Source organism: Nocardioides pacificus (assembly GCF_054775955.1).
The window spans coordinates 272699-328938 of record NZ_BAAHCI010000005.1; the positions used below are offsets into that span (position 1 = coordinate 272699).

The 56240-nt window shown below is 72.8% G+C and carries 49 protein-coding genes; 22 read left to right on the forward strand and 27 right to left on the reverse strand.

Annotation, left to right across the window (positions count from 1 at the left end):
• Both ACYU7L_RS03855 and ACYU7L_RS03860 read right to left on the reverse strand, forming a co-directional pair.
• On the reverse strand, positions 1-2154 hold a 2154-nt coding region (locus ACYU7L_RS03855; RefSeq protein ID WP_460793920.1), incomplete at its 3' end, for a 3-hydroxyacyl-CoA dehydrogenase NAD-binding domain-containing protein.
• Positions 2155-2187: 33 nt separating this feature from the next.
• Positions 2188-3399, reverse strand: coding sequence for an acetyl-CoA C-acetyltransferase (locus ACYU7L_RS03860; protein WP_460793922.1), 1212 nt, complete (start codon positions 3397-3399; stop codon positions 2188-2190).
• A gap of 155 nt (positions 3400-3554) precedes the next feature.
• Between ACYU7L_RS03860 and ACYU7L_RS03865 the strand changes: the two genes are divergently transcribed.
• Complete coding sequence (locus tag ACYU7L_RS03865) at positions 3555-4286, forward strand: MerR family transcriptional regulator (RefSeq protein WP_460793923.1); 732 nt, start codon at positions 3555-3557, stop codon at positions 4284-4286.
• 219 nt (positions 4287-4505) lie between these two features.
• On the opposite strand, the gene ppk2 is transcribed toward ACYU7L_RS03865, so the two are convergent.
• Positions 4506-5318, reverse strand: coding sequence for a polyphosphate kinase 2 (ppk2, locus tag ACYU7L_RS03870; RefSeq protein WP_460793924.1), 813 nt, complete (start codon positions 5316-5318; stop codon positions 4506-4508).
• Positions 5319-5352: 34 nt separating this feature from the next.
• On the opposite strand from ppk2, the gene ACYU7L_RS03875 reads away from it, so the two are divergent.
• From ACYU7L_RS03875 to ACYU7L_RS03890, 4 genes are all read left to right on the forward strand, one after another.
• Positions 5353-5880: a metallophosphoesterase family protein gene (locus tag ACYU7L_RS03875; protein WP_460793925.1), complete on the forward strand. Its 528-nt coding sequence runs from the start codon at positions 5353-5355 to the stop codon at positions 5878-5880.
• A 98-nt stretch (positions 5881-5978) separates the two neighbouring features.
• The gene (locus ACYU7L_RS03880; RefSeq protein ID WP_460793926.1) at positions 5979-6839 is read left to right on the forward strand and encodes a S1 family peptidase; all 861 of its coding nucleotides are present in this window, start codon (positions 5979-5981) and stop codon (positions 6837-6839) included.
• Positions 6840-6889: 50 nt separating this feature from the next.
• Positions 6890-8239 carry a cation:proton antiporter gene (locus ACYU7L_RS03885; protein ID WP_460793927.1) on the forward strand — a complete coding sequence of 450 codons (1350 nt, stop codon included), beginning with the start codon at positions 6890-6892 and terminating at the stop codon, positions 8237-8239.
• 76 nt (positions 8240-8315) lie between these two features.
• Complete coding sequence (locus tag ACYU7L_RS03890; RefSeq protein WP_460793928.1) at positions 8316-8600, forward strand: DUF7218 family protein; 285 nt, start codon at positions 8316-8318, stop codon at positions 8598-8600.
• Between the two features lie 158 nt (positions 8601-8758).
• Here the strand turns inward: ACYU7L_RS03890 and ACYU7L_RS03895 are convergent, their stop codons facing one another.
• The 7 genes from ACYU7L_RS03895 to ACYU7L_RS03925 form a co-directional block, all read right to left on the reverse strand.
• Positions 8759-10279 (reverse strand): DEAD/DEAH box helicase, encoded by a 1521-nt coding sequence (locus tag ACYU7L_RS03895; RefSeq protein ID WP_460793929.1) that lies wholly within the window; start codon positions 10277-10279, stop codon positions 8759-8761.
• 267 nt (positions 10280-10546) lie between these two features.
• Complete coding sequence (locus ACYU7L_RS03900; RefSeq protein ID WP_460793930.1) at positions 10547-10972, reverse strand: pyridoxamine 5'-phosphate oxidase family protein; 426 nt, start codon at positions 10970-10972, stop codon at positions 10547-10549.
• A 331-nt stretch (positions 10973-11303) separates the two neighbouring features.
• Positions 11304-12035 carry a glutamine amidotransferase gene (locus ACYU7L_RS03905; protein WP_460793931.1) on the reverse strand — a complete coding sequence of 244 codons (732 nt, stop codon included), beginning with the start codon at positions 12033-12035 and terminating at the stop codon, positions 11304-11306.
• Between the two features lie 103 nt (positions 12036-12138).
• A complete protein-coding gene (locus ACYU7L_RS03910; protein ID WP_460793932.1) occupies positions 12139-13296 on the reverse strand; it encodes a CaiB/BaiF CoA transferase family protein in 1158 nt (385 codons plus the stop codon).
• Between the two features lie 89 nt (positions 13297-13385).
• Positions 13386-14147: an amino acid ABC transporter ATP-binding protein gene (locus ACYU7L_RS03915; RefSeq protein WP_460793933.1), complete on the reverse strand. Its 762-nt coding sequence runs from the start codon at positions 14145-14147 to the stop codon at positions 13386-13388.
• The gene (locus tag ACYU7L_RS03920) at positions 14144-15031 is read right to left on the reverse strand and encodes an amino acid ABC transporter permease (RefSeq protein ID WP_460793934.1); all 888 of its coding nucleotides are present in this window, start codon (positions 15029-15031) and stop codon (positions 14144-14146) included. Before ACYU7L_RS03920 ends, ACYU7L_RS03915 begins: the two co-directional genes overlap by 4 nt.
• A 37-nt stretch (positions 15032-15068) precedes the next feature.
• Positions 15069-15935, reverse strand: coding sequence for an ABC transporter substrate-binding protein (locus ACYU7L_RS03925; RefSeq protein WP_460793935.1), 867 nt, complete (start codon positions 15933-15935; stop codon positions 15069-15071).
• Between the two features lie 93 nt (positions 15936-16028).
• Between ACYU7L_RS03925 and ACYU7L_RS03930 the strand changes: the two genes are divergently transcribed.
• Positions 16029-17039 (forward strand): M28 family metallopeptidase, encoded by a 1011-nt coding sequence (locus tag ACYU7L_RS03930; RefSeq protein ID WP_460793936.1) that lies wholly within the window; start codon positions 16029-16031, stop codon positions 17037-17039.
• Here ACYU7L_RS03930 and ACYU7L_RS03935 read toward each other — a convergent pair.
• Positions 17011-18384 (reverse strand): CapA family protein, encoded by a 1374-nt coding sequence (locus ACYU7L_RS03935; RefSeq protein WP_460793937.1) that lies wholly within the window; start codon positions 18382-18384, stop codon positions 17011-17013. The genes ACYU7L_RS03930 and ACYU7L_RS03935 overlap by 29 nt on opposite strands.
• A gap of 52 nt (positions 18385-18436) precedes the next feature.
• On the opposite strand from ACYU7L_RS03935, the gene ACYU7L_RS03940 reads away from it, so the two are divergent.
• Genes ACYU7L_RS03940 through ACYU7L_RS03950 form a run of 3 tightly spaced genes read left to right on the forward strand, consistent with a single transcriptional unit; the run spans position 18437 to position 21383 of the window.
• On the forward strand, positions 18437-18895 hold the full coding sequence (locus tag ACYU7L_RS03940; protein WP_460793938.1) for a rhodanese-like domain-containing protein: 459 nt from the start codon (positions 18437-18439) through the stop codon (positions 18893-18895).
• Positions 18896-18927: 32 nt separating this feature from the next.
• Positions 18928-20085, forward strand: a complete 1158-nt coding sequence (locus tag ACYU7L_RS03945) for a MalY/PatB family protein (RefSeq protein ID WP_460793939.1) — start codon at positions 18928-18930, stop codon at positions 20083-20085.
• On the forward strand, positions 20070-21383 hold the full coding sequence (locus tag ACYU7L_RS03950) for a UDP-glucose dehydrogenase family protein (RefSeq protein ID WP_460793940.1): 1314 nt from the start codon (positions 20070-20072) through the stop codon (positions 21381-21383). The genes ACYU7L_RS03945 and ACYU7L_RS03950 overlap by 16 nt, the downstream gene beginning before the upstream one ends.
• Before the next feature lie 193 nt (positions 21384-21576).
• Here ACYU7L_RS03950 and ACYU7L_RS03955 read toward each other — a convergent pair whose 3' ends face one another.
• From ACYU7L_RS03955 to ACYU7L_RS03965, 3 genes are read right to left on the reverse strand one after another with little or no spacing between them, the layout of a single operon-like run.
• A complete protein-coding gene (locus ACYU7L_RS03955) occupies positions 21577-24558 on the reverse strand; it encodes a hypothetical protein (protein ID WP_460793941.1) in 2982 nt (993 codons plus the stop codon).
• Positions 24555-25502: a glycosyltransferase family protein gene (locus ACYU7L_RS03960; protein WP_460793943.1), complete on the reverse strand. Its 948-nt coding sequence runs from the start codon at positions 25500-25502 to the stop codon at positions 24555-24557. The genes ACYU7L_RS03955 and ACYU7L_RS03960 overlap by 4 nt, the downstream gene beginning before the upstream one ends.
• An 11-nt stretch (positions 25503-25513) precedes the next feature.
• Positions 25514-26620 carry a sulfotransferase family protein gene (locus ACYU7L_RS03965; protein WP_460793945.1) on the reverse strand — a complete coding sequence of 369 codons (1107 nt, stop codon included), beginning with the start codon at positions 26618-26620 and terminating at the stop codon, positions 25514-25516.
• A gap of 62 nt (positions 26621-26682) precedes the next feature.
• Between ACYU7L_RS03965 and ACYU7L_RS03970 the strand changes: the two genes are divergently transcribed.
• Positions 26683-27483 carry a sulfotransferase gene (locus ACYU7L_RS03970; protein WP_460793946.1) on the forward strand — a complete coding sequence of 267 codons (801 nt, stop codon included), beginning with the start codon at positions 26683-26685 and terminating at the stop codon, positions 27481-27483.
• Here the strand turns inward: ACYU7L_RS03970 and ACYU7L_RS03975 are convergent.
• Together ACYU7L_RS03975 and ACYU7L_RS03980 are read right to left on the reverse strand one after the other, a co-directional pair.
• Positions 27477-28847, reverse strand: coding sequence for a GH1 family beta-glucosidase (locus tag ACYU7L_RS03975; RefSeq protein ID WP_460793947.1), 1371 nt, complete (start codon positions 28845-28847; stop codon positions 27477-27479). The genes ACYU7L_RS03970 and ACYU7L_RS03975 overlap by 7 nt on opposite strands.
• A gap of 7 nt (positions 28848-28854) precedes the next feature.
• Positions 28855-30336 carry an MDR family MFS transporter gene (locus ACYU7L_RS03980; RefSeq protein WP_460793948.1) on the reverse strand — a complete coding sequence of 494 codons (1482 nt, stop codon included), beginning with the start codon at positions 30334-30336 and terminating at the stop codon, positions 28855-28857.
• A 98-nt stretch (positions 30337-30434) separates the two neighbouring features.
• On the opposite strand from ACYU7L_RS03980, the gene ACYU7L_RS03985 reads away from it, so the two are divergent.
• Both ACYU7L_RS03985 and ACYU7L_RS03990 read left to right on the forward strand, forming a co-directional pair.
• On the forward strand, positions 30435-30947 hold the full coding sequence (locus ACYU7L_RS03985) for a MarR family winged helix-turn-helix transcriptional regulator (protein WP_460793949.1): 513 nt from the start codon (positions 30435-30437) through the stop codon (positions 30945-30947).
• The gene (locus ACYU7L_RS03990; RefSeq protein WP_460793950.1) at positions 30944-31696 is read left to right on the forward strand and encodes a pirin family protein; all 753 of its coding nucleotides are present in this window, start codon (positions 30944-30946) and stop codon (positions 31694-31696) included. Before ACYU7L_RS03985 ends, ACYU7L_RS03990 begins: the two co-directional genes overlap by 4 nt.
• Positions 31697-31909: 213 nt before the next feature.
• Here the strand turns inward: ACYU7L_RS03990 and ACYU7L_RS03995 are convergent, their stop codons facing one another.
• Together ACYU7L_RS03995 and ACYU7L_RS04000 are read right to left on the reverse strand one after the other, a co-directional pair.
• Positions 31910-32851, reverse strand: a complete 942-nt coding sequence (locus ACYU7L_RS03995) for a diacylglycerol/lipid kinase family protein (protein ID WP_460793951.1) — start codon at positions 32849-32851, stop codon at positions 31910-31912.
• Complete coding sequence (locus ACYU7L_RS04000) at positions 32848-34437, reverse strand: FAD-binding oxidoreductase (protein WP_460793953.1); 1590 nt, start codon at positions 34435-34437, stop codon at positions 32848-32850. Before ACYU7L_RS04000 ends, ACYU7L_RS03995 begins: the two co-directional genes overlap by 4 nt.
• A gap of 17 nt (positions 34438-34454) precedes the next feature.
• On the opposite strand from ACYU7L_RS04000, the gene ACYU7L_RS04005 reads away from it, so the two are divergent.
• A complete protein-coding gene (locus tag ACYU7L_RS04005; protein ID WP_460793954.1) occupies positions 34455-35123 on the forward strand; it encodes a TetR/AcrR family transcriptional regulator in 669 nt (222 codons plus the stop codon).
• Positions 35120-36712 (forward strand): glycerol-3-phosphate dehydrogenase/oxidase, encoded by a 1593-nt coding sequence (locus ACYU7L_RS04010; RefSeq protein WP_460793956.1) that lies wholly within the window; start codon positions 35120-35122, stop codon positions 36710-36712. The genes ACYU7L_RS04005 and ACYU7L_RS04010 overlap by 4 nt, the downstream gene beginning before the upstream one ends.
• On the opposite strand, the gene ACYU7L_RS04015 is transcribed toward ACYU7L_RS04010, so the two are convergent.
• Together ACYU7L_RS04015 and ACYU7L_RS04020 are read right to left on the reverse strand one after the other, a co-directional pair.
• On the reverse strand, positions 36676-37059 hold the full coding sequence (locus tag ACYU7L_RS04015) for a VOC family protein (RefSeq protein WP_460793957.1): 384 nt from the start codon (positions 37057-37059) through the stop codon (positions 36676-36678). The two genes, ACYU7L_RS04010 and ACYU7L_RS04015, sit on opposite strands and share 37 nt — an antisense overlap.
• 52 nt (positions 37060-37111) lie before the next feature.
• Complete coding sequence (locus ACYU7L_RS04020) at positions 37112-37393, reverse strand: hypothetical protein (protein WP_460793958.1); 282 nt, start codon at positions 37391-37393, stop codon at positions 37112-37114.
• Positions 37394-37532: 139 nt separating this feature from the next.
• On the opposite strand from ACYU7L_RS04020, the gene ACYU7L_RS04025 reads away from it, so the two are divergent.
• From ACYU7L_RS04025 to ACYU7L_RS04035, 3 genes are read left to right on the forward strand one after another with little or no spacing between them, the layout of a single operon-like run.
• Positions 37533-38561 carry a sigma-70 family RNA polymerase sigma factor gene (locus ACYU7L_RS04025; RefSeq protein WP_460793959.1) on the forward strand — a complete coding sequence of 343 codons (1029 nt, stop codon included), beginning with the start codon at positions 37533-37535 and terminating at the stop codon, positions 38559-38561.
• Positions 38562-38587: 26 nt separating this feature from the next.
• Complete coding sequence (locus ACYU7L_RS04030) at positions 38588-39253, forward strand: TIGR03086 family metal-binding protein (protein WP_460793960.1); 666 nt, start codon at positions 38588-38590, stop codon at positions 39251-39253.
• 9 nt (positions 39254-39262) lie between these two features.
• Positions 39263-42013 carry a LuxR C-terminal-related transcriptional regulator gene (locus ACYU7L_RS04035; protein WP_460793961.1) on the forward strand — a complete coding sequence of 917 codons (2751 nt, stop codon included), beginning with the start codon at positions 39263-39265 and terminating at the stop codon, positions 42011-42013.
• Between the two features lie 21 nt (positions 42014-42034).
• Here the strand turns inward: ACYU7L_RS04035 and ACYU7L_RS04040 are convergent, their stop codons facing one another.
• The gene (locus ACYU7L_RS04040) at positions 42035-43027 is read right to left on the reverse strand and encodes a DUF2332 domain-containing protein (RefSeq protein ID WP_460793962.1); all 993 of its coding nucleotides are present in this window, start codon (positions 43025-43027) and stop codon (positions 42035-42037) included.
• A 160-nt stretch (positions 43028-43187) separates the two neighbouring features.
• On the opposite strand from ACYU7L_RS04040, the gene ACYU7L_RS04045 reads away from it, so the two are divergent.
• From ACYU7L_RS04045 to ACYU7L_RS04055, 3 genes are all read left to right on the forward strand, one after another.
• Positions 43188-43553 (forward strand): STAS domain-containing protein, encoded by a 366-nt coding sequence (locus ACYU7L_RS04045; RefSeq protein ID WP_460793963.1) that lies wholly within the window; start codon positions 43188-43190, stop codon positions 43551-43553.
• A gap of 69 nt (positions 43554-43622) precedes the next feature.
• The gene (locus ACYU7L_RS04050; RefSeq protein WP_460793964.1) at positions 43623-44132 is read left to right on the forward strand and encodes a hypothetical protein; all 510 of its coding nucleotides are present in this window, start codon (positions 43623-43625) and stop codon (positions 44130-44132) included.
• 30 nt (positions 44133-44162) lie between these two features.
• Complete coding sequence (locus ACYU7L_RS04055) at positions 44163-45665, forward strand: flotillin family protein (RefSeq protein ID WP_460793966.1); 1503 nt, start codon at positions 44163-44165, stop codon at positions 45663-45665.
• Positions 45666-45785: 120 nt separating this feature from the next.
• Here ACYU7L_RS04055 and ACYU7L_RS04060 read toward each other — a convergent pair whose 3' ends face one another.
• Complete coding sequence (locus ACYU7L_RS04060; RefSeq protein WP_460793967.1) at positions 45786-47243, reverse strand: NAD-dependent succinate-semialdehyde dehydrogenase; 1458 nt, start codon at positions 47241-47243, stop codon at positions 45786-45788.
• A gap of 154 nt (positions 47244-47397) precedes the next feature.
• Here ACYU7L_RS04060 and ACYU7L_RS04065 point away from each other — a divergent pair, with 154 nt between their 5' ends.
• Together ACYU7L_RS04065 and ACYU7L_RS04070 are read left to right on the forward strand one after the other, a co-directional pair.
• Positions 47398-47712 (forward strand): hypothetical protein, encoded by a 315-nt coding sequence (locus ACYU7L_RS04065; RefSeq protein ID WP_460793968.1) that lies wholly within the window; start codon positions 47398-47400, stop codon positions 47710-47712.
• Positions 47709-48125: a hypothetical protein gene (locus tag ACYU7L_RS04070; RefSeq protein ID WP_460793969.1), complete on the forward strand. Its 417-nt coding sequence runs from the start codon at positions 47709-47711 to the stop codon at positions 48123-48125. The genes ACYU7L_RS04065 and ACYU7L_RS04070 overlap by 4 nt, the downstream gene beginning before the upstream one ends.
• On the opposite strand, the gene ACYU7L_RS04075 is transcribed toward ACYU7L_RS04070, so the two are convergent.
• From ACYU7L_RS04075 to glmS, 5 genes are all read right to left on the reverse strand, one after another.
• The gene (locus ACYU7L_RS04075; RefSeq protein WP_460793970.1) at positions 48078-50855 is read right to left on the reverse strand and encodes an AAA family ATPase; all 2778 of its coding nucleotides are present in this window, start codon (positions 50853-50855) and stop codon (positions 48078-48080) included. The genes ACYU7L_RS04070 and ACYU7L_RS04075 overlap by 48 nt on opposite strands.
• A 62-nt stretch (positions 50856-50917) precedes the next feature.
• On the reverse strand, positions 50918-51907 hold the full coding sequence (locus ACYU7L_RS04080; protein WP_460793971.1) for an SGNH/GDSL hydrolase family protein: 990 nt from the start codon (positions 51905-51907) through the stop codon (positions 50918-50920).
• Between the two features lie 121 nt (positions 51908-52028).
• Positions 52029-52343, reverse strand: coding sequence for a sulfurtransferase TusA family protein (locus tag ACYU7L_RS04085; protein ID WP_460793972.1), 315 nt, complete (start codon positions 52341-52343; stop codon positions 52029-52031).
• Between the two features lie 19 nt (positions 52344-52362).
• A complete protein-coding gene (locus ACYU7L_RS04090; protein ID WP_460793973.1) occupies positions 52363-54252 on the reverse strand; it encodes a DEAD/DEAH box helicase in 1890 nt (629 codons plus the stop codon).
• A 100-nt stretch (positions 54253-54352) separates the two neighbouring features.
• The gene (glmS, locus tag ACYU7L_RS04095) at positions 54353-56173 is read right to left on the reverse strand and encodes a glutamine--fructose-6-phosphate transaminase (isomerizing) (RefSeq protein WP_460793974.1); all 1821 of its coding nucleotides are present in this window, start codon (positions 56171-56173) and stop codon (positions 54353-54355) included.
• Between the last annotated feature and the right edge of the window lie 67 nt (positions 56174-56240).

Below are 56240 nucleotides of genomic sequence, written 5' to 3' on the forward strand. Positions count from 1 at the left end.
CGTGGGCCGGAACCGCTCGCCGTACGCGTCGGCGAGCTCGTCGGCGCGCTTGACGAACGCCCCGAGCCCGATCTCACCGTCGGCAGCGACGTAGCCGGTCATGAACTGCGCGGCACCACCGGTGTTGGCCGGGAAGCCGATGCCCATGATCGAGCCGATGTTCGCGGCCGCGGCGGAGGTGATGACCTCCTCCTCGAAGCACTTGGCGGTCTCGATCGCCTCGACGAACAGCAGCCGGTCCTTCATGTCCTCGAAGGGGATCTGCTGCTCGGCGACCGGGAACTTCTCGGCCAGCCCCGACCACAGGCCCTGGCGCTTGCCGGACTCGTCGTACTCATAGAAGCCGGCGCCCTTGAGACGGCTGGAGCGACCCAGCTCGATCATCGTCTTGACGACGTCGCCGGCCGGGTCCTCGGACAGCGTGATGCCGTCGCGCTCGGCGGCGTCCGCGGTGGCCTTGCGGATCTTGGCCATCAGCTCCATGTTCAGCTCGTCGGAGAGCTGCAGGGTGCCGACCGGGTAGCCGTCCTGCGTGGCCGCCCGCTCGATGCTGACCGGGTGCATGCCCTCGTTGAGCATCGCGAGGCCCTCGTTGACCATCGTGCCGATGACGCGCGAGGTGTAGAACCCACGGCTGTCGTTGACCACGATCGGGGTCTTGCGGATCTGCTGCACCACGTCGTACGCCTTGGCCAGCGCGGCGTCCGAGGTCTCCTTGCCGCGGATGATCTCGACCAGCGGCATCTTGTCGACCGGCGAGAAGAAGTGCAGACCGATGAAGTCCGCGGGGCGCTCGATGCCCTCCGCGAGCTCGCTGATCGGCAGCGTCGAGGTGTTGGAGCACAGCAGCGCGTCGGGGTTGACGAACGGCATGATCTCGGCGAACACCTTGCTCTTCAGCGCGGGGTCCTCGAAGACGGCCTCGATCACCAGGTCACAGCCGGCCAGGTCGGCCGGGTCGCCCGTGGCCTTGATCCGGCCGAGCAGCTCGGCCTTCTTCTCCTCGGTGCTCTTGCCGCGCGAGACGGCCTTGGTGAGCAGCTTGTCGGAGTAGGCCTTGCCCTTCTCGGCGTTCTCGGTCGAGACGTCCTTGAGCACGACCTCCATGCCGGCGCGGGCGCAGGAGTAGGCGATGCCCGCTCCCATCATCCCGGCGCCGAGCACGCCGACCTTGACCGCCTTGTACGGCGCGATGCCGTCGGGGCGCAGCGAGCCGGAGTTGATCGCCTGCAGGTCGAAGAAGAACGCCTGGATCATGTTCTTCGCCTGCTGGTTGACGATCAGGCTCGTCAGGTAGCGCGACTCGATGCGCGAGGCGGTCTCGAAGTCCACCTGCGCACCCTCGACCGCGGCGCTCATGATCGCGCGCGGTGCGGGGTAGAGCGCGCCCTTGGTCTGCTGGCGCAGCAACGCCGGGAACGCGGGCAGGAAGCCGGCGAGCTTGGGGCTCGACGGGGTGCCGCCCGGCATCCGATAGCCGGCCCGGTCCCACGGGTTCTGGGCGGCCTCGGCGTTGTCCTTGTTGGCCAGGACCCAGGCGCGGGCGGCCGGGAGCAGCTCGTCCTGGGTGGCGACCAGCTCGTCGACCAGGCCCTTCTCCTTGGCCTGGGCCGGCTTGAACTGGGTGCCGGGCAGCAGCACGTCCATCAGCGCCGACTGGATGCCGAGCATCCGGACGACGCGGGTGACGCCGCCGCCGCCGGGCAGCAGGCCCAGCGTCGACTCGGGCAGGCCGATCAGCGTCTTGTTGTCGTCGACGGCGATGCGGTGGTTGGTCGCCAGCGCGATCTCGAGGCCTCCGCCGAGGGCGGCGCCGTTGATCGCGGAGACGACGGGGCGCGGGTAGCGCTCGAGGCGGCGCAGGCCGGCCTTGATGCTCTCACCGGACTCGAAGACGCCCTGGGCGTCGTCGGGACCGGCCTGGACCATGTTCTTGAGGTTGCCGCCGGCGAAGAAGGTCTTCTTCGCGCTGGCGATCACGACGCCGACGACGTCGTCCACCTCGGCGTACAGCCGCTCGACGGCCTCGGCCATCGACTTCTGGTAGAGCTCGTTCATCGTGTTGGCGCGCGCGGTGGGGTCGTCGAGGGTCAGCGTGACGATGCCGTCGGCGTCCCGGTCGTAGCGGACCGCGGTCTGGGTCTCAGTGCTCATGAATGCGTGAATTCCTTCTCAGTCCTGGCCGGGTCAGACAAGTTCGACGATGGTGGCGATGCCCATGCCGCCGCCGACGCAGAGCGTGGCGAGGCCGCGCTTCTGGTCGCGACGCTCGAGCTCGTCGATGAGCGTGCCGAGGATCATCGCGCCGGTGGCGCCCAGCGGGTGGCCCATCGCGATCGCGCCGCCGTTGACGTTGGTGATGTCGGAGGTGATGCCCATGTCGCGCATGAAGCGCATGGCGACGGCAGCGAAGGCCTCGTTGATCTCGAAGAGGTCGATGTCCTCGACCTGCAGGCCGGCCTTGGCCAGCGCCTTGCGGGCGGCGGGGGCCGGGCCGGTGAGCATGATCGTCGGGTCGGCGCCGGAGACAGCGGTGGCGATGATGCGCGCGCGGGGCGTGAGGCCCAGGTCGGTGCCGACCTGCTCGCTGCCGATCGCCATCAGCGCGGAGCCGTCGACGATGCCCGAGGAGTTGCCGGCGTGGTGGACGTGGTTGATCCGCTCCACCCAGTGGTACTTCTCCAGCGCGACGTCGTCGAAGCCGGCCTGCTGGCCGATGTCGGCGAACGACGGCTTGAGGCCGCCGAGGCTCTCCACCGAGGTGCCGGGGCGGATGAACTCGTCGTGGTCGAGCACCGTGAGGCCGTTGAGGTCCTTGACCGGCACGACCGAGCGCGAGAAGTAGCCGTTGGCCCAGGCCTTCGCCGCGCGGGCGTTGGACTCGGCGGCGAACGCGTCGACGTCCTCGCGCGACCAGCCCTCGATCGTCGCGATCAGGTCGGCGCCGATGCCCTGTGGCACGAAGGAGCTCTTGAACGCGGTGGCCGGGTCGGATGCCCAGGCGCCACCGTCGGAGCCCATCGGCACGCGGCTCATCGACTCGACGCCGCCGGCGAGGATCAGGTCCTCGAAGCCGCCGCGCACGCGCGAGGCCGCCTGGTTGACCGCCTCGAGACCCGAGGCGCAGAAGCGGTTGAGCTGGACGCCGGCGACGGTGTCGGGCAGGCCGGCGGCCAGCGCCGCGGTCTTGGCGATGTCGCCGCCCTGGTCGCCGATCGGGGAGACGACGCCGAGCACGACGTCGTCGATGCGGTGGGGATCGAGGCTGGGGTTGCGAGCCTGGATCTCGTCGAGGAGTCCGACGACGAGGTCGACGGGCTTCACCTCGTGCAGCGAGCCGTTCTTCTTGCCCTTGCCACGCGGCGTACGAATGTGGTCGTACACGAATGCTTCTGCCATGAGGGGTCCCTTGCGTGCTGGAAGACTGTGCTTGCCGATTGTGACACTATTACTGTCAGCGTCAAGGTGCGGTCCGCCCAATGTGGCGCGCACCACATTTGTGCTCATCGCCGCCTGCGCGGTGGGACACCTCAGCCCGAGCCGTCAGGAGACCCATGGGTGACTCTGTTCACGCCGGCCCCAGCCATGAGCTGTGGAGCCTCGACGAGCTGACCCAGCGCGTCGGGATGAGCGTGCGCAACGTCCGGTTCTACACGACCCGGGGACTGGTGCCGCCGCCGATCCGCCGCGGCCGCTCGGGCTACTACACCGCCGACCACGTGGCCCGCCTCGAGCTGGTCCAGGAGCTGCAGAGTCACGGCTTCACCCTGGCGGCGATCGAGAAGTACGTCGCGGCGATCCCCGACACCGCCAGCCCGGAGGACATCGCGCTGCACCGCACGATGCTCGCGCCGTGGCAGACCGAGCCGCCGCTGGAGATGTCCCGCGCCGAGCTGGACCGGCGAGCGGGCCGGGCGCTTTCCGACGACGACGTGTCCACCCTCGAGGCGCTGCGCATCGTGACCCCGGCCGGCCGGGACCGGCTGCACGTGGCCGTCTCGCAGCTCTCCGTGGGCCTGGGCCTGCTCGACCTGGGCTTCCCGACCGAGGCCGCGGTGGCCGCCGCCGACGTGTACGCCGCCCACGGACGCGCCGTCGCCGAGGAGCTCGACCAGCTCTTCCGCACGATGGTCTGGCCGCTCTACAAGGAGTCCGGCGTCAGCCCCGACCGTCTTCGCGAGATCGTGGAGCGCCTCAAGCCACTATCGGTGGCCAGCCTGGTCGCGGCCTACGAGTCGGCCGTCGACGAGCAGAAGCGACAGGCGATCGACCGCCGGGCCCGCTGAGGCACGCCGAGTCGGCGCAAGCGCACGCCGTACGACGGCCGAGTCGGCGGTCGAGCGACCGACTGGCAGGTAACTGGAGCATCGCAAGCACCCCATGCAGGAACATCTCCAGTTACCCGCGGATCACAGTCGCGCGGCCCGGGTCGTGTGCCTGAGCACGCGCCCCACCGCGCAGACGGGCACACGACCCACCCGGCGCCGGCGCGCACTCCGCTCGGCTCAGTCCTGGAGCAGCGTCGCGGTGTGGTCGGGGACGTACGTCGCCTGGTCGCGCGGCGGGCGCTCGTAGCCGGTGGACCCCGGGCGCTCGGGAAGCTCGAGGTGCGGCAGCGGCTGCTCGACGTACGGGATCGTGGAGAGCAGGTGGGCCATCATGTTGAGCCGGGCGCGCTTCTTCACGTCGCCCTCCACGACGTACCAGGGGGCCTCGGGGATGTCGGTGTGCACCATCATCTGGTCCTTGGCGCGCGAGTAGTCCTCCCAGCGGCTGATCGACTCGAGGTCCATCGTGGAGAGCTTCCAGCGCCGCATCGGGTCGTCGAGGCGCGACTTGAAGCGCCGCTGCTGCTCCTGGTCGCTGACCGAGAACCAGTACTTGCGCAGCAGGATCCCGTCCTCGACCAGCATCCGCTCGAGGATCGGGCACTGGTGCAGGAACCGGTGGTACTCCGTCGGCGTGCAGAAGCCCATCACCTTCTCGACGCCGGCGCGGTTGTACCAGGAGCGGTCGAAGAGGACCATCTCGCCGGGGCTGGGCAGCTGCTCGAGGTAGCGCTGGAAGTACCACTGACCGCGCTCGCGCTCGGTGGGCGCCGGCAGCGCGGCGATGCGCGCGACGCGGGGGCTCAAGTATTGCGTGATGCGCTTGATCGCACCGCCCTTGCCGGCGGCGTCGCGGCCCTCGAAGACGACCACGATCCGCTGGCCCTCCGCCTTGGTCCACTCCTGGACCTTGACGAACTCGGCCTGCAGTCGGGCCAGCTCGGCCTCATAGACCGCGTTCGGGAGCTTCTGCGTGGCCTCGTCGTCCATGAAGTGAGGCTAGACCCGTTCTAGGCTCATGGGGATGGAGAGCGTGCGACTGGTCCTGATGGCCGACACCCACCTGCCCAAACGGGCCCGCGACCTGCCCGTCCCGCTGTGGGAGGCCGTCGAGGCCGCCGACGTCGTCGTCCACGCCGGCGACTGGGTCGAGCCCGCGCTGCTCGACGAGCTGGAGACGCGCTCGCGCCGGCTCGTCGGGGTCCACGGCAACAACGACGGGGCCGAGCTGCGTCGGCGGCTGCCGGAGGTGGCGCGGGTGACGCTGGGCGGCGTGCGCCTCGCCGTGGTCCACGAGACCGGCGACGCGAAGGGCCGCGAGCGGCGCTGCGCCGCGACGTACGACGACGTGGACGTGCTGGTCTTCGGCCACAGCCACATCCCGTGGGACACCACGACCACCACGGCCGCGGGAGCGCCGCTGCGGCTGCTCAATCCCGGGTCGCCCACCGATCGCCGGCGTCAGCCGCACTGCACCTACCTGACGGCTACCGCAGCCGACGCCCAGCTGCGCGACGTACAGCTCCACCGTCTCCCGCCCCGCCAGCCCTGACTGGTACGACGGGCGCGGCGCGGGCGGAGTTGCGCGTTTCGCGGACCTGGAGCGCCTCGTTCGACGACGATGTGGGTCCCATCTCTCAAGGAGTGCACGTGCGGCCTCGACTGCTCACGACGTTCATCGCCCTGGCCCTGACCGCCGGACTGACCGCTGGGTTGACCGGCATGGGCGGCCAGGCCGCCGCGATCACCGGTGGCACCCCCGACGCCGAGGCCCACCCGAACGTGGGGCTGACGATGGCCTACGACGCGAGCAGCCGGTTCACCTGCTCCGCGACGCTGGTCTCGCCCACCGTCGTCCTCACCGCCGCGCACTGCACCGAGGGCACGGTGGGCCGCACGCTCGTCACCTTCGAGACCTACCTCGGCGACGCGCCCCCGGCCGGGCTGCCCTCGGCCGCCGACCGCACCGCCGGCTACACCCAGGCCGAGCTGGAGGCGGCCGGCTTCCACTCGGGAGTCGCGCACACCCACCCGGGCTACTCCGGCCTCACCGACCGAGACAACTGGAACGACGTGGGCGTGATCGTGCTCGACCGTCCGGTCACCGACATCGCGCCCGCCAGGCTCGCGGGGGTGAACCTGCTCGACTCGGTGGCCCAGCCGCGGCTCAACAAGACGCTCTTCACCGCGGTCGGCTACGGCGCCGAGGTCCGCAAGCCGGCGTCGGGGCCGCAGAATGCGGTGCCGATGACGTTCCCGCTGCTGCGTCGCCAGGCGCAGATGCCGGGACAGAAGCTCACCGCCCAGATCCTGCAGACCAACGGCAACCTCCACGACAGCCGCGGCACCGGCGGCACCTGCACCGGCGACTCCGGCGGTCCCGTGCTGCTCGGCGACGTCGTGGTGGCCGTGACGAGCTTCGGCTACAACGACAAGTGCCGCTATCTGTCGGGCAACCAGCGCGTCGACATCGCGCCGGTCCGGGCCTGGTTGGCCACCTTCGGGCTCTGACGGGACACCTCCGCGGCCCGGCGTTTCCGCCGGGTCGCTAGCGTCCAGGCATGACCGCGGACGGAGTCTTTCTCATCGGCGGGCTCTGCCTCCTCCTGGCGGTGGTGCTGCCGTCACTGCTGCAGCGCTATGCCCTGTCGTCGCCGATCGTGCTCGTGGGCGTGGGGATGGTCCTGGGGCTGACGCCGCTCTTCGAGGACATCAGCTTCAGCCCGGGCGTGGAGGCCGACCGTGCGGTGATCGAGCACGTCACCGAGATCGCGGTCCTGGTGGCGCTGATGGGCGTGGGCCTGGCACTCGACCGGCCCCTGAACCTGCGGTCCTGGTCCTCGTGGGGACGCTGGTCGGCGACCTGGCGGCTGCTGGGGGTGACCATGCCCCTGACGATCGCCGCGATCGCGGCGATCGGCTGGTGGGCCGGCGGGCTCTCGCTCGCCGGCGCCGTCCTGCTCGGCGCCGTACTCGCCCCCACCGACCCGGTGCTCGCCTCCGACGTCCAGGTCGGCGGCCCCGCGGTGGACGAGGACGCCGACGAGATGGAGATCGAGCCCGACCACGAGGACGAGGAGGGGCACGAGCACGACGAGGTGCGCTTCGCGCTCACCGCGGAGGCAGGACTCAACGACGGCCTGGCCTTCCCCTTCGTCTACCTCGCCATCCTGCTGGCGGCGGCCGGCAGCTTCGCCGCCGATGACGCCACCCACTGGCTGAGCTGGTACCTCCTCGGCAAGGTCGCGCTCGGCGTCGCCGGCGGGCTGCTGGTCGGCTGGGGCCTGGGCAAGATCGCCTTCCGGCTGCCCAGCAAGGACCTGCGCCTCGCCGAGCAGGGGGAGCCGCTGCTCGCGATCGCGGCTCTCCTCACGGCGTACGGCGTGGCCGAGGTGGCCGGCGGCTACGGGTTCCTCGCGGTGTTCACCTGTGCCATGACGCTGCGCGCACAGGAGCGCCGCCACGACTACCACCGCGCCATGCACGAGGTGATCGAGCGGCTCGAGCGGCTCCTCACGCTCGTGATCCTGCTCTTCCTCGGCATCGAGATGACCAACGGGCTGCTCGACTACCTCGACCTGTGGGGCGTGCTCGTCGCCGTGGCCACGATCTTCGTGATCCGGCCCCTCGCCGGGCTGATCGGGCTCGGGGCGATGTCGCGACGCCGTGAATGCGTGGGCGGCCTCACCGTCCGGGAGCGCCGCGCGGTCGCGTTCTTCGGGGTCCGCGGCGTGGGCTCGCTCTACTACCTGGCCTACGCGACCGGTGAGGCGGAGTTCGCCGAGGCGCCGTGGCTGTGGTCGACGGCCGCCTTCACGATCGTCCTGTCGGTCCTGGTCCACGGCGTCACGGCCAAGCCCTGGATGGCGCGGCTGGATCGGGACCGCGAGGCGGAGGGGCAGCTGTCCTGACCGGGCCGGGCCGTTTGACGACTCGTCGCCTCGGGCACCTCACCGGGTGACAGCTGTCCCGACCGAAGGAGGACTCATGCCCAGCCAGAGCGGCGGCCAGAAGAAGCCCGGTCCCAGCGTCAAGGACGACGAGCTCTACGAGAAGCTGCGCGACGAGGGCAACAGCAAGGAGAAGTCCGCGCGGATCGCCAACGCCGCGGCCAACAGCTCACGCTCCGCGGTGGGCAGCAAGGGCGGCTCCTCGGGCTCCTACGAGGACTGGAGTGTCGACGACCTGCGCAAGCGCGCCGGCGAGCTCGACATCGAGGGGCGCTCGAAGATGAACAAGGACGACCTCGTCGAGGCCCTGCGCAACCACTGAGCCGGGCCTCACGGCAGGCTGACCCGGCCCCAGACGCCGCCGACCCGTCACTCGCGCTTCCAGACACGGCGTGTCTGGTCGAGGGAGTGACGGGTCGGCGGGCTTGGGGTGGTGCTGTGTTGCTGCTGGTGCTGTGTTGCCTGGGCCTGGGCCTGGGGTCAGCGGGCGCCGCGGCTGAAGGAGGCGGCGCTGTGGCCGCCCGACTTGCCGGCCGGGCGCGACGAGGAGCGCTGTCCTCCGCCGGCGCCGCGACCCGCGGAGGCGGGCTTCGAGCCGGACTTGGCCGCGGGCTTGCTGCCGGTCGAGCGGGCGCCCGAGGCACCACGGCCGCCGCCGGTGGCGGTGGCGCCCGCGCCGCCGCGGCGGCTGCGGTTGCGGCCTCCGCTGCTCTTGGCACCGGTGTCGGAGCCGCCGTTGCTGGTGCCGCGACCCGAGGGCTGCGACGGGACCTCGAGCACGAGGCCACCGGGCACCGTCGCGCGCTCGCCGGGGGCGAGCTTGACGAGGATCGGGTGGGCCGGGCCGTCCAGACGGGTCGTGGTCGGCTTGATGCCGGCCGCGCGGGTCAGGTCGCGCACGTCGCGGACCTGGTCGGAGGTCATCAGCGTCACCACGGTGCCCGCGGCGCCGGCGCGCGCCGTACGACCGGAGCGGTGCAGGTAGGCCTTGTGCTCGACCGGCGGGTCGGCGTGGATCACGAGCGACACGTCGTCGACGTGGATGCCGCGCGCGGCGATGTCGGTCGCGACCAGCGTCGTGGCCTTGCCCTCGTGGAAGGCGGCCATGTTGCGGGTGCGGGCGTTCTGGCTCAGGTTGCCGTGCAGCTCGACGGTGGGGACACCGTTCTTGTTCAGCTGCTTGGTCAGCGCCTTGGCACCGTGCTTGGTGCGGGTGAAGACGACCGTGCGACCGGGGGCGCTGGTCAGGTCCACCAGCACCGGGACGCGGTGGTCGCGCTCCACGTGCAGCACGTGGTGCTCCATCGTCGAGATCGGCGACTGGGCCGAGTCGGCCTCGTGGGTGACCGGGGAGTGCAGGTACTTCTTGACCAGCACGTTGATCGCACCGTCGAGCGTCGCGGAGAACAGCAGGCGCTGACCGTCGGTCGGCGTCTTGTCCATCAGACGGCGCACGGCCGGCAGAAAGCCCAGGTCGGCCATGTGGTCGGCCTCGTCGAGGATCGTGACCTCGATGTCGCCGAGCGAGCAGTGACCCTGGTTGATCAGGTCCTCGAGGCGACCGGGGCAGGCCAGCAGGATGTCGACGCCGCGGCGCAGACCCTGGACCTGCGGGTTCTGGCCCACTCCGCCGAAGACGGTCTGGGTGGTCAGGCCGTTGGCCTTGGCCAGCGGCTCGAGGGACTCCTGGATCTGGCCCACCAGCTCACGGGTGGGGGCCAGGATCAGCGCACGGGGGGCGCCGGCGCGGACCTTGCGGCCCGACGACACGAGGCGCGCCACGAGCGGCAACAGGAACGCGTAGGTCTTGCCGGAGCCGGTGCGGCCACGGCCCAGGACGTCGCGACCCGCGAGGGAGTCCGGCAGCGTCGCGGCCTGGATGGGAGTGGGGGAGGTGATGCCGAGATCCGCGAGGATCTTCGTCAGGTCCGCGGGGACGCCGAGCTCGGAGAATCCGGCAGCGTTCGCGGTGCGGGCAGGGGCAGGTGCAGCAGAAGACAAGAGATAAGTCGCTATCCGTTGGTGTGTCTCACCAAGCCGTCCCGCCGGCGGCGGGAACAACGAAAGCGTGCACTCACGGGCCGAGGCCCGGAAGGCGGCGTCACATCACCACAAAGGGGGGCGCGCGCCGGCAGCCCGAGGCAAGACTGGGCGGACTGCTGCGACCAACCTAGCGCAGCACTCCAGTCACAGCCGCATCACTGGCGCCCGCAGGCGCCGGAAGTGGCGCGGGTCACCGCGCCACCGCTCGGCTCCGAGCCTGAAAGCTCAGGCTTCGGGGCGCAGGTGCAGCCAAGGGCGGTCGAGCTGGAAGGCCCGGCCGGTGACCGTGGTGGGGGTGATCTCCACGACGTTGTACTTGTGCGTCCCGATCCAGGGCCGCAGCGGCACGTTGTCGGCGCGGTGCTCCTCGTCCTCGTCGAGGCGGCGGGCGCGGCCACGGATGACGACGCTCGTCGCCTCCTTCTCGCCGTACCGGTCGATCTCGAAGGCGACCTCGCCGTGCATCAGCACGCTCAGCAGCTTCTCGCCGCCGGAGGTGCGGAACAGGATGGTGCCGCCGTCCACCGCGTAGTTGATCGGGACGATGTGCATCTCGTCGCTGAGCCGGAAGGCGAGGCGTCCGAACTCGTCACCTCGCAGCAGCTCCCAGCAACGCTCCTCGCTCAGCCGGGTGGTGACGTCCTCGTCCATGCCCATGATGCCTCCAGAAACTCGGGATCGACCCGTCGGGCGGGCCGGTCGGTCGTCCGAGTACGACGTTATCGGCGCCGTCAACGCGCGAGCACGGGCCGATGGTCCCGTCACCGGGAGCCGGCGGTCACTGCTAGAAGGCGAAGATCATCAGCAGCACGGCGGTGACGACCAGCGAGAGCAGGATGGACCCGGCCAGGCCGAGCCGGTTGCTGAAGAACAGGAACATCGCGACCTCCAGGGAGGCGAGGAGCTTCGGGCGCCTCGCTCGGAGCCTGGGCGGTGCCCGGTGCGTGCCGCTTCAAACCGCGGCACGGCACACGTCACACCGTCAGCGGGCGTAGAGCTCGACGAACCTCGCGAGCAGGCGGGGAGGCTCGGTGACGTCCGCCGCACGGGCCAGGCGCTGCAGCTCGTCGGCCTCCGGCGGGTCGAAGTAGCCGTGGTGGCGGTAGACGTCGATGCGGGTGCACAGCCCGTCGTCGTCCAGCTCGGGGTGGAACTGCGTGGCATAGACGTTGCGTCCCAGCCGGAAGCCCTGCACCGGGCAGCTCGCGGACGAGGCCAGCAGCACCGCCCCGTCCGGCAGGCGACGCACCGCCTCCTTGTGCCCGAGGAACGCGTCGAAGGTCGCGGGGAGCTCGCCGAAGAGCCGGTCCTCTCGGCCCGCGTCGGTGAGGGTGATGGGTACGGCGCCGATCGGCTCGCCGTAGGTCCGGTCGACCAGTCCGCCGTGCAGGCTGCCGAGCGTGCCGATGCCGTAGCAGGCGCCGAGGAAGGGGAAGTCCTCCGCGACCGCCCGCAGGCCGAGTGCCCGCAGCTCCGCCTCGACGCGGACCTGGTGGACCGGCTTGGACTCGACGGGGTCGCTCACGTTGAACGGTCCCCCGCCCAGGATCACCCCGGAGAAGTCGTCGAGGTCGATCTCACCGAGCTCGTCACGCTCCAGGCGCACCCGTCGTACGTCGCGCTCGGCCAGGCCGGCGAAGCGCAGGATCGCGTCGTACTCGTCGTCGGCGGCGGTGTCCTCGGCACGGATGCCCAGGAAGAGGAACGGCTTCACGCCGCCATGCTGACAGCCCGCCCCCAGCCGGGCTGACACGTCTCACCCCGCCGACTCGGCGCGACGCCGACTCAGCGCTCCCAGGATGTGCGTTAGCGCCGGGTCAGGGCTGTACAGCGGCGCCGGACTCCAGCAGCGCGTCGACGTCGGAGACGCCCCAGGCGGCGAGGGCCTCGCGGGTGTGCTGGCCGGGCGTGGCCGCCGGCGGGAGGCCGAGGGTGGAGCGGGTGCGGGAGAAGCGCGGGGCGGGCGCGGGCTGCAGGACGCCCTCGTGCTCGACGAAGACCTCGCGGGCGGCCATGTGCGGGTGGGTCGCGGCCTCGCTGAGCGGGATGATCGGGGCGACGCACGCGTCGGTGCCCTCGAAGACCTCGGCCCACTCGGCCTGGGTGCGGGTCAGGAACGCGTCGGTGATGACCTTGCGCAGCTCGGCGGTGCGCTCGAAGTCGAAGCGGTCCGGCGCGGTCTCCTCGATGCCGAGCAGGCGGACGAACTCCGCGTAGAACTGCGGCTCCAGAGCGCCGACCGACATGTGCTTGGCGTCGGAGGTCTCGTAGATGTCGTAGTAGGGCTGGCCGCCGTCGAGGAGGTTGGCGGCCCGCTCCTCCTTGAAGCTGCCGCCGGCCAGCATCGCGGAGCCCATCGCGTTGAGGTTGGCGGTGCCGTCGACGATCGCGGCGTCGATGACCTGGCCCTGGCCGCTGGCCTTCGCCTCGAGCAGGGCGGCGAGGATGCCGATCACGAGGTAGGTCGAGCCGCCGCCGAAGTCGCCGACGAGGTTGGTCGGGAAGTGCGGGCGAGCCTTGTCCTGGCCGAGGCCGTGCAGGGCGCCGGTGATGGCGATGTAGTTCATGTCGTGGCCGGCGGCCTTGGCGAGCGGGCCGTCCTGGCCCCAGCCGGTCATCCGGCCGTAGACCAGTCGCGGGTTGCGCTCCAGGCACACGTCCGGCCCGAGGCCGAGCCGCTCGGTGGTGCCGGGACGCATGCCCTCGATGACGACGTCGGCCCCCGCGATCAGGTCGAGCACGGTCGCGATCGCCGCCGGGTCCTTGAGGTTGAGCGCGACGCTCGGGCGACCTCGGTTGAGCAGGTCGTGGGCGCCCCCGGTCAGCGCCTGGCCACCGGGACGCTCGACGCGGATCACGTCGGCGCCGAGGTCGGCCAGGATCATGCACGCGTGCGGGCTGGGGCCGATGCCCGCGATCTCCACGACCTTGACGCCGCGCAGCGGACCGGTGCCCTGACCGAGTTCATAGCTCATGGCGCGATCATGACAGAGATGCTGTCACGGTGGCAGCCCCCGGTCCGGCGGGCGGGACGGGCCCGGGGTTCGGGGCCAGGCGTCAGGCGTCAGCCGGCCGGCGGCAGCACCCGGCGCAGGAACTGCCGGGTCCGCTCCTCACGCGGGTCGCCGAAGATCTGCTCGGGCGGCCCCTGCTCGAGGATCCGGCCACCGTCGAGGAAGCAGACGCTGCTGGCGACCTCGCGGGCGAACGCCATCTCGTGCGTCGCCAGGATCATCGTCATCCCGGCCTCCGCCTCGGTGCGGACGATCTCCAGGACCTCCCCCACGAGCTCGGGGTCGAGGGCAGCGGTGATCTCGTCGAGCAGCAGCAGCTTGGGCTGCGTGCACAGCGCCCGCACCAGCGCGGCGCGCTGCTGCTGGCCCCCCGAGAGGCGGTCGGGGTGGGCATCGGCCTTGTCGGCCAGCCCGAAGCGCTCCAGGAGCTCCCGGGCCCGGGCGGCCGCCTCGCGCTTGGCGACACCGTGCACCTTGACCGGCGCGAGCGTGCAGTTGTCGAGCACGGTCAGGTGCGGGAAGAGGTTGTAGGCCTGGAAGACCATCCCGATGTCGCGACGTACGGCGCGCGGGTCGGTGCGGGGGTCGGAGATCTCACGGCCCTCGAAGGCGATCGTGCCGTCGTCGATCTCCTCGAGCAGGTTGAGGCAGCGCAGCAGCGTCGACTTGCCCGATCCCGAGGAGCCGATCAGGCAGATCACGTCGTGCTGGCGCACGGTCAGCGAGACGTCGCTGAGCACGACGCGCTCGCCGTACGACTTGCGCAGGTCGCGGACCTCGAGCAGGGGCGCGCCCTTCACCAGCCCGTTCATCGTCCACCCCGCTCGCGCTGCATCGCCCGCCGCGCCAGCCAGTCCGTGAAGCGCGCCAGCGGCACGGTGAGCACCACGAAGAAGGCGCCGGTCACCAGCAGCGGGGTGTAGTTGAAGTGGTAGTTGCCGTAGTCCTGCGCCGCGAAGAGCGCGTCGAAGACGCCGATCGAGGCGACCAGCGCGGTGTCCTTCTGCAGCGAGACGAAGTCGTTCATGAGCGGCGGTACGACGCGACGCAGCGCCTGCGGCAGCACGACGTGGCGCATGGTCTGCGTCCGCGACAGCGCGAGGGCCTGCGCGCTCGCGACCTGGGAGGGGTGGATCGACTCGATGCCGGAGCGGATCACCTCGGCCACGTAGGCGCCGTAGCAGAGGACCAGCGCGAAGGTCGCCAGCACGAACGGGCTCGTGGTGACGCCGGCCAGCCCGAGGGCGGGGATGCCGAAGCCGAACAGCACGACCACGAGGATCGTCGGCACGCCGCGGAAGAGGTCGGTGTAGGCGACCGCCAGCGCCCGGGCGGGCGTCAGCCACGGCGAGACCGTGCTGCGGGTGACGGCGACCAGCCCACCGAGCAGCAGGATCAGCGGCTCGGCGATGAGGAACATCCGCACGTTGACCCAGAAGCCGTCGACGATCGCCGGCAGCGACTCCCGGGCGTGGTGGAGCGAGAAGAACGTCTCGCGCACCCGCGGCCAGCCCGGCGAGCTGACGACGCCGGCGAGGAGCGCGCAGAGGACCAGGACCGTGACGGCACCGGCGATCAGCAGGCCGCGCCGGCGCAGGGCGCGGCGGACCCCGTCTCGTTCGCGCTCGCGCGCGCTCGGGACCCAGGCTTGCGGGGTCGGGGTGTCCGGGGCCGGCTCGAGCCCCTGCTGCGTCACGGTGTGGCTTGGATGGGCGGCGTCGGCGGGGTCCGGCTCAGTCCAGGACCGGCACGTCGACGGTGTCGGAGAGCCACTCCTGCTCGATGTCGGCCAGCGTGCCGTCGTCCTTGAGCTCGCCGAGCGCCTCGTTGACGCACGGGAGCAGCTCGCTGCCCTTCTCCATCAGCAGACCGAACTCCTCGGTCTCACCGGCCTCGGGCTGGAACTGGCCGAGGATCGTGCTGCCCTCGATCTCGACGGCGGTGATGTAGAACGCCGAGGGGAGGTCGGCCACGATCGCGTCGACCTGGCCGTTGAGCAGCGCCTGCTTGGCCGCGTTGGTGTCCTTGAAGACCGCGGGCTCGACGTCGGGCTGGATCACCTCGCGCACGGCGGTGAGGCTCGTCGTGCCCGTCTGGGCGCCGAGCTTGAGACCGGCCAGGTCCTCCAGCGAGGCGGCGGTGGCGCCGTCCTCCGCGAGCGTGACCACGGCCTGGGCGGCGGAGTAGTAGCCGTCGGAGAAGTCCACGACCTTCTCGCGCTCGGGCGTGACCGAGATCTGGTTGATGTCGAAGTCGAACTTCTTCGCGCCCGGGGCGTAGGAGTTGTTGAACGGCACCGTCACCCAGGTGACGTCGTCGGCCGCGAAGCCGAGCTGCTCGGCGACGGCGTAGGCGACCGCCGACTCGAATCCCTTGCCGTTGGTGGGGTCGTCGTCGACGAACCACGGCTCGTAGGCAGGCGTGTCGGTGGCGATGGTGAGCGTGCCGGGGGTGAGCAGCGCGAGGTCCTCGGTGGCGCAGGAGTCCGCCTCGGTGGCGGTCTCGGTCTCCTCGGCCGGCGCGCACGCCGCGAGCGAGACCGCGAGGGGGAGGACCAGCAGCGGGACGGAGGTGCGCAGGAGCGAGGACAGCGAAGGCATTGGCGCATCGTAAGGTCCCGCGAGCGTGCGATGCTGACGATCTCGCCGATGGGGCTGCGCCCCGTGACGTGCACCACAACGCCAGGAGCCGCGATGGGCATCTCCGCACCCCGTACGGCGACCGGGTGCGCACTCGCTCTGGTCCTGCTCGCCACCGGGATCGGCTGCAGCGAGGACGACGACGCCCGACCGGGCACGCCGCCCCCTTCGAGCAGCTCGCCGAGCAGCCCCTCGAGCGCCCCGACCGGCAGCCCGAGCGGCACCGCCTCCGCGACGCCCACCCCCACTCCCGACCAGGCTCCCGCCCGCTTCGAGGCCGACCGCGCCCTCGCCCACGTCCGCGCGCTGGCCGGCCGGATCGGCCCGCGGCTGGCGACCGGGCCCGGCTTCCGGCGAGCTGCGGCGTACGTCGAGGAGCGCTTTGCCGCCCACGGGTACGACGTGCGCCGGCAGGGCTTCGGCGTGCCAGCCGGCGACTCGTGGGGGGTCCCGGTGGCGGCCGGGCGCTCGTTCAACGTGGTGGCGACCCCGCCCGGCTTCGACCCGGCCGCGCCGTACGTCGTGGTGGGCGCGCACCTGGACACGGTCGCGGTCGCCCCGGGGGCCGAGGACAACGCCTCGGGCGTGGCGCTGCTGCTGGAGCTGGCCCGGCTGGCCGCGGCCGAGGAGACCCGGCTCCCGGCCGTGCTGGTGGCGTTCGGCGCCGAGGAGCCGCGCGGGCCGGGCGACGACCAGCACCACTTCGGCTCCCAGCACTACGTCCGCGAGATGGGTCGGGCCGAGCGGAAGGGCCTGCGGGCGATGGTGTCGCTGGATCGCATCGGGGTCGGAGCGCGCGTGCCCGTGGGGCTGGGCGGGCTCTCCCCCACCCGCGTCCGCGACGAGCTGCTCGCGCTGGCGCGCCGGCTCCGCATCCCCACCACCCGGACCGAGCTGACGACCAGCGACCACTGGTCGTTCGAGAAGGCCGGCTTCACCGTCGCGCGGCTCGGCAGCACGTCGTACGAGGCCTACCACTCCGAGCGCGACGTGCCCGCCGTCGTCGAGCGCGCGCAGCTGGACCGGGGCGGCCGGCTCATCTGGGCGTGGCTGCGAGGTCGCTGAACTCCCAGAAGAGCGCCAGGTTGTCCGCGGCGTCCGCCCATGCCACCTCGCGCGGTGCATAGTCGTCGCCGATCCGGTAGGGCACCAGCTCGGCGGCCTTCAGCTCGTCGTCCCAGAAGACCAGCTCGAGGACCAGGCCCTCCTGGGTCTCCTGCATGAAGTCCATGTCGAAGGCGAAGTTGCCCAGCGAGTGCACGACCAGCGCCTCGGCGCCACCCTCGGGGCGCTTCAGCAGCGACGCGCCCTGCACCCAGTGCGGGTGCCCGCCGACCACGACGTCCGCCCCGGCGTCGACGAGGTCCCGGGCGACCCGGCGCTGGATCGGCTCGGGGCGCTGGGTGTACTGCGTGCCCCAGTGCGGCAGCACCATCGTCACGTCGACGTCCCGGTCCAGGCGGCGTACGGCGCGCAGGAAGCGGTCCAGCTCCGCCCGGTCGAGCGGCCCGGTCCGCGGCGGCATGCTCACCGACACCGCACCCGGGGTGTCGGGGCCGACCTCGGGCGTCTCCCCGATCGCGTTGAACCCGATCAGCCCGAAGCGCACGCCCTTGCGCTCCACGACGACCGGCTGCCAGGCCTGGGCGGCATCGCGCCCGGCGCCGAACGTCCTCAGCCCGGCCGCACGCAGGCGCCGTACGGTCTCGACGAGCGCCTGCGGCCCGAAGTCGCCGAGGTGGTTGTTGGCCAGGGAGAGGGCGTCGAAGCCGGCGGCCCTCAGGCCCTTCGCGACGCGCGGGTCGGCCGCGAAGGAGTCGCCGCCCTGGGTGGGGGCACCGGCGCGGGACAGGGTGTTCTCGAGGTTGCCGACGGTGAGGGAGGCGCTCGCGAGGCGGCGCCGCATCGGGCGCAGTGCGGCGGCCGGCGACGAGGAGCGGTCGGCCACGCCCCGGCCGAGCATCACGTCGCCGACGACGGTCACGGTGGTGACCCGCGGCTGACCGTCCGTCCCGGCGGGCACGGTCAGCGGGTAGCGCCGAGGGGCGCGCAGCGGGTGGACCCCGTCGACGCGTACGACGCGCACGTGCGGTCCGACGTCGGCCGCCGCCATCACCTCGACCGCGCGGGCCGGGAGCCCAGCGACGTCACGGTCGCGGATCAGCCGACGCGCCTGCCGCAGCGAGACGTCGACGGGGCCCCGACGCGGGTCGACGGCGAGGACGAGGGGCTGGGAGGGGGGCTCCGCGGGCGAGCCGGGCGCAGGTGCGCTCGACGGGCTCGACTCCGCCGCCGGCTCCGCTCGCGGGGTCTCCGCGGGGGTCTCACCGGAGCCGGAGGTGCACGCGACGCCGGCCAGCAGCACCAGAGCGGCGAGCCCTGGCACGAGGACCGCGCGGCGTCCCTGCATGCGTCGAGGCTACGCATGCGGGCCCGATCAGGAGCGTTATACCCTAGAGGGTATGCGCACCTTCCTTCGGACCGCCGCCGTCTGCGTCACCGCCGTGGTGACCCTCTCCCTCGCTGCCTGCTCCTCCGGGGACGACGAGGCCGGCGACTCCGCGGCGGGTGCCGGGGAGACGAGCGAGACCATCACGGCGACGGAGGTCACCACCCTCGGGGCCAAGGAGGCCGTCCCTCTCATCGAGGCGGGCGACCACACCGTGATCGACGTACGCACCGCGGCGGAGTACGCCGGTGGCCACCTCGAGGGCGCCTCCAACCTCGACGCGAGCGCCCCCGACTTCGCCGCCCAGCTGGAGACGCTCGACCCGACGGCGCCCTACGTCGTCTACTGCCAGAGCGGCAACCGCTCGGCGGTGGCCGCGGCCACCATGGCGGAGCTGGGCTTCACCGACGTCACCGACGCCGGCGGCATCACCGACCTGACGGCTGCCGGGGCGACCGTGGCCCAGGGCTGACGCCTCGATTCAGCAGGGCTAGGTTCGGTCGGGTGATCCGTGATCTCACCGACGACGAGGCCCGTGCCGCCCTGCCCCTGAAGTGGGGGGTGTTCGGACCGGACGTGATCCCGGCCTGGGTGGCCGAGATGGACTACGCACTCGCACCCGAGCTCGTGGACGCCCTCACCCGGGCGGTGCGGGGAGGGATGGCCGGCTACGCGCTCGCCGATCACCGCGGTATCGGCGGGGCGATGGCCGACTTCGCGAAGCGCCACTGGGACTGGGAGATGCCCGCCTCCGCGATCACCGTGACCGGCGACGTTATCTCGGGCATCCGGCTCGCGCTCGACGTGCTCTGCCCGCCGGGCCCGGTGGTGGTGCAGCTGCCGTGCTACCCGCCGTTCCGCGAGATCGTGGCGGTGGCCGGCCGCGAGCTGGTCGGCGTCGTGGCCGACCCGGACGCGCCCATGGACCACGCCGGAGCCGCGCTCGACCTCGCCGCCGTGGAGCAGGCCTTCGCCGCCGGTGCGCGCACCCTGCTGCTGTGCAACCCCCACAACCCGCTGGGCCACGTGCCGAGCCGGGCCGAGCTCGAGGCGGTCCGTGACCTGGCCGCGGAGTACGGCGCGCGAGTGATCAGCGACGAGATCCACGGGCCGCTGACCCTGCCCGGCGCCCGCTTCACGCCGTACCTCTCCGTCGACCCGGGCGCGATCCTCGTCACCAGCGCCTCGAAGTCCTTCAACACCGCCGGGCTGCACTGCGCACAGATCGTCACGCTCGACGCCGCCGAGCAGCGCGCGCTGCGCCACGTGCCGCTGCCGCTGAACCACGGCTTCTCGCCGCTGGGGATCGTCGCGGCGCGCGTCGCCTACACCGAGGGCGACGCGTGGCTGGCCTCGCTGGTCGCGCGCCTCGACGAGCAGCGGGCCCTGCTGGGCGACCTGCTCGCGGAGCACCTGCCGGCCGCCCGGATGCGGCCGCTGGAGGCGACGTACCTCGCCTGGCTCGACCTGCGCGCGTACGGCGTGGCCGACCCGGCCGCCGCCGGCCGGGAGCACGGCGTGGCACCGGCCGCGGGGTCGGACTACCAGCCCGGACTCGACGGTCACGTCCGGCTCAACATCGCCACCTCACCCGCGCGCCTCACCGAGGCGGTCCGCCGACTGGGCGTAGCCCTAGACTCCGTGCCGTGCGCATCACGGTGATCGGGTGTGGCTACCTCGGGGCCACCCACGCAGCGTCCATGGCGGAGCTCGGCTACGAGGTCCTGGGGGTGGAGATCGACGCCGACAAGCGCGCCGCCCTCACCCGGGGCGAGGTCCCCTTCTACGAGCCCGGCCTCGAGGAGCTGCTGGCCAAGCACGTCGCCAGCGGACGGCTGCGGTTCACCGACTCCTTCGAGGAGGCCGGCGCCTTCGGTCACCTCCACTTCGTCTGCGTGGGCACCCCGCAGCAGGCCGCCGGGCTCGGCGCGGACGTGAGCTTCGTCGACGCCGCGGTCGAGTCGCTCGCGCCGTACCTCACCGAGCCTGCGCTCGTCGTCGGCAAGTCGACGGTGCCGGTGGGCACCGCAGCCCGGCTCGCCGACCGCCTGGCCGAGCTCGCGCCGGTAGGCGCCGAGGCCGAGCTCGCGTGGAACCCGGAGTTCCTGCGCGAGGGCTTCGCGGTCAAGGACACCCTCGAGCCCGACCGGCTGGTCTTCGGCGTGGCGTCCGAGCGGGCCGAGGCGACGCTGCGCGACTTCTACTCCGTCTCCCTCGACGCCGGCACGCCCGTGGTCGTCACCGACTTCGCGACCGCCGAGCTGGTCAAGGTCTCGGCCAACGCCTTCCTCGCCACCAAGATCTCCTTCATCAACGCCGTCGCCGAGGTCTGCGAGGTGACCGGCGCCGACGTCGTCGACCTCGCCGACGCGATCGGCCACGACGTCCGCATCGGGCGCAAGTTCCTCAACGCCGGCATCGGCTTCGGCGGCGGCTGCCTGCCCAAGGACATCCGCGCCTTCCTGCACCGCGCCGGCGAGCTCGGCGTCGACGACGCGATGGGCTTCCTGCGCGAGGTCGACGCGATCAACCAGAGCCGTCGCCAGCGCCTGGTCCAGATGGCCACCTCCGCGCTCGGCGGCAGCGTCGCCGGCGCCCGCGTCGCCGTCTGGGGCGCCGCCTTCAAGCCCGACAGCGACGACGTCCGCGACTCCCCCGCCCTGTGGATCGCCGGCCAGCTCCACCTGCGCGGCGCCCACGTCGCCGTCTACGACCCCAAGGCCACCGAGACCGCGCGCCGTACCTTCCCGACGCTGGAGTACGCCGCCACCGCCCTCGACGCCTGCCGCGACGCCGACCTCCTCCTCCACCTCACGGAGTGGCCCGAGTTCCGCAGCATCGACATCGCCACCGTCGGCGACGTCGTCCGCCGCAAGCAGCTCCTCGACGGCCGCAACATGCTCGACCTCGAGGCCTGGCGCGCCCAGGGCTGGGACGCCCGGGGGATGGGCCGGCACTGACGCCGCACGGCTGGGCGTCCCGGCTGCCGTTTGGTCCCCAACGGCAGGGAAAACCGGAAATCATCTGCCGTTTCTGACCAATCGGCGGCCCCTACTCCGCCTGGAGGGACGGGGCGCCGAGATCCGCGCCGTTGGGGACCAAACGGCACGGATTTCCGTCCGCCACCCGCAACCTCCGCCCAATCGGCGCCCCTCAGGGCCGGTCGGCGGCGTCCACCTCGAGCAGGCGGCTGGGCCGGAATCCGTCCCACTTGCCGGTGAGCTGCTTGGGCTCGAGGAACGCCTCGACGTCGCTGTCCCAGGTGTGCCCGGCCTCGCCGCGGCGGAAGAGGTAGTTCAGCCCGTGGGTGCGGTAGATGTCCGCGCCCGCGCCGATCACGTCCTCGATCAGCGCCGCGTCGACGTGCTTGCGCACCTGCCGGAAGCTGCCGAGCTCGCGCAGCAGCCCGCGCTCGATCATCATCGAGCCGCCGGCGACGGAGTCGGTGTAGCGCTCGGCCGGCTTGTGCCGCCGCACGGTGAGGTCGCGGGGGCCGAGATAGACGAACTCGAACGGTACGCCGACCAGCTGGGCGCCGCTGTAGCTGCGCGCGAGCAGCAGGTCGGACACGAAGTCCGGGCCGTACCAGTCGTCGTCGTCCATCTTGAGCACCAGGTCACCCGACGACGCGTCGACCGCCCGGGTCAGCACGTCGCCGAAGAACGCGTCGCCGGGCTGCGGGAGCACGGTGATCGGGAGGTCGCCCGCGAGGTCGCGCAGCCGGGCCTCGTCGACGGTGAAGCCGTGGGGGGCGAGCACCAGCTCGAGGTCGGCGTCGCGCTGCCGCGCGACCTGGCGTACGGCGAACTCGACCTGGTCGGCGCGCTTCGTGGCGAGTACGACGCTCACCGAGGCCGGCGAGGCGATCCGCAGCCCCGCTCCGTGCGCGACCCGGTGACGCCACGCGCGGCTGGAGAACTCGCCGAGCGCCGCCCTCCGCAGCACGATGCTGTGCTCCTCACGTGAGAGCCGGTCGCCCAGGTCGACCGAGGCCGTGAGCGCGCCCGCGACCGATCCGCCGAGCAGCTCGCCGGCCCAGGCCGGGACGACGTCGGTGACGAGCGGGATCCCCGCCATCGACAGCCCCGCCACGGTCCGCGCGAAACCCTCGTCGGAGCTCTCCGGCCAGGCCACCTGCAGCCCGCGCGCGTCCCGCAGCTGCGCGACCAACCGATCCGTGGCGCCGCGACGCCCGTCGACGGCCAGGGGCGCCCCCGCCTCGAGCACCACCTGGAGCTGCCCGGCGACCACGGCGAGGTCTGCCATCGGCGCCTCGGCGACGCGCTCGAAGCCGATCGGGTTGAGCACGTGCTCGTCGAGCGGGCCGAGCGCCAGCGGCCCCGAGGACCGGTCGAGCACGAACGGCGCCCGGTCGATGACGGGGTGCGACGGCAACGGCACGGCCCCAGGACCGTCACCCGGACCGTCGCTCAGCACCAGGTCAGGAGGTACGACGAGCTCGGCGTCCGCCGCGTCGGCGAGGTCGGCCACGCGCATCGCCGAGACGTCGGCCGGCAGGGCCGTCGCGTCCCCGTGCACAGCGACGTGCAGCCCGTGGGTGCCGGCGACATCGCCGCGAGCCGCCTGCCGGCCGAGCTCGGCGAGGAAGCGCTTGCCGGGGACGGTGCGCCTGTGGCCGGGGATCGCGTCGCCGAAGTGGGCCAGCAGCAGCGCCTGGCCGTCCTCGTGGCGCACGTGCATCTCGAGCAGCGGCGGCCAGTCGGCGCGCGGGGTCAGCACGACCGGCTGCTCGGCATGCGCCAGCCAGGCGCCGACCCAGCGGGTGCCGCGGGTCTCCGGCAGCCCGGAGGCGGCGCGGCGCAGCCCCTCGCGGTCGGGGGCGCACAGCAGGATCGTGCCCCAGCGCGGGCCCTTCGGGACCTCGGTCGCGGGCAGCACCAGCACCTGGGCGGACTCGGGCAGCCGGTCGGCAAGACCGGCCAGCTCCTCGTGCAGGAGGACCAGCACCGGCTGCACCGCGTTGTCGAGCGCCTGGGCGAGCAGGTCGCCCGTCGCCTTCGGCGCGGCTCCGGACGACCCGGCGGCCGGCGAGGTTCCCGGCCGGGCTTCAGGTTGGGCTCCAGGCTGGGTTTCAGGCTTGTCGGCCGGCCGAGCGACCGCCTGCGCTCGCCGTACGGCCGAGGAGAAGAGCTTGGACACAGACCCTCCCGGGCGCTGGGGTGCTGGTTCGGGAACAGGATCGGCCACGGCCGTCCGCTTGTGGCTGCCGATCAGCGGTCGCGGAGCCTGCGGCAGCCAGGTGTGGACGACGTGGTCGACGATGTGCACGCCGGGCGGCGCGTCGATGCGGACCAGCCCGTCGAAGCTCTCGGCGCGGCCCTCGCGGATCGCCCGGTCGACCTCCCACTCGCGCTGCTTGCGCGGCACCCGCGACCCGGCGAACTCCTGCGGGTCGGTCCAGTGGGAGAACTCGTCGGCGTCGAGCCACTTCAGCTCCACGCACAGGCCCTGGGGCAGCACCAGCTTCTCGGTGGTGTCCTCGGGATAGTCGCGCAGCTCCCACTCGAAGGCCTTGAGGAAGGTGTGGTCGGGCCCCATCGGATAGACCCACGGCTCGCGGAACCCCGCCGCGACGTCGATCCAGGCCGTGCGCTCGTCGACGACGGTCAGCGGATGGCGTGGCACCACGACGATCGACGACGAGTCGCGCAGCTGCCACGACAGGTCGCGCAGCGTCGCCACGCCCTCGTCGGTCAGGACCATGTCGCCGTCCCACTTCATCGAGTACGACGTGCGGACGTGGCTGAAGGACCAGTTGTAGAAGTGGGTCAGCGAGTGAACGGAGTCGGCCGGCGTCGCGAGGTGCTCGGCGCCGGCGCGGCTCACCCGGAACGGGTAGGAGGTGGCCGTGAACCGGTCCCCCGCCCCCGCCTCCTCGGCCAGCCGCCGGGCCACCTCGAGCGTGCCGTCGTCGGACTCGTTGTCGACCAGGACCACGCGGTCGACCGCCGCCAGCATCCGGGGCAGCACCCACGGCAGGTTGCGGGCCTCGTTCTTCACCCGGAAGACGCAGGTCAGCCCCGGCTCCAGCGGCCCGTCGTTCCACGCCCAGCGCACGTCGTACTCGCTCAGGCCCTCACGGCAGGCGATGTCCGGCGTTCGCGACCCGCTCACCCGCGACCCGCCCGCGGCTCCTCGATCGTCCGGTCCACCAGCGGGCGCGGCGCCTGCGGCAGCCAGACCCGGGTGACGTAGTCGACGATGTTGGTCCCCTCGGGCGCCTCGATCCGGTGGATGCCGGGCTGGCCCTCCCAGTTGCCGGCGGCCAGCGCGGTGAACAGCTGCCACTCGCGGCGCTTGCGCCGGGTCCGGGCGCTCTCGGCGAACGCGTCGGTGTCGGTCCAGTGGGCGAACTCGTCGGAGTCGAGGTACTTCAGCTCCACCGAGCTCCCCTCGGGCAGGCGCACGCCGCGGGCCCGGTCGGGGTAGAGCCGCAGCTCCCACTCGAAGGCCTTCACGTGGGTGTACTCCGGCGTCATCGGATAGCCGAACGGCTCGGCGTTGTGCAGCCCCAGGTCGAGGTAGGCGACCCGGTCGCTCTCGATGTAGAGCGAGTGCCGGGTGACGTAGAGGACCACGTCGCGCCCGGGCAGCATCCAGGCGAGGTCGCCGAGCAGCCGCTCGCCGTCCTCGGTGAGGACCATGTCGCCGTCCCACTTGAGGGAGTACGACGTGCGCGCGTGGCTGAACGCCCAGTTGTAGAACCAGGTGAGGCTGTGCACGGAGTCGGCCGGCGTGTGCAGGTGCTCGGGGCCGCAGCGGCTGACGCGGACCGGATAGCTGGTGACGAGCAGTCGGTCGCCGAGCCCGAGCTCGTCGGCGACCCGGCGCGCGACCTCGGGGGTGCCGTCGTCGGACTCGTTGTCGACGAGCACGACCGACTGGGTGGCGCGCAGCAGCGGGGGCAGCACGAACGGCAGCGAGCGGGCCTCGTTCTTGACGCGCAGCACGCTCGTGGTGCCCGGGGTCAGCCGGTCGGCGCGGTCCCAGGGCCAGACGATGTCGAGGTCGGCCTGACCCTCGCGGTTGCGCAGGGTCGGCGTCCCGTGCGGATCCACCACCTGCGCGCTCAGCGCTCCCGGCCGATGGCCTTGCGGATCCCCCGGCGCGCGGCCGGCGGCACCATCGCACGGACCCGGTGCGGGATCTTGTCGGCCAACCCGGCGGGCGGTCCCGCGGGCGGTGGGGCGGGCAGCGGCGGCGTACGACGCACGGGCACCGGGGCAGCCCCGGGAGCGGCCGCCTCGCCCGCACGCGCAGCGGCGACGGCCGTCGACTGGGTCATCGCCTCGGCCTCCTCGTAGAGCTCGGCATAGACGGTGCGCAGCTCGTCGAGCCGGGCGTGGGTCTTGGCGCCGACGTCACCCTCGTCGCCGCCGGCGTCCGCGAGCGAGTCCAGGCACTGCCAGCTCTCCTCGGCGACCTCGCGCAGGCGGGCCGGGACCACGATGTCGTCCCAGGTGTGGCTGACCCGGCGCAGGCTCGGGTCGATGAAGTTGTGCACCATCCGGATGTCGTTGGCGGTGGCGGTCTTGATGCCCTGCAGGTCGAAGGTCTCGCCGAGGTTGAACAGCGGGACCGTCCAGTCCTCGAGCAGGTCCTCGTAGCGCAGGTAGGCCCGCTGCGAGCCGCGGGTCGCGCGCTCGGTGTGCAGCATCATGTTGACCCAGGCGGCGGTCCGGTTCACCTCGCCGAAGCGCTGGGTGTAGTGCTGGCTCTTGCTGCCCACGACCTCGGTGGGCGGGCGCAGCATCGTGACGTAGAGCGGGGTCGCGCCGCAGCGCAGCGCCGCCGAGCGCCACAGACCGAGGAACCACGCCAGCCGCGGGTCCTTGATGACGAGCTCGTCGCCGTGCTCGAACTGCGCCTCGAGCCAGGTGTGGAGCCGCTCGCGCAGCGGCTCGAGCGTGCTCAGCTTGCCGGCCTCGAACCAGGCCTGGGGGCGGGCGTCGGAGACCCCCACGTTGCATCGCTGCAGCAGCTCGGCGTGGAGGTCGACGACCCACTGCGGCTCGCCGAAGCCCTTGGGATTGGTGACGTCCGCCGACACCTCGGGCTGGGGCACGTGGAGTCCCAGCGTCTGCAGGGTGCCGACCATCGTGCTGGTGCCGCTGCGGCCGGAGCCGACGACGAAGACGACGCGCCGTTGACGGGTCTCGGCCGGGGTGCTGGACATGAGGATCAGCCTACGTCAGCCCACATGGTTGGATGCCGGTGAGACGAAGGAGCGCACCACACATGGAACGACGAACGCGGGGCGCTGCTCAGGCGGCGGCGCGCAGGCTGCCCGGGGTGGGCGCCGTGATCCGCGAGCGCGACCAGCTGCGCGACGAGCTCGACCGAACCCGCCAGGAGCTGCGCCGCCAGCGCCGCCGCGCGCAGGGGAAGGCGCCCGACGACCTCGGCTACCTCTTCATCATGACCTACGGGCGGTCCGGGTCGACGCTGCTCCAGGGCGTCCTCAACACGCTCCCGGGCTATGTCGTCCGCGGCGAGAACCGGGACGCGCTGCGTCACCTCTACCTCTTCCACCGGGGTCTGCAGGCCCAGAAGCGGCGCTTCCGCAAGCAGGAGACCGGAGAGCCCAGCCACCCCTTCTTCGGCATCGAGGGCTTCCGCGCCAAGCCCTCCCTCAACGCCCTGCGGCGCGTCGCGCTCGACACCGTGCTCCGCCCCGAGCCCGACACCCGGGTGGTGGGGTTCAAGGAGATCCGCTGGTACGGCGAGGACCTCGCCGACTACGTGGCGTTCCTGCGCGAGCTCTTCCCCGGCGCGCGGTTCGTGCTCAACACCCGCGACCACGACGACGTCGCCTCCAGCAAGTGGTGGGCCGACAAGCCCGACGTCCCCGCGCGCCTGGCGGAGATCGAGGCGCGGATGCTCGCGGTGGCCGCCGACCTGGGCGACGACGCCTTCCACGTCCGCTTCGACGAGTGGGTCGGCAACCCCGAGGCCCTGCGGCCGATGCTGGACTGGCTCGGCGAGGAGTACGACGAGGCGACCATCCGGGCGACCTTCGAGGTCCGCCACTCCTACTGACGCTGCGCGGCGACCATCGCGGCGTACCACTCGTAGGACCGCTTGGGCGTCCGCACCAGCGTGTCGTAGTCGACGTGGACCAGCCCGAAGCGCTGCGTGTAGCCCTCGGTCCACTCGAAGTTGTCCAGCAGCGACCAGGTGAAGTAGCCGCGCACGTCGACCCCGGCCTCGATCGCGTCGGCCACCGCCCGCAGGTGCGCGTCGAGGTAGTCGATGCGCGGCTGGTCGTCGACGACCCCGTCGGCGTCCGGCCCCATCCCGTAGGAGCACCCGGACTCCGTGATGACGACCGGCGGCAGCGCGTCGCCGTACCGCTCCCGCAGCGTGACGAGCTGCTCGGTCAGGCCCGCGGGGACGACCGGCCAGCCGAAGTCGGTGGTCGGATAGCCGCTGATCTCGCGGTGCTCGAACGGCATGTCGGCGCCCGGCTGGGCCGCTCCGACCGCGAAGGGGTTGTAGTAGTTGAGGCCGTAGAAGTCGAGCGGCGCGGCGATCACGGCGAGGTCGCCGGCGAGGTCGGGTACGGCGGGAGCCAGCAGCTCGGCGAACCCGTCGGGGTAGCGGCCCAGCAGCACCGAGTCGGCGAAGAAGCCGTTCCACAGCGCGTCGAAGAAGCCGGTCGCCTCGACGTCGGCGGGATCGTCGCTCGCCGGCCAGCACGGAGCGTGGTTGTTGGCGGTCCCGACCGAGGTGGCTCCCTCGGCGCGCAGGGCGGCCGTGGCCAGCCCGTGGCCGAGCATCAGGTGGTGGGCGGCCGGGAGGGCGTCGAAGAGCAGTGCCCGGCCCGGTGCGTGTATGCCCAGCGCGTAGCCGAAGAACGACGCCACGTTGGGCTCGTTGACGGGGATCCAGTCGCGCACCCGGTCCCCGAGCCGGGCAGCGACCAGGCCGGCGTACTCGGCGAACCGCTCGGCGGTCTCCCGCGCCATCCAGCCGCCCGCCCCACCAGCGGCCGGCGTCTCGAGCGCCTGCGGCAGGTCCCAGTGGTAGAGCGTCGCCATCGGGTCGATGCCCGCGCCGAGCAGCTCGTCGACGAGCCGGTCGTAGAAGTCGAGCCCCGCCTCGTTGGCCGGCCCGGTGCCGGTGGGCTGGATCCGCGACCACGAGATCGAGAACCGGTAGCCGTCGAGGCCCAGGCCCTTCATCAGCGCGACGTCCTCGTCGACGCGGTGGAAGTGGTCGCAAGCGACCGCGCCCGAGCTGCCGTCGAGGATCCGGCCGCGCCCATCGGGGCCCGGCTCGACGCAGAACGTGTCCCAGATGCTCGGCCCCCGGCCGCCCTCGGCCACCCCGCCCTCCACCTGGTAGGACGCCGTGCTGGCGCCGAAGCGGAAGCCGTCGGGGAGGCGGGGGTACGAGCTCATCGCCCCATCATGGGGCAGCCGGCGCCACCACGGGAGGCTTGCGGACGAAGAGCGCCACGACCAGCGCGAGGGTGGAGATCACCGCGCCGACCACGAAGGCGGCCTGGACGCCGTCGGCGATCGCGGCCCCCTCGCCCACGGACTCGCCCGCGTCGGCGACCGTGCGGGCCAGGATCGTGACGAACAGCGCCGTGCCGGCCGCGCCGGCCAGCTGTTGCATCGTGCTGACGATCGCGCTGCCGTGGGAGTAGAGCAGCGGGTCGAGCGAGCCCAGCCCGGAGCTGAACAGCGGCGTGAACAGCAGCGCCAGGCCGAGGCTGAGGACGATGTGGCAGCCCATCACGTACGACGTGTCCGTGAGCGGGCCGACCTGCGCGAGCCCCCACAGCGCGACGGCCACGATGGCGGCGCCGGTGATCACCAGCGCGCGGGGACCGATGCGGTCATAGAGACGGCCGACGAACGGCCCCATCAGGCCCATCACCAGACCACCGGGGAGGAGCAGCAGCCCGGTCTCGAGGGTGTCGAGGCCCAGGACGCCCTGGAGGTAGATCGGGATCAGGATGATCGTGCCGAACAGCGACATCATGCTGACCGCGACGAGCAGCACGGCGATCGTGAAGTGGCTGCTGCGGAAGGTGCGCAGGTCGAGCAGCGCCCGGTCGTTGCGCTGCAGCACGATCTGGCGCCAGACGAAGAGGGCGAGCGCGACCACGCCGATGCCGACGGTGATCCACGGCGACACCGGGACGTCGCCCTCGGCGGCCTCGCCGACGCTGCTTAGGCCATAGATCAGCCCGCCGAACGCGAGCGCCGACAGCAGGACCGAGCCGACGTCGATCGGGACCTTGCGGGGCACCGTGACGTTGCGCAGCTTGACCGCGCCCACGCTCAGCGACAGCAGCGCGACCGGGAGCACGAGCCAGAACATCCAGCGCCAGTCGAGCACGTCGAGGATCAGCCCGGAGATCGTCGGGCCGACGGCGGGGGCGACGGAGATCGCGATCGAGATGTTGCCCATCGTCCGCCCGCGGCGCTCCGGCGGCACCAGGTTGAGCACCGTGGTGAACAGCAGCGGGATCATGATCGCCGTACCCGAGGCCTGGATCACCCGGCCGCCGAGCAGCGCGCCGAACCCGGGCGCGGTCGCCGCGACGACGGTGCCGATGCTGAACAGCGTCATCGCCGTCAGGAACAGCGGTCGGACGTGGAAGCGCTGCAGCAGGAAGCCGGTCACGGGGATGACCACGGCCATCGTCAGCAGGAACCCGGTCGTCAGCCACTGGGCGGTCGACGTGGTGACCGACAGCTCCTGTGTGAGCCGGGGCAGGGCGACGCCCATGATCGTCTCGTTGAGGATCACGACGAACGTCGAGGCGAGCAGCAGGCCGATCACCAAGGTGTTGCCCGTGTCGTCCGTGGCGCCGACGCCCGGGGGTGCGGCGGGGTCGGGCCGATCGGTCTCGGCTCCGGTGACGGTCTGGCTCACGTGCTCTCCTGCGGGGTACGGCGTGGGGTGTATCAGGTTCCTGACACGTGCCCAACAGTCGTCGTACCGAATCTGTTCCGCGCACTACGGTGGGGCGCGTGACGGAGCGACGCTGGCGTGGCGAGAGCGCGGGACTGACCCGGCTGCTCGCCGACCCCGATCCCCACGGGGTGGACTGGCTGCCGCTGCGCCTGCGCCTGGTCGTGCAGCTCTACGGCCGCGCGGCCGACGTGGCGCTGCGCCGGGTGGGCGTGACGCTCTCGCAGTACCTCGTCCTCGACGCGGTCGAACGCAACCCCGGCGCCTCGGGGGCCGAGCTCGCGGCGTTCACCACGCAGACGCCGCAGTCGCTGAGCGGCGCCACGGCCGGGCTGGTCCGCGACGGCCTGCTCGAGCGCTCCCCGGGCGAGGGACGGCGGGTGCGTCATGCCCTCTCCCCCGACGGCGAGGCGCTGGTCGCGCGCAGTCGGGCCGCGCTGGAGTCGCTCGACCAGAAGCTGTTCGCGGAGATCGACGAGGCGCGGCTGCGCGCGGCCGTCGAGCTGAGCGACGACCTGATGGCGCGGCTGCTCGACCTCGACGACGAGCCCGCCGGCGGGGCCACCCCGTGACCGCAGACATACGGCGCGCGGCGGCGCGGTTCCGCACCGGCGAGGCGGGCCGCGACACCGCCCACTCGTTCGCCTGGGGGCCGCACTACGACCCGGCCAACCTCGGCTTCGGCCCGATGGTGTGCCACAACGACGACCACCTGGCGCCCGGGGCGGGCTATCCCAACCATCCGCACACCAACCTCGAGATCGTGACCTGGGTCCTCGACGGAGCCCTGGTCCACACCGACTCGACGGGCGGCCGGAGCACGACCGCGCCGGGCGGCGTCCAGGTGACGTCGGCGGGGGCCGGCATCGTGCACAGCGAGGTGGGCGACCCCGGCGCCGGACCGACCCGGTTCGTCCAGGTGTGGGTGCGCCCCGACGAGGCCGGCACGCAACCCGTGCTCCGCGACGCTCCGCTGGGTGACGCGCTGGCCACCGGCGCACTGGTCCCCGTGGTCTCCGGGCGCGACCCCGCGGCGCTGCTGCCGCTCGGCACGCGCGACGCGACGCTGCACGCCGGCGTCCTGACCCCCGGCCAGGAGATCGAGCTGCCCGAGGACCCGCTCGTCCACGTGTTCGTCGCCCGGGGCGGCGTGCGCCTCGAGCCAGGGGTCGAGGGCGAGGCCGGGCCGGCACCGGTGCTGGGCGAGGCCGACGCCGTACGCCTCACCGACGAGCCCGGCCGACGACTCACCGCGACCGCCGCCACCGAGCTCCTGGTGTGGTCGTTCCGCCACGAAGTCCCCCTTCAGCCCTGCCGATAGCTCACCTGGACGCCCCACCCGGCCCCAGTCGTGTGCCCCACCACGCGGCCCAGCGCGTCCTCAGGCACACGACCGAGGACGGACGCGGCCCACCCCCCGAAGATCTCTCGAGAAACTTCTCCAGAACCCTCAAGTTCCACTCCGGCGCTGCCGATGGGGGACGAGCAGTCCTTCTGCCCACGGCGTGAGGCTCTCGCCGGGGATGCCGCCGGGCTAGCGCGCCGGGTCGCTCGCAGCCGGCGCCAGCACGTCGAGCACGCCGGGGCGCACCTCGAGGATCGCCGGCTCCGCGCCGAGCCGTGGCAGCTCGCCGAGCGGCTCACCGTCGCCGCCGAGCGGGACGACCGCCCGACTGTCGGCGCTCAGCTCGATCCGGGTCCCGCGCATCACCGTGACCTCGGGCAGGTCGACGTGCGACCCGTCGTAGAGGCGCGGCAGCGCCCGGATCAGCGCACGCTTGTGGGCGGCCTCGACCACGATCAGGTCCAGCAGGCCGTCGTCGAGCGAGGCGTCGGGCGCGATCGCCATCCCCTTGCCGTAGAAGCGCGAGTTGGCCACGACCACGGTCGCCGCGTCGTACTCCGCCTCATGGCGACCCTCCGGACCGTCGACGACGACCCGGAAGCGCGCCGGGCGGTACGTCGCGAGCGCGGCGACGGCGCCGAGGGGGTACTGCGCCTGGCGGGGCACCCGGCGCATCCGGGCGACGTACGCCGCGGCGCGGGCGTCGACGCCGGCATAGACGGAGCCGGCCACCGTGCGGCAGGCGCTCCCGGGCAGCTGCAGCTCGAGCAGGTCGACGCGCCGGGGCGCCGCCGAGAGGAGCACCTCCACCTGGCCCGTGACGTCCTCGGGAAGGCCCAGCATCCGCGCGAAGTCGTTGCCTCGCCCCGCGGGGAGCAGCCCGAGCGTCCCCCCGGCGGAGGCCACCCGGCCGGCGAGCGAGGAGAGCATGCCGTCGCCGCCGACCGAGACGACGACGTCTCCCCGCGCCACGGCCGCGTCGACCAGGTCCGCGCACGCCAGCGGGCCGGGCGAGTAGGTGACGTCCACCCGTGCCCCGGCGTCGCGCAGCAGCCGCGCCGCCGGGACGACGGCGCCGGGCGCCGCCCCGCCGCCGGAGGTCGGGTTGACCAGCAGCGTGAACGCCCTCACGGGATCAGCACCCCCGGGTTGAGGATCCCGGTCGGGTCGAGCTCGGCCTTGACCGCGCGCAAGATGCCCACGCCGACCGGCCCGATCTCGCGCGCCAGCCACGGCTTGTGGTCGGTGCCGACGGCGTGGTGGTGGGTGATCGTGGCGCCGGCCGCGACCATCGCGTCGCTCGCGGCCGCCTTGGCGACCTCCCAGCGGGCGAGTGGGTCGGGCCCCTGCTTGGCGGCGACGGTGAAGTAGAGCGACGCACCGGTCTCATAGACGTGCGACACGTGGCAGAGCACCAGCACGCTGTCCCCGTCGGCTCCCAGCGCCCCCTCGAGCGCAGCCTTGACGGCCGCATAGACGTCGGGGATCCGCGACCAGAACGTGGCTGTCTCGAGCGTCTCGACCAGCACGCCGACGTCGAGCATGGCGTCGCGCAGGTACGGCGCGGCGAACCGGCCGTGGGCCCAGGACGCACCGGGCCCCTCCCCGAGGGGGGTCCCGCCGAGCTCCTCCAGGGCGGCGGTCACCGCAGCCCGACGGCGCTCGACGGACGCAGGCGAGCCCTCATGGCCGACCAGCATCATACAGCCCCAGGCACCCTCCCCCTCACCTTGGCCACCCACGGAGTCGGGGTCCGCGAGGTTGAGCGCGGTCTCGGCCTCGTCGGACAGACGCAGCACCGTCGGCTGCAGGCCGGCCTGCACGAGCGTGCGCATCGCCGCGGTGCCGGTCTCGAAGTCGGGCCAGCGCCACCCCTCGTAGACCTTGACCTCGGGCACCCGGCGCACCCGCACCGTGACGGCCGTGATCACGCCGAGGGTGCCCTCGGAGCCGAGAATCAGTTGGCGCAGGTCGGGACCCGCGGCGCTCGCGGGCGCCGTCCCCAGGTCGAGGCGGCCGCGCGGCGTGGCCACGGCCAGCCCGACGACCAGCGAGTCGAACCTGCCGTAGCCCGCGCTGGACTGGCCGCTGGAGCGGGTGGCCGCGAACCCCCCGATGCTCGCGTGCTCGAACGACTGCGGGAAGTGGCCCAGGGTGAGCCCGTGCTCGGCCAGCAGCGCCTCCGCCTCGGGTCCCCGCAGGCCGGGCTCCAGGGTGGCCGTCATCGAGACGGGGTCGACGGCGAGCAGCCGCTTCATCCGCATCAGGTCGAGGCTGACCACGCCGGCCAGGCCGTCGCGGCGCGCGACCAGGCCCCCGGTGACGCAGGTGCCGCCACCGAACGGCACGACCGCGACCCGGCGCTCGACCGCGAGGTCGAGGAGCGCAGCCACCTGCTCGTGGTTGGCCGGGCGGACCACCACGTCCGGGGCGTCCGTGAGGTCGCCGGCACGGGCGCGCAGCAGGTCGGGGGTCGACTTGCCCCTGGTGCGCAGTCGGCGCGTCGCGTCGTCGGTGCGGACGTGCTCCTCGCCGACGATCGCGGCCAGCGCGGCGACGACGTCCGCCGCGAGGCCAGAGACAGGCACCTCGGGGCTCTCGACGGCGGGTCGGTCCTCCAGACCGAAGGCCAGCTCGACGAGCCCACGGGCGGAGTCGGGCAGTGCGGTCGCCCTGGCCGGGTCGCCCCAGCGGTTCGGGTGCATCTCGATGCTCATGAGTTACACTGTGACACATGACGTCACTTCGTCACAACGATCTTCCGCCGGGCGACGCACCGGGCGACGACGCCTTCGGCGCGGGGCTTCCCGCCCCCGGCAGCGCCCAGGACGCCTACCTCGACGCCGCCCGCGCGTGCCTGCTCGACGTCGGCTGGCGACGGACGACGCTCACCGAGGTGGCCCGGCGCGCCGGCGTCTCGCGGATGACGATCTATCGCACCTGGGGCGAGATGCCCCGCCTGCTCGGCGACCTGATGACCCGCGAGTGGCGCGGGGTGGTGACGCGAGCCAGCGTCCAGGCCGAGCTGGTGCCGGCGGCCGACGATCCCCGCTCCGACCTCGACCGCCTGGCCGACGGCGCCGTCGCGATCATCGGGCAGCTACGCGAGAACGAGCTCTTCGTCCGCATCGTCGACCTCGACCCCGAGCTGCTGCTGCCCTACCTGCTCGTGCGGCGCGGCCGCTCGCAGGACTCCATGCTCACCCTCGCCGAGCGCGCCATCCGCGACGGCCAGGAGGCCGGGAGCATCCGCACGGGCGACCCTGCCACCATCGCCCGCGGCATCGTGCTCGCCGCGCACGGCTTCGTGCTGTCGGTGCACACGATGGTCGACGACGACGTGAGCGAGGAGGCGCTGGTCGCCGAGCTGCGCGAGGTCCTCGTCCGGGCGCTGCGGCCATGAGCGAGCACTTCCCCCCTGGATCGGCCGGCACCCGGATCGTCGCCGGCACCGCCGACCTCCCCGACCGGGTCGACCTGGTCGTCATCGGCCTCGGAATCACCGGCGTCGGCGTCACCCTCGACGCTGCCACCCGTGGCCTGAGCGTGCTCGCCGTCGACGCCCACGACCTCGCCTTCGGTACGTCGCGCTGGTCGTCCAAGCTGGTCCACGGGGGGCTGCGCTACCTCGCCCGCGGTCAGGTCGGCGTGGCCCACGAGAGCGCGGTCGAGCGCGGGATCCTGATGGAGGTCACCGCCCCCCACCTGACCCGTCCGGTGCCGATGCTGGTGCCGCTGAGCACCAGCGTGTCGGGGGCCGCGGCCGGCCTGACCCGAGCCGGCTTCCGGGCCGGCGACCTCCTGCGCCGCAGTGCCCGCACCTCACGCGACACGCTGCCCAGGCCGCGCCGGATCAGCGCGACCGAGACCCTTCAGCTCGCGCCCGGTCTGCGCCCGTCCGGGCTGCGCGGCGGCCTGGTCTCGTGGGACGGCCAGCTCGAGGACGACGCCCGGCTGGTCATCACCGTGGCCCGCACCGCCGCGTCGTACGGCGCGCACGTGCGCACCCGGGCCCGGGTCACCGCAGCCACCGGCAGCGGCGTCGACCTGCGCGACGAGCGCACCGGCCGGACCCGGCACGTCGCCGCGGCGGCGGTCGTCAACGCGACCGGCGTCTGGGCGGGCGACCTCGACCCCGACATCACCCTGCGCCCCAGCCGCGGCACCCACCTGGTGCTGCGCGAGGGCACGCTGCCGGGGCTGCGCACCGTCGTCACCGTGCCCGTGCCGGGCTCGTTGAACCGGTTCGTGATGGTGCTGCCCCAGGCCGACGGCACGCTCTACGTCGGGCTGACCGACGAGCCCGCCGACGGGCCGATCCCCGACGTCCCCGAGCCGACCGAGGCGGAGATCGGCTTCCTCCTCGACGTGGTGGGCGCCGCCTTCACCCGACCGCTGCGCCGCGACGACGTGGTGGGCGCGTTCGCCGGGCTGCGACCGCTCCTGGAGTCCGGAGACGGTGCCGGCTCCACCGCCGACATCTCCCGTCGCCACGCCGTGCTGACCTCGCGCACCGGCCTGGTGACGGTCGTCGGCGGCAAGCTCACGACGTACCGCCAGATGGCGCAGGACGCCGTCGACGCGGCGCTGGCCGCGGCGCCGCAGCTGGTGGCCGGACCGTGCCGGACCCGCACGCTGCCACTGTCGGGCGCCGCCTCACGTGCGGAGCTCGCGGCGCTGGAGCTGCCGCCACGGCTGGTCCGCCGCTACGGCACCGACGCTGCGCTCGTGCTGGCCGAGGGCCGCCGCGTCAGCGGGCTGGCCGACGACGAGCTGGGCGACGACGAGCTGCTCGCCCCGGTCGCCGCCGGAGTGCCGGTGACGCTGGCCGAGCTGGTCTTCGGCGTCACCCAGGAGGGCGCCTGCGACGTGGACGACCTGCTCGAGCGTCGCACCCGCGTCGGTCTGGTGGCGGCCGACCGTGCGCTCGCGGAGCCGGCCGCCCGACGCGCGCTTCAGCTGGCGTCCATCCAGAGCACCTCCCAGATGTGACCGTCGGGGTCGCGGAAGGACCAGCCGTGCATCGGACCGTCGTCCTGGACGTCGGCTGCCCTGGTGGCGCCGGCCGCGAAGGCCCGCTCGCACAGCTGCTCGACCTCGTCGCGTGAGCGCGCCGAGATGCACAGGATGGCCTGGTCTCCGGTGTGGCGCGCGGTCTGGTGGAAGCCGTGGAAGAAGTCCTGCTCCAGCAGCATCACGCAGGCCTGCTCATTGAGCACCAGGCAGGCGGCCTTGCCGTCGCTGTAGTCGTCGTTGAAGGCGAAGTCGAGGCCCTCCCAGAAGGCGCGACTGGCAGTGACGTCGCGGACGGGCAGATTGACGAAGAGCATGCGGCTCATGAGGTCCTCCTCAGGATCGGTTGCCACTGCTGACCGGAGGCCCCTCGGTTAATCATCGGTCGCGCAGCAGGGCGTGCAGCAGCTCGATGTGGTGCCGGGCCTGCGCGAGCTGGGCCGCCAGCAGCGGGGGCGGATCCGGCTCGGACAGACGCCAGCGAGCACCGGCCGCCTGGTCCTCCAGAGCGCGCAGCGCGGCCCGCAGCGCCTGGGCCACGTCCTTCTGGACCGCGGCGTCGGCTTTCGGGTCGGGCGGTCGGATGTCTTCGAAGTCGGGGACCTGCGCGTTGCGGACCTCGAGCGGGCCGGAGCAGATCGGGCAGCTGATGCGGACCATGTCGTGTCTCCTCTCGCGTAGAGAGTTCAACGAGCGCCTGCCGCCCCCGTTATCCGCCCCCGGAGGCACCGATGAGTTAACCCCTCGCCACGAGTCCTTCTCCACGGCACACTGGACAGATCGCACGCGAGGAGCCCCGATGACTGCGCACCCGACGGCCCCCACCTCCACAGCACCGCCCGCTCCCGACCCCGGGCACAGGGACCCCGGGCTCACGGGCGACCTCGATGTCGACTTCCCCGAGCTGACCCGTCGCTACCAGCGCGAGCTCCTCGCGCACTGCTACCGGATGAGCGGCTCGGTCCACGAGGCCGAGGACCTGGTCCAGGAGACGTTCCTGCGCGCCTGGAAGGCCTACCACCGCTTCGAGGGGCGCTCCTCGGTGCGCACCTGGCTCTATCGGATCGCCACCAACGTCTGTCTCACCAACCTCGAGGGCCGACCACGCCGTCCGCTGCCGACCGGGCTCGGCACCTCCGACTCCGTCGCGGGCGACGCCCTCGAGCGCGACGCCGAGGTGCCCTGGCTGGAGCCCGTCCCCGACACCGCGGTCACCGTCGCCGAGCGCGACTCGATCCGGCTGGCGTTCGTAGCGGCCCTGCAGCACCTGCCCGCGCGCCAGCGCGCCGTCCTCATCCTGCGCGACGTGCTGCGCTGGTCCGCAGCGGAGGTCGCGGCCGCGCTCGAGACCACGCCGGCGGCCGTCAACTCCGCGCTGCAGCGCGCGCACGCCCAGATGGCCACCCGCGGGCTCACCGACGAGACCGTCGAGTCCGAGCTCACGCCCGGGCAGCTCCAGCTGCTCGAGCGGTACGTCGAGGCGTTCTGGCGCAAGGACATCGACACGATCGTGAGCATGCTGACCGCGGAGGCCGTCTGGGAGATGCCCCCTTTCACGGGGTGGTACCGCGGCGCCGAGAACATCGGCCGGCTCATCGACACGCAGTGTCCCGGCGGCGTCAACGACATGCCGATGCTGCCGACGTCGGCCAACGGGCAGCCGGCGTTCGGCCTCTACATGCGCGCACCGGAGGGCGGCTTCGTGCCCTTCCACCTGCAGGTCCTGGATCTCGACGGTGACCGGGTGCGCCACGTGAGCGCGTTCTTCGACCCCGACCTGTTCGCCCGCTTCGGTCTCCCCGACCGGCTGCCCGCCGACCATCGCTGAGGCGGACCGACGACCGGACCGACGTCGTGGTCCCCCATCCCCCACACCCTGCCGATCTCGCGGACCACCACCGAGGGGTCGAGCTCCTCGAGCGCTCCCTGGGCTGGACCCGGGTGCGCCTCGCGGGGATCACCGAGGACGATCTCGACCGCCCGACCCCTTGCGCGGGCTGGGACCTCGCCGCGTTGCTGGCGCACATGGGCGACTCCCTCGACGCCTTCCTCGAGGCGGCCACCGGCGCTGTCGAGGTGACCATGGCCCCCTCCGGCATCACCGCCGCCGGGGCCCGCGAGACCCTGACCGCCAAGGCCTGCACGCTGCTCGGCGCGTGGACGCACGCGGAGCCGGGCGACGTCGAGCTCGGCCCCACCCGGATGGGGACGGGACTCATGACCGCCGCGGCCGCGCTCGAGATCGCCGTGCACGGCTGGGACGTCGGGCGGGCCGTGGGCCACCCCGACCGGCTCCCGGAGACGTTGGCCCGCGCGCTGCTGCCCACAGCACGGGCCCTCGTGACGCCGCCGGATCGGGGCGTCCGCTTCGCCGCGGCCCTCCCCACCGCGCCCGACGCGCCGTACGACGTGGCACTGCTGGGGCTGCTGGGGCGCGGGAGTGGACCGTGTGACCCGAACCCTGGGTCGACCGGCACCAATTCACGCAAAAGGGGCACAGGCCGGGCCTGGGGTTCCTAGCCTGTGGCCATGCTCCCGTCGCTGCTGCTGGAGCGGGATGCGGAGCTCGCGGCGCTCACCAAGGTGATGAGTCGGGCCATGGGAGGCCATGGATCGCTCCTGGCCGTGACCGGACCTCCGGGGATCGGCAAGTCCCGCCTGCTCGCCCATGCCCGCAACCGCGGGATGGTCGACGGATGGCGCATCCTGGACTGTCGCCTCGGCCCGCTCTCGAGCGACGTGGCCCACAGCGTGCTGTGGTCCTGGTTCGGCGACCTGGCGCTGCGCGGCTCCGTCGGCAGCCACCCCTTCGACGGCCCCGGGGCCGCCATCACCGACTTCTGCTCCGGGCGGACCCGGACGGTCGCCGACCTGGTCTACGCCGTGCGCTGGGTGCTGGAGGAGATCTCCGGCGACCAGGCCATCCTGCTGCTGGTCGACGACCTCGAGCACGCGGATGTCGGCTCGCGCGAGGTCCTCGAGCTGCTCGCGCCCGCGCTCGGCAGCCTCCCCTGCGTGCTCGCGTACGCCGTGGCGGATGCCGCCCAGGCTCCGGGCAGGATGCTCGACGCCTCCCAAGAGCTGAGCCTGCGCCCCCTCCAGGAGAGCGGGACGGCGACCCTGGTGCGGGGCGCGCGCCCCGACCTCGCCCCCACCGACGCCGCACCCCTGCACCGCCTCAGCGGCGGCGTCCCGTTCGTCCTGCGCGAGCTGCTCTCGGAGGACCGGCCGGGCGCAGCGCCCGACGGGGTGGCCGGCGTGGCGGCTCGCTGCATCGAGGCGCTGCCGGCGCCCCTGCTCGAGACGGCGCGCGTCGCGGCCCTGGTGGGCGCGGACGTCGGCGTGTCCCTGCTCTCAGCGGTCGTGCGCCGACCGCCCGAGCCCGTGCTCGAGGACTTCGAGGAGCTCATCGACCGGCGCGTCCTCGCCGTCGACGGCGAACTGGTCCGGGTCCGCCACCCTCTGCTCACGGACGCGCTGACCGGCGGACTCACGGCGGACGAGCGGGCCGACTGGCACGCACGGATCGCCGCCGTCCTGACCGGGCTCGACACCCCGGCCGAGCTCGTCGCACCCCACCTCCTGCGGTCGCGGCAGGGCGCCGACCCGCGGGTGCGTGAGGTCCTCGCCGACCAGGGCCGCCGCGCGCTGCACGCCGGTGATCCGTCCCTGGCCCTTCGTCTGCTCCAGCGAGCGCTGGCCGAGGGCGCCGATCGTCGCGCACGCATCGAGCTGCTGGCCGCCATGGCCCGGACCCGAGCCGAGCTCGGCGAGGTCGACGCAGCGGTGTCGCTCTGGGAGGAGGCGGCACTGCTCGCCGACGAGGACTCCGGTGGAGATGCCCTGCGCATCGAGGCCGCCGGGGCGCTCACCTTCGCGAGCCGCGCCGACGACGCCCGGCGGATGTATGACGCGCTGCTCGCGGACCGCCCCCACGACCGCGCCTGGTGCCATCTCGCCGCCCGGGCCACCCTGGCGTGCCTGGTCCAGGGAGCCGACCTGCCGCCTGACGCCTTCGACCTCCCCGGTGTGGAGACGCTGACCGAGGTCCCCGCCACCCAGAAGGAAGGGCTCGCGCTGACCACGGCCGCAGCCATGCATGCGCTGCGGGGAGGCACCGCGAGCGAGTGCCGCCGGGCGGCGCTGCGCGGGATCGCCACCGGCTTCGTGCTCGAGGAGGAGGTGACGCCGGGTCCGCTGTGGCTGGCGGCCGCGGTCCTCGCCTGGACGGGCGCGTTCCAGGAGGGCGAGAACATCTTCAGCGAGGCCGTCGCCGTCGCCCAGGATCGCGGCTCCACGCTGGCGTTCGCCCAGCAGTCGTCGTGCCGGGGCTACCTGCGTGCGCGGATGGGGCTGGTCAGCGAGGCGATGTTCGACCTCGAGGTGGCGCTGCGTCCCCTGGCCCGGCCGAGCGACGGGGTGCCCGTGCCTCCGCGCGCCGACGTCGCCGCCGCCCTGGCCAGCCTCGTCGAATGCCACATCGCCCACGGTGATCTCGAGCTCGCCACCGCGTGTGCCGAGCCGTTGGCGGTCCTGGCCCGCAACCCGGGGCTGGGCGGCGCCGTCGCGCTGCAGGCCCTCGGCGATCTGGCCGCCGCCGCGGGGGACGACGAGGGGGCGCTGCGCCACTACACCCACGTCGGGGAGCAGCTGCGCGGCGGCATCGACAACCCGGCCGTGCTGGCGTGGCGGATCGGCGCTGCGCTCTCGCTCGTGCGCCTGGGTCGCGTGGCCGACGCCGTCGCGCTGGGACGCGAGGACCTGCGGATCGCCCGGGAGTTCGGTGCACCGTTCGCGATCGCCCAGGCGCTGCGGGCGATGGCGGCCATCGACCCGACCGCGGACCGGGTCGGGGTGCTGCGCGAGGCGCTCGCCGTACTCGGTGACACGCCCGCGCCCCGGCTCGCCGCCCAGATCGCGACCGACCTGGCCGGGATGCTGGTGCTGACCGGGGGCGCCGACGAGGCCGAGGTCGTGGGCCTGCTCCGCTCGGCCGAGCAGTACGCCGGCGACCAGGAGCTGCGGCCCCTGCAGGACCGTGCGCGACGCCTCCTCGCCCGCCTCGGGCAGCCCGCCCGGCGCAGCCGCTCCGAAGCGGTCGCCACCCTGACCAGTGCCGAGCGCCGCGTCGCCGGCCTCGCCGCCGAGGGCCTGACCAACCGGCAGATCGCGCAGCAGCTCTTCGTCACCGTCAAGGCGGTCGAGTGGCACCTGTCGAACACCTACCGCAAGCTCGGCATCCGCTCACGCAGCCGCCTGTCCGGCATCTTCACGCCCTGACGGCCGAGTCGGCGCGAACGCTCATCCCAGCCAGCGCATCGACCGCCCGTGCGGATGCGTCCAGGCGGTCGCGCGGCCGTCGACGCCGAGCACGAACGTGGGGACGTCGTCGGGCACCGACGGGCCGGTGGCGGTGACCTCGGGCAGCACCCTCTTGCCCTCGTTGCTGACCCATCGGCAGGCACCGTCGCCGACCAGGCGCGTCATGGTCCGGTGGAAGTCGGCGCGCTCCTCGGGCTCGAGATAGGCGATCACCGCGCTGTGGAAGACCACGACCTGCCCGTGCCGAGCGGCGACGTCGACGAGTGCCGGCAGCTCGACCAGGAGGTCGCCGCGCACCAGGGTCGGCGGCTCCTCCTGCGCGATCTCGACGGCGCGGTCCAGGCGCTCGCGACGCTCGTCCTGCTCGGGATAGACCAGCGTCGTGAGCCAGGCCATCGCGTCCTCGTCGGTGACGTCGAGCGGGTGCAGGTCGATGCCCCCGCGCCAGGCCACCTCGGGCATCGCCTCGGGAACGGGCAGATCCCCGGCCACCGCGCACGTCAGCAGAGGTCCGTCGCTGCCCAGCAGTCGGGCCCCGTCCGCGGTGTCCCAGCGATAGGAGTAGCGGTCCGGATAGAGGCACAGCCCTGCGCTCGCGCCCACCTCGAGCAGCGCCAGCGGGCGCAGGCTCTCGCGGGAGATCCGGGCCAGCGCCGGCATGAGCGTGGCCAGCCGGCCGACCTCGTTGGTCTGGGTCGAGCGGCGCCGGATGGTCTCGCGGATCGCCCCGGTGTCCGCCAGCAGCGCCGCGCGGAACGCGTCGTACTCGCCGGGGGCGGGGACGCCGTGCCAGCGCGCCGCGGCGAACACGAGGTTGGGCTGGCGCTTCACTCGCGGCAGCTCCTGGAGCCACTCCATCAGCTCGGCGTCCTCGGCGACCCGCAGCGCCCACTCGGCCAGGCACGGGGAGTCGTCGAGGGAGTACGCCGCGAAGTCGCGGTACTGCTCGGCGACGTCGGCGAAGAGCTCCATCCGGGCATTGTGGACCATCCCCGGCGCTCCCAGCTGCGTGATCCACACGGTGGTGGCACCACCCGGCCGCCCGCCGGGTCCGAAACTCGGCGCCACGTCCCCCATCAGCCCTAGGCTGAGGACCCAGTGACTGGTTCACGCCCTTGATCGAGAGCCGCAGATGACCCTCCGCATCGTCTCCGAGAGCGAGCACGTCCAGGTCATCGAGATCGACGGTGACCTGGACTGCGTCGGCGCCTACGACCTGGGCTGCGCCGTGCGCGAGGGTCTCGCCCACGGTCGGCGGCGGATCCGGCTCGACCTCACCCGGGTCACGGCGGCCGACCCGGACGGCGCGGAGGGACTGCGTCGCTGCATGGCCGACGTGGTGGCCGCGGACGGCGAGTTGAGCATCCTGGGCATCAGCCGGGCAGCGTTCAGCGCCTTGGCCACGATCGAGTCGATCCGGCCCCGGTCGGGGCGCCGGCCGGCCGTGATCAGCGGGCCGCCCGCGCCCGACGTACTGCCGCCGACGCCCGCAACCTGACGCCCTGGGGACGCCGCGCCCCAGCAAGCAGTCAGATGTGAAAGGGTCAGCGGCAAAGAAGGGGGCCACGTGACCGCATTCCTTGTCGTCGCCGGCATCGGCATGGCGTTGCTGGCCGTCTCCCTGCTGCTCGGCGAGATCCTCGGCGGGGTCGCCGACATGTTCGGCGGTGACTGGTTCTCCGGCGAGGTCGTCGGCGCCTTCATCTCCGCCCTCGGCCTCGGTGGCGCCCTGGCCCAGTCCCTGGGCGCCCCGATGGGTCTCAGCGTGGCGGTGGGCGTGGGGAGCGGGGTCGTCTTCGGCGCGTTCGCGCTGTGGCTGACCCGTCTGGTGCGCAGCGGCGGGACGGACGAGATCCCCGGTGCCCGCGACGTCGTCGGCCTCGACGCCACGATCGTGTCCGGCATCCCCGCCGACGGGTTCGGCGTGGTCGACGTCCGCGCCGGCGGCCACGTGCTGCGCTTCAACGCCCGCGCCGACAACGCCATCGATCCCGGCACGCCGGTGCACGTCACCGGCGTCCTCTCCCCCACCGCGGTCACCGTGGCTCCGGTGTGGAACGAGCTCGAGAACTACTGATCCGACCGCCCACCCACGGAAAGCCGACACATGCTCGACTCACCGCTCGTACCGATCCTGGGCTTCGTCGCCCTCCTCGTCCTGCTGGTGCTGCTGGTCACCAGCCGCTACAAGGTCGCTGGACCCAACGAGGCCTACATCGTCACCGGCCGCAAGGGCAAGGCCGTCCTCAACCCCGAGACCGGCGCGCTGACCACCGACCTGTCGGGCCAGAAGGTCGTCATGGGCGGGGGCACGTTCGTCATCCCGTTCGTGCAGAAGCTGGCCACCCTCGACCTCTCCAGCCGCCGGATCTCGGTGCAGATCCGCGGCGCGGTGTCGGGCCAGGGCATCAAGCTGAACGTCGAGGGCGTCGCGATCGTCAAGGTCGGCGGCAACGCCGACCAGATCCGGCTCGCGGCCCAGCGCTTCCTCAGCCAGCAGGCCGAGATCGAGTCGTTCACCCAGGAGGTCCTCGCGGGTGCCCTGCGCTCGATCGTGGGTGGGCTGAGCGTGGAGCAGATCATCCGGGACCGCGCGGCGTTCGCCCAGCGGGTGGCCGACGAGTCCGAGAACTCGCTGACCGGCCAGGGTCTGCTGCTGGACACCTTCCAGATCCAGGACATCACCGACGACGGCACCTACCTCTCCGACCTCGGTCGTCCCGAGGCCGCACGGATCCAGCAGACGGCCTCCATCGCCGAGGCCAACGCCCGCCAGGCCGCCGAGCAGGCGCGCATCAAGGCGGAGGAGGAGATCGCGATCGCCCAGCGCGCCCTCGCGCTCAAGCAGGCCGAGATCAAGGCCGAGACCGACGCCGCGTCCGCCAACGCGGCCGCCGCCGGACCGCTCGCCCGGGCCGACCAGGACCAGGCGATCCTGCTCGAGCAGGAGAAGGTGGCGGTGCGCCAGGCGGCGCTGACCGAGCGCCAGCTCGAGACCGAGGTCCGCAAGCCCGCCGACGCCGAGCGCTACCGCGTCGAGCAGGAGGCCGAGGGTCGCCGTTCGGCGGAGATCGCGGCCGCCGACGCCCGCAAGGCCTCCTCCATCGCCAACGCGCAGGCCAAGGCCGAGGAGACCCGCCTGATCGGTGAGTCCGAGAAGTCGCGCCGTGCGGCCCTGGCCGAAGCCGAGGCGATCGAGGGCACCAAGCGCGGCGAGGCCGAGCGCGCTCGTCGTACCGCCGAGGCGGACGCGACCCGCGCCGAGGGGGAGGCCCAGGCGGCCGCCGTGCTCGCCGTCGGTCACGCCGAGGCGGAGGCGATGGACAAGCGCGCGGACGCGTTCGCGCACTACAACGACGCGGCCGTGCTGCAGATGCTGATCGAGGTGCTGCCCCAGATCGCCAAGGAGGTGGCCGCGCCGATCAGCGCCATCGACCAGCTCACGGTCATCTCCACCGACGGCGCCGGCGCCCTGCCCAAGCAGGTCACCGACAACGTCGTGCAGACCTTGTCGATGCTCAAGACCACGACCGGTCTCGACCTCGAGGGCCTGATCAAGAAGTCGGTGGAGGGCGCCGCAGGCAAGCTCGCCCCCGCAGAGACCCCCTGACCCACCCCTGGCGCTGACGTGTCAGAAAGTCACGTCGACCCGGCACAACTTGTGCCGGGTCGACGTGTTTCTGACGGGTCGCGCGATCTTTCTGACGGGTCGCGCGGATCTTCTGACGGGTCAGGTGGCGGGGAGGGAGACGTACGTCGTGTCGAGGTACTCCTCGATGCCCTCGAAGCCCCCCTCGCGGCCGAAGCCGCTGGCCTTGACGCCGCCGAACGGGGCGGCGGGGTTGGAGATCAGGCCGGTGTTGACGCCGATCATCCCGAACTGCAGGGCCTCGGAGATCCGGATGGTGCGGGCCAGGTCGCGGGTGTAGACGTACGACGCGAGGCCGTACTCCGAGTCGTTGGCCATCCGGATCGCCTCGTCCTCGTCTGCGAAGGTCGTGATCGGGGCGACCGGACCGAAGATCTCCTCGGCCGCGAGCCGGGCACCGGCGGGTACGTCGACCAGCACGGTCGGCGTGTAGAAGAACCCGGCGCCCTCGCCCGGGCCACCGCCGGTCAGCACGCGCGCGCCACCGTCGACGGCGTCGCGGACCAGCTCGTCCACCGACTCCACTGCCTTTTCGTCGATCAGCGGGCCGACGTCGACGCCCTCGTCCTGGCCGCGCCCGACCGTGAGCGCCCCCATCCGCTCCGCCAGGCGCCGGCCGAACTCCTCGGCCACCGACGCGTGCACCAGGAACCGGTTGGCGGCCGTGCAGGCCTCGCCCATGTTGCGCATCTTGGCGACCATCGCGCCGTCGACCGCGGCGTCGAGGTCTGCGTCCTCGAAGACGACGAACGGGGCGTTGCCGCCCAGCTCCATGCTCATCCGCTGCAGCTGGCCGGCGGACTGCTCCACGAGCGTGCGGCCGACACCGGTCGAGCCGGTGAAGCTGACCTTGCGCAGCCGCGGGTCGGCCATCAGCGTCTCGCTGAGCTGACGGGCGCCGGTGGTCGGCACGATGTTGAGCACGCCGGCGGGCAGCCCTGCCTCCTCCATCACCGCGGCCAGCGCCAGCATCGACAGCGGGGTCTGCTGGGCGGGCTTGATCACCATCGTGCAGCCGGCGGCCACCGCGGGGCCGATCTTGCGGGTGCCCATCGCGAGGGGGAAGTTCCAGGGGGTGATCATCAGGCAGGGTCCGACCGGCTTCTTCATCGTCAGCAGCCGACTACCGCCGGCGGGCGCGCTCATCCAGCGGCCGTGGATGCGCACGGCCTCCTCCGCGAACCAGCGGAGGAACTCGTTGCCGTAGGCCACCTCGCCCTTCGCCTCGGCGACCGGCTTGCCCATCTCCAGGCTCATCAGCTGCGCGAAGTCGTCCGCACGCGCGGCGACGAGCTCGAAGGCTCGACGCAGGATCTCGCTGCGCTCGCGAGGCGCCGTCGCCGCCCAGTCGGCCTGGGCGTCGGCCGCCGCGTCGAGGGCGGCCCGCGCATCGGCGACCGTGCCGTCGGCGACAGTGGTGATCACCGACCCGTCCGCGGGGTCGAGGACCTCGAAGCGGGCACCCCCTTCCGCGTCGCGCCACGTGCCGGCGATGAACAGACCACGGTGCTGCGGACCCAACAGGTCAAGACCAGTCATGCCTCCACCTTTTCATTGCCTGACGATCCAGCGATACGGCTGACACGCCAGTCCCGGCGTGCCATCGTCGTACTGAAGGACCAACCCGCTCCACGCGGACGACCTTCCCAAGCACCGGACCCCTTGTCGACCCCATGCGACAAGGGGTCTGGTCGTGGGCGTCACCGTGCGCCCGAGGGACGCCTTCGCCCCGTTCGCGCAGGGCCCCCCGCTCACCGACGGCTGCCGAGACACCATGGACTGCTCGGGCTTCCTGAGATGTGACGACTGCGAGTGCGAGGACCCGCCGCCCGAGCCGCTCGAGGAGGTGGCCCTGCGACTCGTGCAGGGCGAGCGCTCCTGGCTCCTCGGCCGCGCGGACGCGGGGGCTGCCGAGAACGGCGAACGGGGCTGGGTGACGTGGGAGGTCGACGTCCCCGTCGATGCGGAGCCGGGTGCGGCGAGGTTGGTTGGCACAGTGGGGGGATGACGTACGCCGCCCCCTGGAAGAGCCTCCTGGAGTCGCTGAGCTCGTGGGCGGACGCCCGGGAGGTCACCGGAGGCATCGAGGTGACCTTCCGCAGGCCGACGGGAGGGCGCCGGACGGTGGAGCTGGTGATGACCCCGGCCGAGTGGGACTCGCTGGCGGGCACCATCGGGCGCGACACCCCACGCAGCGTGCGGGAGAGGATCCTCAGCCTCCCCGAGGACCAGCCGTTCCTCGTCTGCGACCGGGGTGTGGAGCTGTTCCCCTCCGCCACACGCGAGCTTCCCCGGGACCCGCTCGAGGACTTCCGGCCCGAGCCTGGTGGACGGTGGGTCGCGGAGCCGACCCCTCGGAGGTGGCCTCGCGGCTCAGCCCTCGGCAGGCGGCACCAGCAGCGTGGCGAGCTGGGTCCGTGAGCGCACGTCGAGCTTGCGATAGATGCGCGTCAGGGTGGCCTCGACGGTCTTCACGCTGACGAAGGCGCGCTCGGCGATCTCGCGGTTGGTGGCCCCCTCCGTCACGGCCCTGGCGATCCGGGCCTCGGTGGGCGTCAGCCTCTCGGCGAGCAGGGGTACGACGCCAGGCGGCGCCGCAGTCACCCCGGGGCGCAGCTCGGCCTCGGCCTGCCGCGCCCAGGGCGCCGCCCCGATCGCCTCGAAGAGCGCGCGCGCCTCCTCCAGAGCGGCGCGAGCAGCCGCCGCCCGACGCCGGCGGCGCTCGAGGTGCGCCCGGGTCAGCAGCGCCCGCCCCAGGTCGACGCGCATCTCGCAGTCGGTCAACGCCTTCTGCGCCCGGTCCAGCAGCGCGAGCCCGCCCGCGACGTCGCCACCCGCGCCGAGCAGCTCGGCCTCGGCCCGGTCCAGCTGGGCGGCGACCCCGTCGGTGCCCGTCCGCCCGTCCAGCGCGCGCCGCGCCTCGGCGAGCACCGCACCCGCGCCCGTGTGGTCGCCGGTGGCGACCAGGGCCGAGACGAGGTCGGCCTGCCAGCGGTTGATGGTGGGGTCGCTGATCGCGTGCCCGCGCTCGATCCCCTGCAGCCGGCGCAGCACCGTCACCGCCCGGGCCGCCTCGCCGCCGCGCAGCAGCGCCTGGCCGAGCAGGACCAGGTGCCGCTGGAGGTAGCGGGTGTCGCGGCGCTCCTCGGCGACGGCCACACCCCGCTCGGCGAGCATCCGCCCCCGCTCGAGATCGCCGCCGGCCAGCTCGGCGGTGGCGCTGACGAACCATGAGGTGTGCGGGTCGAGGTCGAACTCCTCGCCGATCGCGGCCGCCCGCGCGGCGTGGGCCATCGCCTCGCGGCAGTGCCCGCGTCGTACCCCCACCTCGACGAGCGAGCGCAGCACGTGCACCCGGTCGGGACCCGCGCCGCGCTCCACCACCGCCAGCATCGAGCCGAACGCCGACCAGGCCTCGTCGAGCCGGTCGTCATAGAAGGCGAAGCGCGCCGCCATGTAGGCCGGCGTCAGGTGCACCGGCACCGATCCCGTCCCCAGGGGGAGGGCGAGAGCCTCGGTGAGCAGGTCGTCGTGGTCGCGCCCCTCGGCCGGGCGCCCGGTCCAGCGGGTCGTCACCGCCAGGATGGGCAGGGCCAGCGCGACCGCAGGCAGGTCGCCGGCGCGGCGCAGCAGCCTGATCCCCTCGGCGGCGTTGTGCCCGGCCTCCACGGGACGCGACTCGATCAGCTGGACCCGCGCCCGCTGGAGCAGGACCTCGGCAACCAGCCGCTCGTCGTCCCCCGCCTCCACCAGCGCCGCGGTGAGCGCCTCGTCCATGACCGCGAGGCCGGTGTCGGCGAGCTCCAGCAGGGCCAACCGCACCCGCACCCGCTGCGTCGGCGACGCCGGCGCCTCGAGGAAGTCCCCGAGCGCGCGGTGGACGAGCTCGGTGTGGTTGCCGGGCACGCCCGTCTCAATCGCCGAGGCCAGCCACTCGACCCGCTCCGAGGCCATCGCCAGCGGGCAGCGGTCGGCCGCCAGCACCAGCAGCTCGGTGGCGAGCTCGCGGGCGCCGTCCGCGAGCGTCGCCGTCGCCACGCGGTGCAGCTCCGCGGCCAGCTCGGGGTCGGGCCGGCTGGTGGCCAGCGCGAGGTGGCGGGCCCGCTCGCCCGAGGTCGTGGCGACGTCGGCGAGCTGGCGGTGCAGCTCGGTCCGTCGGGAGGCGGGGACGCTTTCGACGACCACCTGGCGCTGCGCCGCCGGGGTGAAGCGGAGCTGCTCGCCGGCCCGGGCGACCAGGCCGGCGCGCACCGCGGCGTCCACGTGGTCGGCGGCGTCCGGGCGCCCCGCCCGGACGAGCTGGCGCACGGTCGGCCGGTGCAGCAGGGCGGCGAGGAGCAGCGTCTCGGCGACGTCGTCCGGCTGGGCCCGCAGCCGGTCGCGGAGCACCCGGGTGATGCTGGCCGGGACCGGGCTCGGACCGCCCAGGACGGACGGACTGTCGCTGAGCGCTCCGCACAGCGCGAGCGCCAGCGACGGCAGCCCTCCGCTCTCGGTGTGGAGACGCTGGGCACGGTGGGCGGGCAGGCCGTGGCGACCGAGCAGCTCGACGAGATCGGCCGGCTCCAGCGGAGGGACCTCGAGGTGCTGCAGGCCGGGGAGGTCGAGGCGGTCCCCGGAGCTGGGGCCGGACACGGGGCCGCCGACCGTGACCGCGAGCGCGAGCCCGCGCGACACACGGCGTACGGCGTAGCCGAGCGCCTCCGCGGACTCCCGGTCGAGCCACTGGGCGTCGTCGAGGAGCAGCAGCGCACCTCCCGTCGTGGCCAGCCGCTCGAGCAGCGACCGGCAGGCGCGGGCCAGCCCCGCCCGGACGGCGGGCGAGGGCTCGAGGCCGACCACGCCGCGCGCCGCCTGCTCGCGGATCTGCTCCGGGAGGTCGGCCATGACCGGGCCGAGGTCGGCCGGGGACAGCCGGTCGAGGAGGTCCTGCAGGGCCACGTAGGGCATCGCGTGCTCGGCCGCGACGCAGCCGATCCGCAGCACCCGGGCGGGTGGCAGCGCCCCTGGCGCCGACGGGGCGGCCTCGAGAGCGTCGAGCAGGGCGCTCTTGCCGATCCCCGTCGGCCCGTGCAGGGCCACGGCCGTGCCGTCGGCCAGCAGCGCGCGCACTCGAGCGAGCAGTGCGTCACGACCGACGACCCGAGGCATCCGCTCAGGCTACAAAGAAATCGCCTGCGCGGATGCCCCGGGGCCGCAGCCCGCGCGGAGGATCAGCGGGTACGCCGCAAAGCACCGAGGGCGGGAGACCCGAACGGCTCCGGCTCGATCCGGGCGTCGAGCTCGGCGTAGCGACGCTGCTTCGCGGCCTGGGCCGGCGCCTGGGCCGCGGCGGTGCGCAGGGTCGCCGCGGTCACCCGCAGGGTGCTGCCGATCCGCGAGCTGACCACCGGCGTGTAGCCGCTCGCCTGGCCGGCCCGGTTGGGGTGGTAGCTCTCGCTGATCGGGTAGGAGAACCCGTTGAGCCACTCCACGTCGTCACAGACCGCGTGCCCGATGAAGGCCGAGGTGGGGTTGGCGAAGGAGAAGCCCGCAGCGGCGGCGGCCGCCGAGAGCCGGCTGTTGAGCTGGTCGGCGGTGGCGTTGAGCCGGGTCTCCTCCGCCGGGGAGAAGAACGTGGCGGCGTTGCAGTCCTCGCCCATGAACACGCGGGGGTAGCCCACCACGACGACCTTGGCGCTCGGCGCCTTGGTCCGGATCCGGCCGTAGAGCGTCGCCATGCGACCGGGCAGCGTGCCGGCGATGAAGGCCTGCGCCGCATCGACGGCGGCGTTGCAGTTGCTCGCCCATCCGGGCAGCGCGCACTCGGTGAGCACGTCGGCGAAGCCTGCGTCGTTGCCGCCGACCGAGATCGTGACCAGCCCGGTGCTCGACGTCAGCGCGCTCAGCTGGCTGGCGGTCACGTCGGCCGCGGTCGCCCCCGAGCAGGCCCGGAAGTTCAGGGCGTAGCCGCGGGCCGCCGCGATCAGGCTCGGATAGGCGTAGGCCGAGCGCTGGCAGGTGCTGCCGTCGTCGAGGTAGGCCCGCGTGCCGGTGCCCGAGGAGTAGGAGTCGCCCAGCGCGACGTACGACGTGGCCGCGGCGTACGACGTGGCCGCAGCCGCCGGAGCCATCGACGCGGCCGGGCCGAGCGGCACCAGCCCGGTCAGAGCGGCCAACGCGACCAGAGGCGTGAGCAGGGTCCGGGATCGGCGAGACGCCATGGGGTCCTCCAGTGGTCCGAGAGGCCACGAGTGCGTGGCTCCCGCTCACGCTAGGGAGCCGGCACCACCCCGACTAGAGGGAAACCCCTCGCGAGCGCGGCTCGCGCCCGCGGGCGCTGGCTCAGGCCAGCCTCCAGGGAGACTCCGGCGCGGTGACGGCCGGGCTCCCGGCGACCTCGACGGCGTAGCGAGGCGTGCCGTCCGCCGTGACCGGCCCGAGGTAGCCGTGCCCGGTCATCCGGCACCAGGCCGGCAGGTCGATAGGTGCAACCGGATCGGTGGTCTGCAGGTGCACGACGGCACCGACGGGGAGCCCGGCCACCACGTTGCGGAGCAACACGAGCAGCCGGGCGCAGCCCAGGTCACCGCCGTCGAGGAGCCAGGTGCCGTCCGGCTGCTCCTCGGGCTCGGCGAGGAGCTCCTCGCGTCGCGCCATCAGGGAGTCCCTCTAGCGCTCAGCCGTCGGTCTTGCGGGTGCGCGGCTTCTTCTCGTAGCCACCCTGACCGCGGTGCGGCTTGCGGTCGTCCTTGCCCTGGTAGCCGCCCGACGAGCGGCCCCCCTGGTAGCCGCCGGAGCCCCCGGAGTTACCGCGCGAGGGACCGTTGTCCTTGGTCAGCTCGATCAGCTTGCCGGAGATGCGCGTGCCGGCGAGCTTCTCCATGCTGCCCGGGGGCAGCTCGGCGGGGAGCTCGACGAGGGAGAAGTCGCCCTTGATGTCGATGTGGCCGAAGTCGTTGCGCCCGAGGTTGCCCTCGTTGGCGATCGCGCCGACGATCTGGCGCGGCTCGACCTTGTGGCGCTTGCCCACGGCGATGCGGTACGTCGCCATCGCGACGTCGGTGCGTCCGCGCGGCTTGCGCGGGCCCTTGTCAGGACGGCCACGGTCGCCGCTGGGGGCGCGGTCGTCCCACGTCGACTCGGTGCGGATCGGGCGGACCTTCTCCGGGTCGAGCAGCAGCGGCTCGTCGCCCTGCATGACCACGGCGAGCGCCGCGGCCACGTCGACCTCGGGCACGTCGAACTCACGCACGTAGTGGGCGACGACGTCGCGGAACTTGTCGATCTGGTCGGTGTCGGCCAGGGCAGCGGTGATGCCCTCGTCGAAGCGCGCGAGGCGGGTCTGGTTGACGTCCTCGACGCTCGGCAGCTGCATCTGGGTCAGCGGCTGACGGGTCGCCTTCTCGATGTGCTTGAGCAGGTGACGCTCACGCGGGGTGATGAAGGAGATCGCGTCGCCCTTGCGCCCCGCGCGGCCGGTGCGGCCGATGCGGTGGACGTAGGACTCGGTGTCGGTGGGGATGTCGTAGTTGACGACGTGGCTGATCCGCTCGACGTCGAGCCCGCGGGCGGCGACGTCGGTGGCGACGAGGATGTCGAGCTTGCCGGCCTTGAGCTGGTTGACGGTGCGCTCGCGCACGGCCTGCGGCACGTCGCCGTTGATGGCGGTGGCGGAGAAGCCGCGCGCACGCAGCCGCTCGGCCAGCGACTCGGTCTCGTGCTTGGTGCGCACGAAGATGATCATCCCCTCGAAGTTCTCGACCTCGAGGATGCGGGTGAGCGCGTCGACCTTCTGGGGGTAGGACACCATCAGGTAGCGCTGGGTGATGTTGGCGGCCGTCGCGGTCTTGTTCTTGACCGTGATCTCGGCGGGGTCGTTGAGGTACTTCTTCGAGATGCGGCGGATCTGCGCCGGCATCGTCGCGGAGAAGAGCGCGACCTGCTTGGAGTCGGGGGTGTCGGCGAGGATCGTCTCGACGTCCTCGGCGAAGCCCATGTTGAGCATCTCGTCGGCCTCGTCGAGCACGAGGAACCGCAGCTCGGTGAGGTCGAGGGTGCCCTTGTCGAGGTGGTCCATGATCCGACCGGGCGTGCCGACGACGATGTGGACGCCGCGGCGCAGCGCGCTGAGCTGCACGCCGTACCCCTGGCCGCCGTAGACGGGCAGGACGTGGACGCCCTTCGTGTGCGCGGCGTACTTCTCGAACGCCTCGCAGACCTGCAGCGCGAGCTCACGCGTCGGCGCGAGCACCAGCGCCTGGACGGACTTCTGCTTGATGTCGAGCTGCGACAGGATCGGGAGCGCGAACGCGGCCGTCTTGCCGGTGCCGGTCTGCGCCAGGCCGACCACGTCGCGGCCCTCGAGCAGCGGCGGGATCGTCGCGGCCTGGATCGGCGAGGGCGTCTCGTAGCCGACGTCCGAGAGGACCTTGAGGATCTTGTCGCCGAGACCGAGGTCGGCGAAGGTCGGGCCTTGCGGAGCGGCCTCAGCCGCCCGCTGCTCGGTAGTGGTGGCCGAGCCGAGGTCGTTCTCGTCGGTGTTCGCCTGCTGGTCCGCGTCGCTCATAGGTCACCACGGTATCGCGGTCGCGCCACGCCGGCCCATTCGTGAGCGGCGCGACTCCGGTCACGCCGGGTCGCGCCGCTCCGCACGGGGCTGCTGATCCCTACTCAACCGTGACCGACTTGGCCAGGTTGCGCGGCTTGTCGATGTCGTGGCCCAGGTGCAGCGCCGCGTGGTAGGCGAGCAGCTGCAGCGGGATCGTGAGCAGGATCGGGTCGAGCTCCGGCTCGTTGCGGGGTACGTCGATGCGCGCGACGTCGAGGTCGCCGAGGTCGACGCCGGGGTGGGTCACCACGACCAGGGGGCCACCACGCGCGGCGATCTCGTTGAGCGCCGCGACGTTGCGCTCGGCCAGCTCGTCGTGCGGGACGATCGCGACCGTCGGGAGCTCGGGGGCGATCAGCGCCAGGGGGCCGTGCTTGAGCTCGGAGGTCGGGTAGGCCTCCGCGTGGCGGTAGGAGATCTCCTTGAACTTCTGCGCCCCCTCGCGCGCCACCGGATAGCCGCGCACGCGGCCTACGAAGAAGAGGCTCTCGGCGTCGGCGAGCTGCTGGGCCACCGGCACCAGCGCCTCCTCCCCGGCGAGGATCTCCTCGATCTGGGCGGGGATCCGCTCCAGCCCGGCGATCAGCCGCTGGCCGTCGGCGATCGAGAGGTCGCGGACCCGGCCCAGCTGCAGCGCCAGCAGCGAGAAGCCGAGGAACATGTTGGTGAGCGCCTTGGTCGAGGCGACCGCCACCTCCGGGCCGGCGTGGAGGTAGATCCCGCCGTCGCACTGGCGCGCGATGGCGCTGCCCACGACGTTGACCAGCCCGATGACGCGACCGCCCTTGCGCTGGATCTCCTGGACGGCGAGCAGGGTGTCGACGGTCTCGCCGGACTGGCTCACCGCGACGTACAGCGTGTCGGGCTCGATGACCGGGTTGCGGTAGCGGAACTCGCTGGCCGGCTCCGCGTCGGCGGGGATCCGGGCCAGCTCCTCGAGCAGCGAGGCGCCCATCTGACCGACGTAGTAGGCCGAGCCGCAGCCGAGGATCTTGACCCGGTTGATCGCGCGGGTGTCGCGCACGTCCATCCGCAGCCCGCCCAGGTGCGCCGTACCGAAGCGCTCGACGAGGCGTCCGCGCAGCATCCGCTCGGCGGTGCCGGGCTGCTCGTGGATCTCCTTGCGCATGTACGACGCGTGCTCGCCGGCCTCGTAGGCCTCCGGGTCGATGTCGAGCGTCGTGGCCGTCTTGCCGGTGGAGCTGAGGTCCTGGCGGAAGGTCGTGAACCCGGTGGCGGTGACGGTGGCCATCTCGCCGTCGTCGAGGTGGGCCACGGTCGTGGTGTAGCGGACCAGGGCGGCGAGGTCGGAGGCGATGTGCATCTCCTTGTCGCCCACCCCGATGATCAGCGGGCTGCCGTTGCGGGCGACCACGATCCGGTCGGGGAAGTCCGCGTGCACCACCGCGATCCCGTAGGTGCCCTCGACGACGGCGAGCGCGTCGCGCACCCGACCCTCGAGGGTCTCGGCGGTGGAGCGGGCGATGAGGTGGGAGAGCACCTCGGTGTCAGTGTCGGAGACCAGGTCGACGCCGTCGTCGGCGAGCTGGCGGCGCAGAGCGCTGGCGTTGTCGATGATGCCGTTGTGCACCACCGCGACGTCGCCCTTGGCGTCGGTGTGGGGGTGCGCGTTGCCGTCGGTGGCCGGTCCGTGCGTGGCCCAACGGGTGTGGCCGATCGCCACCTTGCCGGCGAAGCGCTTGGGCAGGGAGTCGGCGAGGTCGCGCACCCGGCCGGCGCGCTTGGCCACCCGGAGTCCGGACGTCGAGAGGACGGCGACGCCGGCCGAGTCATAGCCCCGGTGCTCCAGACGGGCGAGTCCGTCGATGATCAGCGGCGCTGCCTGCTGGGTGCCGATGTATCCGACGATTCCGCACATGGTTGGTCTCCTTGGTGTTCGGCCGAGATTGTTCGGCCGAGATTGTTCGCCGGGGTCGTTCGGCCGG

What these genes read in the sequence shown, in the direction of transcription:
- ACYU7L_RS03860 (WP_460793922.1), bottom strand. Translation starts at nt 3,399, where the DNA reads ATGGCAGAAGCATTCGTGTACGACCACATTCGTACGCCGCGTGGCAAG.
- ACYU7L_RS03865 (WP_460793923.1), top strand. Translation starts at nt 3,555, where the DNA reads ATGGGTGACTCTGTTCACGCCGGCCCCAGCCATGAGCTGTGGAGCCTC.
- ppk2 (WP_460793924.1), bottom strand. Translation starts at nt 5,318, where the DNA reads ATGGACGACGAGGCCACGCAGAAGCTCCCGAACGCGGTCTATGAGGCC.
- ACYU7L_RS03875 (WP_460793925.1), top strand. Translation starts at nt 5,353, where the DNA reads ATGGAGAGCGTGCGACTGGTCCTGATGGCCGACACCCACCTGCCCAAA.
- ACYU7L_RS03885 (WP_460793927.1), top strand. Translation starts at nt 6,890, where the DNA reads ATGACCGCGGACGGAGTCTTTCTCATCGGCGGGCTCTGCCTCCTCCTG.
- ACYU7L_RS03890 (WP_460793928.1), top strand. Translation starts at nt 8,316, where the DNA reads ATGCCCAGCCAGAGCGGCGGCCAGAAGAAGCCCGGTCCCAGCGTCAAG.
- ACYU7L_RS03900 (WP_460793930.1), bottom strand. Translation starts at nt 10,972, where the DNA reads ATGGACGAGGACGTCACCACCCGGCTGAGCGAGGAGCGTTGCTGGGAG.
- ACYU7L_RS03910 (WP_460793932.1), bottom strand. Translation starts at nt 13,296, where the DNA reads ATGAGCTATGAACTCGGTCAGGGCACCGGTCCGCTGCGCGGCGTCAAG.
- ACYU7L_RS03915 (WP_460793933.1), bottom strand. Translation starts at nt 14,147, where the DNA reads ATGAACGGGCTGGTGAAGGGCGCGCCCCTGCTCGAGGTCCGCGACCTG.
- ACYU7L_RS03925 (WP_460793935.1), bottom strand. Translation starts at nt 15,935, where the DNA reads ATGCCTTCGCTGTCCTCGCTCCTGCGCACCTCCGTCCCGCTGCTGGTC.
- ACYU7L_RS03930 (WP_460793936.1), top strand. Translation starts at nt 16,029, where the DNA reads ATGGGCATCTCCGCACCCCGTACGGCGACCGGGTGCGCACTCGCTCTG.
- ACYU7L_RS03935 (WP_460793937.1), bottom strand. Translation starts at nt 18,384, where the DNA reads ATGCAGGGACGCCGCGCGGTCCTCGTGCCAGGGCTCGCCGCTCTGGTG.
- ACYU7L_RS03940 (WP_460793938.1), top strand. Translation starts at nt 18,437, where the DNA reads ATGCGCACCTTCCTTCGGACCGCCGCCGTCTGCGTCACCGCCGTGGTG.
- ACYU7L_RS03965 (WP_460793945.1), bottom strand. Translation starts at nt 26,620, where the DNA reads ATGTCCAGCACCCCGGCCGAGACCCGTCAACGGCGCGTCGTCTTCGTC.
- ACYU7L_RS03970 (WP_460793946.1), top strand. Translation starts at nt 26,683, where the DNA reads ATGGAACGACGAACGCGGGGCGCTGCTCAGGCGGCGGCGCGCAGGCTG.
- ACYU7L_RS03975 (WP_460793947.1), bottom strand. Translation starts at nt 28,847, where the DNA reads ATGAGCTCGTACCCCCGCCTCCCCGACGGCTTCCGCTTCGGCGCCAGC.
- ACYU7L_RS04000 (WP_460793953.1), bottom strand. Translation starts at nt 34,437, where the DNA reads ATGAGCATCGAGATGCACCCGAACCGCTGGGGCGACCCGGCCAGGGCG.
- ACYU7L_RS04005 (WP_460793954.1), top strand. Translation starts at nt 34,455, where the DNA reads ATGACGTCACTTCGTCACAACGATCTTCCGCCGGGCGACGCACCGGGC.
- ACYU7L_RS04010 (WP_460793956.1), top strand. Translation starts at nt 35,120, where the DNA reads ATGAGCGAGCACTTCCCCCCTGGATCGGCCGGCACCCGGATCGTCGCC.
- ACYU7L_RS04015 (WP_460793957.1), bottom strand. Translation starts at nt 37,059, where the DNA reads ATGAGCCGCATGCTCTTCGTCAATCTGCCCGTCCGCGACGTCACTGCC.
- ACYU7L_RS04020 (WP_460793958.1), bottom strand. Translation starts at nt 37,393, where the DNA reads ATGGTCCGCATCAGCTGCCCGATCTGCTCCGGCCCGCTCGAGGTCCGC.
- ACYU7L_RS04025 (WP_460793959.1), top strand. Translation starts at nt 37,533, where the DNA reads ATGACTGCGCACCCGACGGCCCCCACCTCCACAGCACCGCCCGCTCCC.
- ACYU7L_RS04035 (WP_460793961.1), top strand. Translation starts at nt 39,263, where the DNA reads ATGCTCCCGTCGCTGCTGCTGGAGCGGGATGCGGAGCTCGCGGCGCTC.
- ACYU7L_RS04040 (WP_460793962.1), bottom strand. Translation starts at nt 43,027, where the DNA reads ATGGAGCTCTTCGCCGACGTCGCCGAGCAGTACCGCGACTTCGCGGCG.
- ACYU7L_RS04045 (WP_460793963.1), top strand. Translation starts at nt 43,188, where the DNA reads ATGACCCTCCGCATCGTCTCCGAGAGCGAGCACGTCCAGGTCATCGAG.
- ACYU7L_RS04055 (WP_460793966.1), top strand. Translation starts at nt 44,163, where the DNA reads ATGCTCGACTCACCGCTCGTACCGATCCTGGGCTTCGTCGCCCTCCTC.
- ACYU7L_RS04060 (WP_460793967.1), bottom strand. Translation starts at nt 47,243, where the DNA reads ATGACTGGTCTTGACCTGTTGGGTCCGCAGCACCGTGGTCTGTTCATC.
- ACYU7L_RS04070 (WP_460793969.1), top strand. Translation starts at nt 47,709, where the DNA reads ATGACGTACGCCGCCCCCTGGAAGAGCCTCCTGGAGTCGCTGAGCTCG.
- ACYU7L_RS04075 (WP_460793970.1), bottom strand. Translation starts at nt 50,855, where the DNA reads ATGCCTCGGGTCGTCGGTCGTGACGCACTGCTCGCTCGAGTGCGCGCG.
- ACYU7L_RS04080 (WP_460793971.1), bottom strand. Translation starts at nt 51,907, where the DNA reads ATGGCGTCTCGCCGATCCCGGACCCTGCTCACGCCTCTGGTCGCGTTG.
- ACYU7L_RS04085 (WP_460793972.1), bottom strand. Translation starts at nt 52,343, where the DNA reads ATGGCGCGACGCGAGGAGCTCCTCGCCGAGCCCGAGGAGCAGCCGGAC.
- ACYU7L_RS04090 (WP_460793973.1), bottom strand. Translation starts at nt 54,252, where the DNA reads ATGAGCGACGCGGACCAGCAGGCGAACACCGACGAGAACGACCTCGGC.
- glmS (WP_460793974.1), bottom strand. Translation starts at nt 56,173, where the DNA reads ATGTGCGGAATCGTCGGATACATCGGCACCCAGCAGGCAGCGCCGCTG.